Here is a 56,257-nt window from a genome sequence, read left to right as displayed (position 1 = left end):
CGTGCAGGACATCGGCGCCGGCGTGATCATCCGCGGTTTGCGCGCGGTGTCGGATTTCGAATACGAATTCCAGCTGGCCAGCATGAATCGCCACCTGATTCCGCAGGCCGAGACGCTGTTCCTGACGCCAGCCGAGCAATACAGTTTCATTTCGTCCTCGCTGGTGCGCGAGATCGGCCGCCTCGGCGGCGAGATTTCCGGTTTCGTGCATCCGGCGGTACAACAGGCCATGCGTCAACGCTGGCAGAAGAGCCGCACCGGCTCAAACAACCAACCCGAAAAAGAAGGTGACCACCATGCGTAAGTTCGCTCTCCTCGCCGCCGTCGCGCTGGCTGCTGCTTTGACCCTGTCCGCTTGCAGCAAGCATGAGGACGAGCAGCAGGCCGCCTCCGCCCAGGCCGCCCAGGTAACCCGCCCGGCCGACAAGAACGACACCGAAGGCTGGAACAAGTACCTGGTGCAGCTGCTGCAGAAGAACCTGCAGGGCATGAGCGCGTCGCAGCCGTACGCCTATCTGGTCACCCCCGGCGACACCGATGAGGCCAAGGCGCAGAACGACCGCCAGCTGTCCACTGTGCAGGACACCGTGGCGCGCGGCGTGCTGCCGGGCAACCTGCTGGCCTTTGCCGGCCCGGATTCGGCCAAGACCGCCGACCTGGTCGTGACCGCCTTCACCGGCGCCAGGGCTGGCTCGTTCAAGGACGTGATCGTGCTGTTCATCGGTGACCAGGCCGACCAGCAGCGGGTGGAAGAGGCGATCAAGCCCACCGGCGCCACCTTCCGTTTCGTGCAGATGTGATCCGGAGGGCCGCGACGGGCCTGCATTTGCGCAGCCCGTTCCGCGGCCCTCGGCTTTGTCATGTCCCTGAAAATCCTCGACACCTGCGTCAATTGCGATGTTTGCGAACCGGCCTGCCCCAACAAGGCGATCTCGCTGGGCGAACAGTTCTACGTGATCGACCCGGCCTTGTGCACCGAGTGCGTGGGCCATCACGACGAACCGCAGTGCATGGTGGTCTGCCCGGTCGAGTGCATCATCATCGACCCTGAGCACATCGAGTCGCATGATCAACTCGATCTCAAGTATCGCCAGCTGATGGCGATGGAGCCTGCCGCATGATTTTTTCGCGTTGGTCCGCGCTGCCGGGACGCGCCTTTCTGGCCAGCCTGCTGTTCACCTGCGGCGTGGCGCTGGCCGCCGATGGCGCACCCCGAACGGCGCCGGCGAAAACCCCGGTGGTGGCGCAACCGGCCCAGCGCCCGGGGCATTCCGCCGTCGCCAGCGCGAATTTCCTGGCGACCGATGCGGGGCTGGAAATATTGGCCAAGGGTGGCAACGCGTTCGATGCCGCGGTGGCGGTGGCGTCCACCTTGTCGGTGGTGGAGCCGGAAAGCTCGGGCATCGGCGGCGGCTTCATGGCCGTGCTGCACCGGGCGAAGGATGGCCACAACGTTTTCATCGACGCGCGCGAGACGGCGCCCGCGGCCGTCAACCCCAAGGATTACCTCAACCCCGACGGCACGCCCAACCGCGACGCGGCCTTGAAGGGCCCGCTTTCGGCGGGCATTCCCGGCGAGCCGGCCGGTCTGGTGCTGATCGCCGAACGTTATGGAAAGCTGTCGCTGGCCCAGTCGCTGGCGCCTGCGATCCGGCTGGCCCGCGACGGCTTCAAGCCTGACCCGCGGCTGCGCGAGGCGATCGCGGGGCAGCAGAAGGATTTGCGGCGCTGGCCCGCTTCGGCGGCCAAATTCCTGCCCGATGGCAAGCCGCCGGTGGAAGGAAAGCTGTGGCGCGACCCTGACCAGGCGAAGACGCTGGAAGCGATTGCCGCGCATGGCAACGACGGCTTCTATCGCGGCCCGACGGCGAAGAAACTGGTGGACGCGGTGCGCGCCGCCGGTGGCAACTGGACCCTGGCCGATCTTGAAAGCTACCAGGCCAAGGAACGCGAGCCGATCAGCGTCGATTACCGCGGGTATCGCATCATCACGGCGCCGCCGCCGTCGTCCGGCGGCGTGGCGATCGCCGAGATCCTCAACATCCTTTCCGGCTTCGAGCTGGACAAGCTCGACCAGGCCCATCGCGTGCACCTGATCGTGGAAGCGATGCGCCGTGCGTTCCGCGACCACAACGATTACCTGGGCGACCCGGACTTCGTGAAGATGCCGCTGGACATGCTGCTGTCGCCGTTCTACGCGGATGGCCTGCGCCAGAGCATCCTGCCGGGCAAGGCCACGCCGTCGTCGATGCTGCCGCACGAAACCGTCCGCGATCCTGGCATGCACACCACGCATTTCTCGATCATCGACAAGGACGGCAACATGGCCGCGGTGACCTCCACCGTGAACTACGTGCTGGGCTCCACCTTCGTGGCCGAAGGCACCGGCGTGCTGCTGAACGACGAGATGGACGACTTCGCGCTGGTGCCGGACAAGCCGAACGTCTACGGCCTGCTGGGCAGCGCGGCGAACGCGCCGAAGGGCGGCAAGCGGATGCTGTCGTCGATGTCGCCCAGCCTGGTGATCGGCGCCGACCGCAGCGCGGTGATCGGTTCGCCCGGCGGTTCCACCATCATCACCCAGGTATTGGAAGGCATCCTGCATTTCATCGACGGCGAAAGCGCGCAGCAGATCGTGGCGCACAAGCGTTTCCATCACCAGTTCCTGCCCGACGTGGTGGACGTGGAGCCGGGCATGTTCGACAAGGCGACCAGCGCCGACCTCACCGCGATGGGTTACACCTTGAACGACCGCAAGCCGTGGGGCTTCATGAACGTGGTGACCTGGGATCATCGGACCAACAAGCTCGATGCCGCCAGCGATCCGCGCCGGCCCTCCGGGTCCGGCAAGGTGCGGTAGGCGCAGGTGGCCTGGTTGTGACAGGGCGCGCGTTCGCGGCGGTGCCATCCCCGGCAATCTGGTTGGCGATCGTCCCGTGACGTGGCAGTGGAGTATCAAGTTGTGACGGAACCGGTTCCGCCCGCAGGCAATATCACCGCCACAGGCGTCCGGGTGCGCGTGATTCATCGACGTCCGCGCCGGGGATGGTTCCGTCAGCTCGTTCCGCATCGGGCGCCGGGCTGATGCTGCCGGCGTGGGACGACGCCATGCGTGGGCGCCTGTTGCGGCTGGTGGGTGCGCTGCTGTTGCTGGCCGGCATCGGCTGGGCTGCGACCACCGAGCGCGGCATCATCACCTATCGCGAAGCGATGAACCGCCATGGCGGGCAGCTGGTGGATCTGGGCGCATCCGCCCTGCCTCAAGCGGGCCAGGCCGGTTATCTCGCGCGGTTGAGCGGGGTGCCGCGGGTGGTGGTGGCGCCGCGTGATCCGGAGTTCAACCTGCGCCGGGATACGCCCGTGCTGATCCGCCACGTGGAAATGTTCCAGTGGCGCGAGGTCCGCTTCGGCGGCAATACCGATTACGAATTGGACTGGGTGGATCAGCCGGTCGATTCCAGCAAGTTCGAGCGACCGGCCGGACACGCCAACCCGGGCGCGTTTCCGATCGCCGCACGCCAGTTCGACGCCGACCGGGTGCAATTGGGTGGTTTCGCGCTGGACCGCAGCCTGCTCCATGCGCTGCCCGGCGTGCAGCGGGTGGAGCCGGACGTGAAGTCATTGCCGGCCAATCTCGCGGCCACCTTCGTGCCGTACAACGGCTATCTCGTGACCAGTGCCAACCCCGGCGACCCGCATCGCGGTGATTTGCGGGTGAGCTGGGAGGAGGTTCCGCTGCAGCTGGTGACCGTGGTGGCGCGCATCGATGGCGATCGCCTGGTGCCCGCGACGAAGACCACCGACGGCAAGGGCTTTGCAGTGGAAGTGGGTGATCGTTCGCTGCTGGACATGTTTCCCGGCCTGCCCGAGCCACCCACGTTCATCTACCTGTGGCGGGTGCTTGCCGTGCTTCTTGCCGCGCTGGGTGCCTACCTGATGCTGTCGGGGCACCGCGGGATCCAGCGTGATTTTCCGCTGTCGCTGGCGGTGGGCACGCTGGTGGTCAGCGCCACGGCAACGGTGCTGTGGCTGGGCAGCGACACGCTCCCCATGCTGTGCTGGCTGCTGGTGGCGCTGCTGAGCGTGCTGGCGACGATCTGGTATTTGCGGCATACCAGTTGAGCGTCGGGCTCGGGGATTTGCAGGAGCGACTTCAGTCGCGATGCTCTTTCTTCGAGGCTCCAGAGCAAGGGCATCGCGACTGAAGTCGCTCCCACAGGCGTTCGACTTGGATCAGTTCTCGGTCTGGCCGTTGGCGCTGGCGTAGACCTGGTCGGCCCACTGTGCGGCTTCGAGATAGATGGTGGCCATGCGCTGGATGCGCTGCGGCTGCGCGTGTTCGCTGGTCATCTTGCCGGCTTCCCACGCCAGGATCTGGTCCAGCAGCGGCCCGAACGGACCGGCGCGGCGGGTCAGCGCGTCGCTGATTTCCGGTACCAGGCGCAGGTGGGTGAGCAGGAACTCCATCGGCGCGCACATCAGCGTGTCCAGCAGTGAGAACAGGCCCACGGTGAAGGCCATTTCCTCGTGGCCGTGCGGCATGCCGCTGGCCAGCTTTTCGCACATGTGGGCGCGGATCAGGGCGGCGCGCAGCAACTCGGGCGGCCTATCGTCCATGCTGCACAACGACATCGTGTCGATCCAGTTGCGCATGCGGGTGACGCCGAAGAAGATCGCCGCCTGCTGCACCGACTTCAGTTGCCGCGGCAATGCGAAGTAGGCGGAGTTGACGCAGCTGAGCAGCTTGTAGCTGAGCACCGCATCGTCGCGGATGATGTTGCCCAGCTCCACCGGGCCCGGATTGTTTTCCTGCAGCGCGCGCATCAGGCGCAGCATGCTCAGTCGGCTGGCGGTGAGCACCGGCACGGCGACCGGTTGCGGAATCAGCAGATAGCGGCCCTGGATGGCCTGCAGTGGCAGTTCGAGGCAGCGCTCGTAAGTGGTGTGATCGTTGACCTGGTCGGCAACCACCCAGATGCCGCGGGCGTGCAGCAGTTCGGTGCGCTGGCGCAATACCTCGGGCGACAGCAGGCTGGCGTCCAGTCGAACGAACTGCACGATCTGCATCAGCGATTCGATCGCCAGGCTGCCATCCAGCTCCAGGTCGCCGGCATCGAGCATCAGCTGGCAGCCGCGCTGCGACATCAGTTGCAGGCGCTTCATCAGCGGGGTGTTGTCGGCTACCTGCGGCTGCAGCAGCAGGCCGATGCGCGGCTGGTGCAACAGCACGTCGGAATCTTCCGGCAGCAGTTCGGTGGGCAGGTTGAGGAAGGCGCGATTGCCGCGGACCAGCCGGGTGAGCGCGCCGTCGGTCAGCGTGGAAAGTACGCGCTGCAGCAGGGTCTGTTCGTCGTCCGGTTCGCGATGGAAGGTGATTTCGTAGGCAAACAACTGCCGCTCACGATCCAGCATGGGTACGCGCAATACCGGTAGCGGGGTGGTCATCGCTATGGGCAGGGGGATGTTGGCGGCGTCGGGCAAAGCAGACATAGGGAGAGAGCCGTTCGGGGAAACGTCGAGTTTGCTCATGCTTCTTCAATCGCGAAAAATACGAAAATACGTGCGGTACGTTCTTGCGACAGGGGCGACACAGTCTGCGATGAAGCGGACTGCATCATGGTCAGGCCTGTGCCAGCACTTGCGATCGGAGGCTGCCGCGGAGTCCGCCGGTGGGGCCATACAGGCCGGTTTCGCCGGCGTGTCCGGTCAGTACGGACAGGGCCTGGCGTACCTGGCCAAGGCGCTGGTTCACGGCGCGGCCGTTGCTCTGGTTAAGTTGCTGGCAGCGGCGCAGGGCCAGCAGCACCTGTGACCAGGTGGCGTCCAGCCTGGCCGCGGCGGCGGGCGCTTCGCGGCTCAACTGTTGCCGCTCCGCGTCGAGCTGCTCCAGTTGCAGCATGAGCTTCTGCTTGCTGGCGCCGGCTTCACCGAGCGCATCGCTGTTGCCGGCATTCAAGGCCGTGCGCTCGTTCTCCAGCACCTGCGTCAACTGGGTGATGGCCTGCTGCATGTCGCTGAGTACGGCACCCAGTGCGTCGCTCAGTTCGCCCTGCAGCGGCCGGTTCATACGGCACCCGCGCCGATCTGGCGCTCGAACGACAGCATGCGGTCCGCGATCCGGCCGGCGTCGATCTGGTAACTGCCGCTGGCCAGTGCCTCGCGGATCTGTTCGACCCGCTTGGTGTCGATGGCGGACGACGTGTCCAGACGCGCCGCTTCCTGCAGTGCCCGGGCCGAATCGGTCAACTTGAGTTGATCGTCCGACTTGGGCGTGACGGCGGCACTGCTGTCGGCGGCGGCGGTAGTGGATACCGATGCATTCCCGGTGGCGCCGGTTGCCTGGGGAAAATTCGGCAAACCATTGTTTTGAATGGAAGTGGTCATCGATCCTTCTCGCTGCAATATGAACCCTGTGTCTGACAAATCGGCCGGACCGGGGGAAACTTTAGTGGTGGTCGACACGCATCAGGGCAGGGCGGTGACCACGCCGGGCGCGCTGACCATGGCGTCGACGATCTTGCCGGAGTTTTCGTTGCGAACACGCAGCCGGGCGCCATTGTCGCCGCTGCCCAGTGCCACACCGTCGGCACGGACCTCAATGCTACCGAGCCGGGCTACTACCTGTACATGGTCGCCCGCGCGCACCATGCGTCGTCCGCCCAGTGCGCCGGGGCTCAGCACGGTGTCTTTTGGCAGTGCCCGCGACAGGGTGCGACCGGCCACCTGTTGCAGGTTTTCCACGTAGCCATAACCCAGGCGGGTGATGTCGCGCTCCTCCGTCCGCACGTCGGCCAGGCTGAGGCCGTCGCCACGTTGCAAGGCGTGGCTGCTCACCAGCACGGTCCGGAACAGCTCCAGCTTCACCGGCACCCGCACGCTCCAGTTGCGCGGCTGCGTGCATTGCACCTGCACGCTCATGTGCGACGGCGGGGTGGCGCGGTCGGGCACGGTGGCGATCAGCGGTTGCGCGCAGTCGTCCAGCTTCAACCGCATGTCCAGCGCTTCGGTGTGTACCACGACGCGGTTGCCGGGCATTGCGTAGTGTTCACGCACGGCCTGCTCGGCGGCGGCCCGTATGGCCTCGGGCGACTGGGCCGCCCACGCGGGAGTGGCGCAGATGCCTGCCCACGACAACGCACACCACATGGCGGCGTGCCGGAGGCGGGAACCTGGCGCGTCTCGCTTCATGCTTCCGCCAGCAGCGTGCCCAACTGGGTCAGCAATGCCTCGCGTCCGGCTTCCAGTTGTTGCGACAGCTGCGAGGCTTCCTCCAACTGGCCGTCGCAGACCAGGGTGATGAAGCGCTGGCTCTGTTCGCACAACAGGGTGCCGCTTTCGTCGAGCGCCGCGCTGGCCGGTTTGCCCGGGTGCTTGGCGGTCAGTCGACGGACGGTGCGGTTCAGGGAATGGGTGTCGAACCAGCGTCGGTCCAGCGCGCTGGGGTCGAGCAGGGCCAGTTCCATGGCCTGGCGCAGGCTTGCGGCGCTCTCGCGCACGGTCAGGCTGAGGCTTGCCGCGTCGTTGCCGCTTTCGCTTTCCAGCCAGTCCAGGCCCAGCCGGTGCGCCAGCAGCGCGGCGCGGTTGAGGGATTCGGCCTGCCGCCGCGCCTCGATGCCGCGGCGCTGCAGCGCGCCGAGGGCTGCTTGGGCCGTGGTGGCGCGCGCATGTTGTGCGTCATGGTTTTGCAGCACGCCGGCCACGCGGCCGTGGGCCGTGCGCAGTGCTTCGCCGCCATCGTGCAGGGCGGTGGTGGCCTGACCGACGCCGGTTTGCGCGCGCTCCAATTGCTGCAGGCCGTGCTGCACGTCGCCGTCCAGTTGCAGCGAGAAATCACCGATGGAGCCGGTGACGGTCTCGATCTCGGTGGTGGTCAGCGTGGTTTTTTCCGCCAGCTGCTTCACCTCGTCGGCGACCACGGCAAAGCCGCGGCCCGCCTCGCCGGCGCGGGCGGCCTCGATGGCGGCGTTCAGCGCCACCAGGTTGGTCTGGTGGGCGATTTCCTGCACCACGCCGGTGAGCTTGCGGATCTGCGCCACCTGTTCGGCCAGCCGGCTCTGGTTGCGGTTCATCGCCGACAGCGCGCTGCGCAGCAGGCGCAACTGGCCGTCCAGTTCACTGACGCTGCCTTCGCCGGCCTGCCCGGCCTTGGCCGCCAGGTCCAGGTCGGTGCCGATCTGACGCAGTGCCGTCGAGATCCCGGCGCTGCCATCCGTCAAGCGATCGACGCTGCCGCGGCTTTCGGTGGCGGCCTTGTCCAGCGCGCTCTGTTCGCGCGAAAGCTGCTGCACCGCGGCCAGCACCAGGCTTTGCTGCTCCATGGCCTGCAGCGCGACCGCCGCCGGCGGCTGGCTGGCGGCACGGGCCAGCAGCGGCGCGATCACCCGCGCGGTGCGCGGATACTTGCGTCGCAACGCCGCGACCTGCTTCTCGTCGCCAGCGGCGGCTGCCTGCACCAGGGCGGTGAGGTGCGAGTTCCAAATCAAGCTCATGGGCAAACGGTGACCTTTAAATAGGCAAGGGTGCTATGGATGAATCGTCAACTGTCATCGAAACTTGAGCAAGCAAGTCATATGCCACCTTGACCCTTGGGCGTGGCGCACGGACTTTGCCTCAAGTGCGCCGCCTGATGGCCGATAGATTCAACTGGAACCGCGCGGTGCGGTTGGGCGTCGAGGAATCTGCATGAGCGGCACGCTACTGGACACGGTGGAACGGCATACCCGGCTGGCCGGGCACAACCGGGTGGCGATGCTGCTGTTCACGCTGGGCGACCAGCAACTGTTCGGCATCAATGTGTTCAAGGTGCGCGAGGTGCTGCGCCGGCCGCCGCTGGAGCGCATGCACGGCGTGCATGAATTGCTGGCCGGCAGCTGCGATTACCGCGGCCAGACCATTCCGGTGATCGACCTGGCCGCGGCGCTGGGCTATGCGCCGTTGCGCGACGTGGATTCGGCTCACCTGATGGTCACCGAGTTCAGCCGCTCGATGCAGGGTTTCCTGGTGTCCGACCTGCAACGGATGGTGCATTGCGATGGCGAATCGCTGGTGGCGCCATCTGGCGCGCTGGGGTTTGGCGCGCGGGTGAATGCGGTGACCCGCATCGACGGCGCGCTGATGGCGGTGATCGACGTGGAGCACGTGCTGGCCAGCATCGACTCGGGCCCAGCCGAGCTGTCGGCGCAGATGCAGCGCCTTTCCGACGACACCATGCTGAGCCCGCGACGGATCATGGTGGTGGACGATTCGGTGATCGCCCGGCGCCGGTTGGTGGCCCTGTTCAAGCAGATGAATATCGAATGCGTGGTGGCGCAGGATGGCCGCGAGGCGCTGGAGCGGCTGCTGGAACTGGTGGATGCCGATCCCGCCGACGGCGTGAAGCTGGTGGTATCCGATATCGAGATGCCGCGGCTCGATGGCTACGCGCTGACCCGCGCCATCCGTGAAACCCCATCCCTGCGCCAGCTCAAGGTGGTGCTGCACAGTTCGCTCAGCGGGCTGTTCAACGAGGCGATGGTGAAAGAGGTGAACGCCGACCGCTTCGTGGCGAAGTTCCAGCCTGACTTGCTGGCCAAGGCGGTGCTGGATTTGTTGCCGGAGCACGACGAAGAGGCGTAAAAGCCCCCCTTCCGCCCTGTCGGGCACCTTCCCCCGCAAGCGGGAGAAGGGAGTGGCTGGAGCTTGCGACGTTTCCCTTCTCCCGCTTGCGGGAGAAGGTGCCGACTGCGAAGGCAGGATGCCGAAGCGAACGGCGAAGCCGGCCCGAAGGGCGTGCCGCAGGAGCGGCACGTAAGGCGGATGAGGGGGCTCTTCCGACAGCGTCAACAAACCGTCTTTACCCCGGCGCCTCATTTCTGACGCGCCGTCGCAACACCCGCAAACCCAGTCCCAGCAAGGCTTTCACCGCGGTGGCATGCAATTTGCCTCCTGCTCCGTGCAGCAACAGCACGCGGAGCGAAACGATGAGCCTGACCCCCGACAACCTGTTTGGCATCCATACCCGGGCCCTGGACCTGTGGCAGAACCGTACCGAAGTTCTGGCCAACAACCTGGCCAATGCGGACACGCCGGGATTCCAGGCGCGCGACATCGATTTCCGCAAGGTGCTGGCCGCGGCCAGTGACAGCGCGGGTGCGGCGGGCAACGTGGCGTTGCAGGCGCCCACACCCGGGCAGATCGGTGCCGGTTCGACGACGGCGGCCGCCACGCAGCTGTCCTGGCGCAATCCCACCCAACCCAGCATGGACGGCAACACCGTCGACGAGCAGGTCGAGCAGGCCGCCTTTGCCGCCAATGGCGTGCATTACCAGGCGAGCCTTTCCTTCATCACGGCGCAGATCCGCATGTTGCGCACCGCCATCGAGGGCCAAGGCTGATGTCTCTTTTCTCCATATTCAACGTGGCCGGCTCCGGCATGGCCGCCCAGTCGACCCGGCTCAACACCGTGGCCAGCAACCTCGCCAACGCCGACAGCGTGGCCAGTACGCCGGAAGCGGCCTATCGCTCGCGCCAGCCGCTGTTTGCGGCGGTGCAGAAGCAGTTCGGCAGCCAGGCGGTCGACAACGGCCAGGGCGTGCAGGTGCTTGGCGTCACCGAGAGCCAGGCGGCGATTCCCAGCCGCTACGAGCCGGGCAACCCGCTGGCCAACGCCGACGGCTATGTCTTCTCCAGCAACGTCAACCCGGTCGATGAGCTGGTCAACATGATTTCCGCCTCGCGTTCGTACCAGAACAACGTCGAGGTCATGAATTCCACCCGCCAGCTGATGCAGAAGACATTGGATCTGGGCAAGTGATGCAACCCCTTTCGAGGCACATGAAATGAGCGACATGGCAATCAACGGCGTGGGTTCGGCGGCGGCCACCGCGGCGACCAGCAGCAAGGACAAGGCACTCAGCCAGTCCGATTTCCTGAGCCTGCTGGTGCAGCAGATGCGCAACCAGGACCCGACCCAGCCGATGGATTCATCGCAGATGGTCAGCCAGCTGGCGCAGATCGGCCAGGTGTCCGCGACGCAGTCGTTGAAGACTTCGTTCGATGCGCTGAGCGCCTCGATGCAGGGCAACCAGCTGTTGCAGGCCAGCAGCATGGTCGGGCGCAGCGTCACCGTGCCGTCGGCCGCGGGCAAGTTGCAGGACGGCGGCCTGGATGGCGCGGTGAACGTGCCCGATGGCGGCGGCACCGTGCTGGTGCAGATCACCGATGCGGCCGGCAACGTGCTGCGCACGTTGAACCTGGGTACGCCGGCATCGGGCCTGGCGTCGTTCCACTGGGACGGCAAGGGCGATGACGGCACCGTGCTGGCGAACGCCACGTACGGCCTCAAGGCGCAGGCGGGCAACACCGCGGTGCCGACCTACGTCAGCGGCAAGGTGGCCGGCGTGGGGATGACCGGCGCTGATGGCGCCTATCTGGATGTGGACGGTTTTGGTGGGGTCCTGCTGAGTCAGGTCGCGCAGATCAACTGACGGCCCCACGGGGCTACAACACTTAAGGAATTTCCCGATGGCTTTCAATATCGCACTGAGCGGCCTCAACGCGGCATCCGCCGATCTCGAGGTCACCGCCAACAATATCGCCAACACCGCCACCACCGGCTTCAAGGGCTCGCGTGGCCAGTTCGCCGAGCTGTTCAGCGCTGCCGGCCCCAACCTCAGCGCCACCAAGATCGGCAGCGGCGTGCGGCTGACCAATGTGGCCCAGCAGTTCACCGCCGGCAGCATCGAGACCACCGACAACAGCCTGGATTTCGCGATCAGCGGCGACGGCTTTTTCACCCTGAAGGACGGCAAGGGCTACTCCTACACCCGCGCCGGTGCGTTCCAGAAGGACCCGAACGGCTTTGTCACCAACTCCGCCGGCCAGCGCCTGCAGATCTTTCCGGCCAACGCCAACGGCACCTTCGACAACAGCACGTTGTCCGACCTGCAACTGCTGACCTCGCAGAACGCGGCCAAGGCCACCGGCAACGTGCAGATGTCGCTGAACCTGCCCTCGGACGCTACCCCGCCGGCGGTGGCGTTCGACCCCAACGATGCAACCAGTTTCAATCAGTCGACCCCGTTCACGGCCTACGACTCGCTCGGCGCCACCCACAGCGGCACCGTGTATTTCGTCAAGGACGCGGCGGCCAATGTGTGGAACGCCAGCCTGTATATCGACGGCCAGCAGGCCGGCGCGTCGCAGCAGCTCACCTTCAACAGCAGCGGCGGGCTGGTCGCGCCGGTGGGCGGCAAGCTGAACTTCGGTGCGGTGAACGTCAGCCCCGGTTCGGACCCGATGCAGCTGAGCCTGGACCTGGCCAAGGCCACCCAGTTCGGCAACACCTATGCCGCCAGTGCGATCAATCCGGACGGCTACCCCACCGGCATCCTGTCCAGCATCGACGTGTCCGCCGAGGGCGTGGTGCAGGCGAAGTATTCCAACGGCCAGACCACCTCTCTGGGGCAGCTTGCGCTGGCGCAGTTCTCCAACCAGCAGGGCCTGCGTCAGCTGGACAACACCAACTGGGCGGCGTCCTACGACTCCGGTACGCCGGTGATGGGCGCGGCCGGCAACGGTACCTACGGCGTGGTGCAGGCCGGTGCGCTGGAGGCTTCCAACACCTCCGACCTCACCGCGCAGCTGGTCAACATGATCAAGGCGCAGCGCAACTACCAGGCCAATGCGCAGGTGATCCAGGCCGACAACAAGTTGACCCAGACCATCATCAACATCGGCAACTGAGCCCCGGCCCTTCGCTGACCCACGGAACCTGACCCATGGACCATTCCCTCTATGTAGCCATGACCGGCGCCACGCAGATGATGCGGGCGCAGTCGGAGGTGGCGCACAACCTCGCCAACGCCGACACGGTCGGTTTCAAGGCGCAGATGTCCGCGTTCCAGCCGCTGGCGGTGCAGGGGCAGGGCCTGCCCACGCGCGTCAACGGCGTGGCCTACGGGCAGGGCGTCGACATGCGCCAGGGCGGCCAGATCGACACCGGTCGCGAACTGGACGTGGCGGTGCAGGGCGAGGGCTGGATCGCGGTGCAGGCACCCGACGGCAGCGAGGCGTACACACGCGCAGGCAGCCTGCAACTCACCGCCGATGGCCTGCTCACCGATGACCGCGGCAACCCTGTGATGGGTGACGGCGGACCGATCACCGTGCCGCAAAGCACGCAGATGTCGATCGGCGCCGACGGCACGCTGTCGGTGGTGCCGATGGGCCAGACGCCCGAAACCATCGCTGCGGTCGGCCGCCTCAAGCTGGTCAATCCCGGCGTGGATCAACTGCAGCAGGGCACCGACGGCCTGATGCACCTGGTCGGTGGCGGCAACGCCCCCGCGGACCCAGCGGTCACCCTGAAGTCGGGCGCGCTGGAGTCGAGCAACGTCAACCCGTCCGAAACGCTGGTGCAGATGATCCAGCTGTCGCGTCAGTACGAATTGCAGATCCGCTCGATCAAGAGCGCCGACGAAAACGCGCAGTCAGCCTCGCGGCTGCTGCAGATGGCCTGATCACTTTCACATAGACACCCAGACGTCCAAACGGAGTCAATGACATGTTCTCTTCCCTGTGGGTAGCCAAGACCGGCCTCGATGCGCAGCAAACGCGCATGGACGTGATTTCCAACAACCTGGCCAACGCCAACACCACCGGCTACAAGAGCGCCCGCGCCTCGTTCCAGGACCTGGTCTACCAGAACCTGCGCCAGCCCGGCGGCCAGACCACCGAGCAGACCCAGGCGCCCTCGGGCCTGATGCTGGGTACCGGCGTGCGCGTGGTCGGCAGCGAGAAGCTGTTCACCCAGGGCAACATCGAGCAGACCGGCAACGCGCTGGACGTGGCCATCCAGGGCCGCGGCTTCCTGCAGGTGACGATGCCCGACGGCACCATCGCCTACACCCGCGACGGCTCGCTGCACCAGGATGAGAACGGCCAGATCGTCACCGCCAACGGCTACTCCATCGATCCGCCGATCAGCATCCCGGCCAACGCGCAGAGCATCACCATCGGCAGCGACGGCACCGTCAGCGTGAGCCTGGCCGGCCAGGCCGCCACCCAGCAGATCGGCACCGTGCAGCTGGCCGACTTCATCAACCCGGCCGGCCTGCAGCCCAACGGCGACAACCTCTACCTGGAAACCGCCTCCAGCGGCTCGCCGCAGATTGGCCAGCCCGGACTCAACGGGCTGGGCACGCTGGAGTCGGGTGCGCTGGAAAGCTCCAACGTCAACGTGGTCGAGCAGATGGTCAACATGATCCAGACCCAGCGCACCTACGAAATGAACTCCAAGGCCGTGTCGGCTGCCGACTCGATGCTGCAGTACCTGACCAACAAACTCTGAGTGATGCCGTGATGTTCACCCGTTGCCGAACCCTGACCGCTCTTTGCGCCCTGGCCCTGCTGGCCGGTTGCGCTGGTGGCCCCACCGCGCGCGACGACGCGCAATGGGCGCCCACGCCGCCGCCCGCGCAGCCGACGGTGGCGCAGGCGGACGGGTCGATCTATCACGACCAGCAGAACATGGAGTTGTTCGCCGACCCGCGCGCGCACCGCGTCGGCGACATCCTCACGGTGGCCCTGGTGGAAAGCACCCAGGCCAGCAAGAAGGCCACCACCACCACCAGCAAGAGCGACAAGGCGAACATCGCCTCGCCCACCGTCCTCGGCCATGCCTTGTCGATCGGCGGCAAGGTGGCGGATATCGGGTTGGATGGCGAGCGCACCTTCGACGGCGCCGGCTCCAGCACCCAAAGCAATCAACTGGTCGGACAACTCACCGTCACCGTGGCGCAGCGCCTCACCAACGGCAATCTGCTGATACGCGGCGAAAAGTGGCTGACCATCAACCAGGGCCAGGAGCTGGTGCGCATCTCCGGCATCGTGCGCCCGCAGGACATCGGCCAGGACAACGTGGTGCCTTCAACCCGCGTTGCCGACGCCCGCATCAGCTACACCGGCCGCGGCACGCTGGCCGACGCCAATACGCGAGGCTGGTTGTCGCGGTTCTTCAATTCCAAATGGATGCCTTTCTAAATGAACGTCCATACGTCCATAAACTTCACGGGCACGCCGAAGCACGAAGGCACGAACCCGCCCGGCACCTTCGCTCCCTCTCCCCCGCGGGGGAAGGGGGCAGGTCTGCGCTTCGTATTCAGCCTCGCGCTGTGCGCGCTGTTCATTGCCCCCGCCCACGCCGACAAGATCCGCGACCTCGCCCAGGTCGCCGGCGTGCGCAGCAACCAGCTGATCGGCTACGGCCTGGTGGTGGGCCTGGACGGCAGCGGCGACCAGACCACGCAGGCACCGTTCACCACGCAAAGCCTGGAAAACATGTTGCAGCAGTTCGGCATCACCGTGCCGGCGAATGCGCGGCCGCAGCTGAAGAACGCGGCCGCGGTGATGGTTACGGCGGAGTTGCCGCCGTTCGCCAAGCCCGGCCAGGCGATCGACGTCACCGTGGCCTCGATCGGCAACGCCAAGAGCATCCGCGGTGGCCAGCTGCTGATGACCCCGCTGCGCGGCGCCGACGGCAACGTCTACGCGATCGGGCAGGGCAGCGTGGTGGTGGGTGGCATCAGTGCGCAGGGCAAGAGTGGCTCCAGCGTGCAGGTGAACATTTCCGCCAGCGGGCGCATTCCCAATGGCGCCTCGGTGGAGCGCACCGTGCCATCGTCGTTTTCCGGTGGCGGCAATTTGACGCTGAACCTCAACACCGCCGATTTCACCACGGCCGCGCGCATCGCCACGGCGATCAACCAGGCCTACGGCGCCGGTACCGCGCAGGCGATCGATGGCGGTTCGGTATCCGTGCGCGGGCCGCAGGACCCGTCGCAGAAAGTGGCGTGGATGGGTGCGATCCAGAGTCTTGAAGTGCAGCCCGGCGATGCGCCGGCGCGGGTGGTGGTCAACTCGCGCACCGGCACCGTGGTGATCGGTTCGGACGTGCGGGTGAGTGCGGCGGCGGTATCGCATGGCGCCATCCAGGTGACCATCGGCGAGCAGCCGCTGGTCAGCCAGCCGGCGCCGTTCAGCCAGGGCCAGACCGCGATCGTGCCCAGCAGCAACGTGCAGGTCAGCGAAGACAACGGCCACATGTTCAAGTTCGGCCCGGGCGTGAGCCTGGACACCATCGTGCGCGCCGTGAACCAGGTGGGCGCCGCACCCAGCGACCTGATCTCGATCCTGCAGGCATTGAAGCAGGCTGGCGCGCTTCATGCAGAGCTCGTGGTGATTTGATCAAACCGTCAAGATCATGACAGCCATCAACCCCAACAATCCTGCCCTCGATACCTGGACCGAAATGTCCGGCTTCCAGCAGTTGCGCGCGCAAGCGCGCAGCGATGGCGGCAAGGCGGCGTTGCCGGCGGTGGCCAAGCAGTTCGAGTCGATCTTTACGCAGATGATGTTGAAGTCGATGCGCGACGCCAACGCCTCGATCGGCGAAGGCATCGGCGACAGCAAGGCGGGCGATTCGTACCGCGACATGTTCGACCAGCAGCTGTCGTTGACCCTGGCCAATGGCCGCAACGGCCTGGGCATCGCGAAGATGCTGATCCGCCAGCTGGGCGGAAAGCCCGATGCCGCGCCGGCCGTGCTGACGCCCGCCGACCTGGCCGCCACGCAGGCGTTGAGTGCAAGCGCGCCCGGCACAAGGACGGCGCGCGACGTCAGTGAGGTGATGAACGCCAACGTGCGCGCGCTGCTGCAACTGGGCAGCGATGCCGACAACGACGCCGCCTCCAACGCCATGCCGTCCGTCACCGACACCAACCCCGGCTGGCGCGACACGCTGGACAGGCTGGCCCAGGGCGCCGCGAACGTGGCCGGCACCGCCGCCCGCTTGCTGCCCGGTGGCGACCCGGTGAATTTCGTGCGTGCGCTGGCGCCGCACGCCGCCGCGGCCGCGCAGAAGCTGGGTGTCTCCACCCGCGCGCTGCTGGCGCAGGCCGCGCTGGAAACCGGCTGGGGCAAACACCTGCCCCGCGGTGGCGACGGCAGCAGCAGCAACAACCTGTTCGGCATCAAGGCCGGCAGCAGCTGGGACGGCGACAAGGTCACCGTGCCAACGCTTGAATACGAAAACGGCGTGGCCGTACGCAAGCGCGACCAGTTCCGTGCCTACGATTCGCCGTCCGATTCGTTCGCCGACTACGCCCGCCTGATCAGCGACAGCCCACGCTATGCCCGCGCCCTGGGCCAGGGCGAAAACATCGCCGGCTTCGCCCACGCGCTGGTGCGCGGCGGCTACGCCACCGACCCGTCGTACGCGCAAAAGATCACCGCCATCGCCAACAGCCCGCAGATGCGCGAGGCCTTGGCGGCGCTGCATCTGGATGGGGTGGCGCAATGAACCGGCCCATCGCGAACGCTGTTGTAGGAGCGGCTTCAGCCGCGACGCACTTGCGCGAATCCGATGGAAGCATCGCGACTGAAGTCGCTCCTACAGCTATCGCATCTCTCGCCGTTAACGGTGGCGTGCGTTGCCGTGTATCCGGCACACCGAGGAAGATCCATGGTTGACATGCTCAACACCGGCGTCTCCGGCCTGCTCGCCGCCCAGGTTGGCCTGAGCACCGTCGGCCACAACGTGGCGAACGTCAACACCAACGGTTACAGCCGTCAGCAGGTGTCGTTCGGTACCGCGCTGCCGCAGGGTGTGGGCGGCTATTTCATCGGCAGCGGCGTCAACACGGTGGCGGTGCAGCGCGCGTACAGCCAGTTCCTCAACACCTCGCTGTGGTCGGCCACGTCCAGCTCCAGCCGCGCCGACACCATGGCCGGCCTCACCGGCCAGATCAACAACCAGTTGTCCGGCAGCAGCAACCTGCAGACCTCGCTCGACAGCTTTTTCGGCGCGGTCAACGACACCGCCAATGCGCCGTCGGATACCGCCTCGCGCCAGGTCTTGCTGGCGCGCGCAGGCGGGTTGGTGAGCACGTTCCAGTCGCTGTCCGGCCAGTTCAACCAGCTCTCCAGCCAGGTGCAGCAGCAGATCGGCGACGCCGTCAATTCGATCAACAGCTACAGCGACTCGATCGCCAAGTTGAACGGCCTGATCCGCTCGTCCGTAGCCACCGGCGGCACGCCGCCCTCCGACCTGCTCGACAAGCGCGACGCCCTGGTGAAAGACCTGGCGGCGCAGGTGGGCATCACGGTGGTGCCGCAGAACGACAACACCATCAACGTGTTCGTGGGCAACGGCCAGGCGCTGGTGTCGGACACGCAGTCATACCCGCTGGCCACCGCGCCGAACGTTTACGACGCCACCCGCCAGGAAGTGGTGGGCGCGGCCTCCGGCAGCGTGCTGAGCGGGCGCATCAGCGGCGGCGCCCTGGGCGCCTTGATGGATTTCCGCAGCAGCGTGCTGGACCCGGCGCAGACCCAGTTGGGTCGCACCGCGCAGGCACTGGCCAGCGCCTTCAACGCCCAGCACATGCAGGGCGTGGATCTGAACGGCGACGTGGGCGGCCAGTTTTTCAGCGTGGCCGGCCCCACCGCGCAGGCAGCCAGCAGCAACAACGGCACCGGCAACGTGGACGCCAGCATCAGCGACATCAGCAAGCTCACCGGCGCCGATTACACCCTCAGCTACGCCGGTGGTGCCTGGTCGCTGCGCGATACCAATGGCAACAACGTGGCGATGGGCGGCACCGGTACCGCCGCCGATCCGTTCACGGCAGGCGGCCTGAGCATGGTGGTGCCGGCCGGTGCCGTGGCCGGCGACAGTTTCCGCATCCAGCCCAGCCGCAATGCGGCCGCCAGTCTCGCGGTGGTGATCACCAACCCGGACAAGGTTGCCGCCGCCGCGCCACTGGCCATCAAGAACGGCATCAACAACACCGGTACCGCCACGGCCAGCGCCAGCCTCGATGGCGGCGCGCTCAGCGGCGGTGTCGTGCAGTTCACCTCCGCCACCACGTACACCGTGGACAGCGGCGCCGTACAAACCTACACGCCGGGGCAGCCGATCAACGCCAACGGCTGGAACCTGCAACTCAGCGGCACGCCGCAGAACGGCGACAGCTTCACCCTGACGCCAAACAGCAACGCGCAGGGCGACAACACCAACGCGCTGATGCTCGGCAAGGTGGCCAATCTGGGTGTGCTCAACGGCGGCGTCACCAGCGTGGGCGGTGCCTACAGCCAGCTGGTGGGCCAGGTCGGCAGTGCCGGCGCCGTAGCCAACGACGAGAAGACCACGCAAACAGCCGTCTATAACCAGGCCTACGGATCGCAGCAAAGCGTCTCGGGCGTGAACCTGGACGAGGAGGCCGCCAACCTGGTGCGTTTCCAGCAGGCCTATCAGGCGTCGGCGCAGGTCATCACCACCGCCAACAGCATGTTCACCGCGCTGCTCAGCGCCGTGCAGGGGTAAGCCATGCGAGTTTCCACCAGCTGGATGCAGCAGCAGTCGGTCGGCAGCATGATGGATCGGCAAAGCGACCTGTCCAACCTCAGCACGCAGTTGAGCACGGGCAAGCGCATCAACCAGCCCTCCGACGATCCGGTTGGCGCGGCGCGCGCGGTGGACCTTACCCATCTCGGTGCCGACAACGCGCAGTACCAGCGCAACATCACCTCGGCCAACGCGCGACTGGGGCTGGAAGACCAGAGCCTGTCCAACGTCACCAACGTGTTGGGTCGCGTGCGCACGCTGCTGCTGCAGGCGGCCAACGGTTCGCAGACGGATGAAACCCGCGGCGACATCGCCGCCGAAATGGTGCAACTGCGCCAGCAGTTGCTGGGCCAGGCCAACAGCAAGGATGGCCAGGGCGACTACATCTTCGCCGGCAACCGCACCGGCACCGAGCCGTTCGCCTCGCAAGGCAGCGTTACCTACGTGGGTGACGACGGGCAGCGCATGGTCGCCGCCGGTCCCGGCCTGCAGATCGCCACCGGCGATCCGGGCAGCGCGGTGTTCGGCAATATTCCCAGCGGCAACGGCACGTTTGCCGTCAGCGCCAGCACCGCCAATACCGGCAGCTTGGTGGCGGGCAGCACCAGCGTCAGCAACCCCAACGCCAACCCTTCGGCGTGGGATGGCGGCAGCTACAGCATCGTGTTCACCGCGGCCGATACGTTTGAAGTGCAGGACGGCGTCGGCACCGTGCTGGACACCGGTACCTACGACCCGATCAAGGGCGGCAGCATCACGTTCCGCGGTGCGCAGGTTGCCTTCCAGGGTGCGCCCGACGTGGGCGACAGCTTTGCGCTTGGCGCATCGCAACCGCAAAGCGTGTTCGCCACGCTCGACAACATCATCAATGTGCTGCAGACGCCCAATGGCGGCGACAGCAAGATGCAGAACGCCATCAACACCCAGTTTTCCAGCCTCGATCAGGCGATCGACAACATTTCGCGTACCCGCGGCAAGGTGGGTGCGCGGATGAATGCGCTGGATCAGCAGTCGGGGCTCAACGATGACTTGAGCCTGCAGTACAAGAGCGCGCTTTCAGACGTGCAAAGTGTCAACTACTACGACGCAATCAGCCAGCTCGGCGCGCAAACCACCGCGTTGCAGGCTGCGCAGCAGACCTTTACCAAGGTGCAAGGGTCAAAATTATTTGATTATTTGCGTTGACAAGACTCAAGTTCCGATGTGTCGAGTCGAAACACTGAACAAGGCGGAGGCATTCCCGAGTGAATCCCCGTCCGATTGTCTGGGCCGGCCATCGTCGGCACACAACCCCGATTTGGAGATACTCCCATGGTCATGAGCGTCAACACCAACATCAGCTCGCTGAATGCCCAGAAAAACCTGGCCGCGTCGCAGAGCAAGCTGTCCACCGCGATCGAGCGGCTGTCGTCCGGCATGCGCATCAACAGCGCGAAAGACGATGCCGCCGGCCTCGCCATTTCCACCCGCTTCACCACCCAGATCAACGGCCTGAACCAGGCTGTCAGCAATGCCAACGACGGCATCTCGCTGGCGCAGACCACCGAGTCGGCGTTGAACGAGGTGACCAACAACATGCAGCGCATCCGTACGCTGGCCGTGCAGTCCGCCAACGCCACCAACTCCGACAGCGACCGCAAGGCGCTGGACGCCGAAGTGCAGCAGCGTCTGTCGGAAATCACCCGTATCTCGCAGCAGACCACCTTCAACGGCCGTCACGTGCTGGACGGCACCTTCGGCAGCGCCGCGTTCCAGATCGGCGCCAACGTCGGCGAAACGATCACCGTCAACCTGAGTCAGGGTGCGGGTTCCACCCAGGTCGGCAAGGCTGCGGTTTCCACCACCGGCGACATCAGCGCGCTGTTCCCAGCCGCTGTTGCTGGTAGCACGGGCACGGCAGCGAGCTTCACCTCCGATGCGATCACCCTCGCCGACTACAGCACGACCAATGGGACCATTGATGTCGCTGGCGATACAGTTACGCTGACGGCGGATTACACCGCGGGCGGCGCGACACTGCAGGATATGGTCGATGACATCAATTCGCAGTTGGCCACCGCCTCCAGCGATATCACGGCAGCGGTGAGCGGCGGCGCGATCACCTTCACGGCTGGAACCATCAGCGATGGGGATATCACGGTTACCGGCAGCATGCTCGGTACCGGTTCGTCTGTCACGGGTGTCGCCGCTGGTACCGATACGCCCGCCGGCCTCACCCTGGAGACTGGCGACCTGCTCATCAACGGCAAGGATGTGGCCGGCACCTACGCCGACGCCCAGGCTTTCGTCAGCAAGATCAACTCGATGAATATCGACGGCGTCTCGGCGTACTACGACAGTGCCACCAAGTCGTTCGGCATCAACTCGCTGAACGACCTGACGGTCGACGGCACCAAGTCGGGCACCGGTGCCGGCAACCTGAACTTCTCCGGCGCCGGTGCGGTCAACACCGCGAAGGGCAGCTTGGACGGCAGCAACGTCAACACGGTGACTGGCGCCAACCAGACCATCACCCGCATCGACGCCGCCCTGTCCACCATCAGTGCCATGCGCAGCGACCTGGGTGCGGTGCAGAACCGCTTCACCTCGACGATCGCCAACCTGCAGACCATTTCGCAGAACCTCAGCGCGTCGCGCAGCCAGATCCAGGATGCCGACTTCGCCGCGGAAACCGCGAACATGTCCAGCGCCAACATCCTGCAACAGGCTGGTGTCTCGGTGCTGGCGCAGGCCAACGCCAGCACGCAGAGCGTGTTGAAGCTGCTGCAGTAACTGCTTGACCCGAGACGGCTGCGGATAGTCCGCAGCCGTCTTCCCCATTACAGGAATCGACGTCCATGGCTATCACGGTAGGCTCCACCACACCCACCACGGGTTTGCTGACCTCCATGGGCGTGGGTTCCGGCCTGGACGTCGCCACGTTGGTGGACAAGCTGGTGGCCGCCAAGAAGGCGCCGCAGCAGAACCAGATCACCAACCAGGCCGCGCAGGCCAATACCCAGTTGTCCGGCCTGGGCCAGATCGGCGCCGCGCTGTCCGCGTTGCAATCAGCCATGGCCTCGATCACCGACGGCAGCGCGTTCAACGCGCGCACGGTGAGCACGGGCGACAAAGATGTATTGGGTGCCAGCGCTTTCGGCACCCCGGTAAGCGGCAGCTACAAGATCGAAGTGAGTCAGTTGGCCACTTCGCTCAAGGCCTCCTCGGCCGCGTTTGCCGACGGCAACGCCAAAGTCGGCACCGGCACGCTCACCCTCACGGTGGGCGACAAGTCGATGAACCTCGACCTCAGCGACAGCAACAACTCGCTGGCGCAGGTGCGCGACGCGATCAACAAGGCCACGGACAACCCCGGCATCGCCGCCACCATCGTCACCGGCACGGATGGCGCGCACCTGGTGCTCAGCAGTACCGGCAGCGGCGCCGCCAACGGATTCACCGTCAGCAGCACGGGCGGCGACGGCAACCTGGCCGCGCTGCATTACGACGCGGCGACCAGCAGCGGCAACGCGCTCAACGTGATCACCGCCGCGCAGGATGCCGAATACACCATCGACGGCATCGCCGGCCACAGCGCCGGCAACATCGTCAGCACCGCCATCGACGGCCTGACCCTCAACCTGGTCGACGTGGGCGAAAGCACGCTGACCGTGGCCAACGACAGCAGCAAGGCCACCAGCGCGCTGACCAACCTGGTCAATACCTACAACAGCTTCGTGGGGATCTACCAGAACCTCACCAAGTACGACGCCACCAGCAAAACCGCCGGCGCCATGATCGGCGACGCCACCATCAACGGCATCAGCAGCACGCTGTCGCGGCTGGTCGGCGGCAGCGCCAATGGCACCTCGCTGGCCGCCTTGGGCGTTTCGCTGCAAGTGGATGGCACGTTGAAGCTGGACAGCGACAAGCTGACGGCGGCAATGAAGGACGGCGGCAAGCTCGCCAGCCAGTTGTTCAGCGGCGACAACGGCCTGGCCGCCCAGCTCAACGGCCAGCTCGGCCAGTGGGTTGGCGACCACGGCACGCTGGCCGGCCGCACCGACAGCATCAGCCAGCAGTTGAAGGATCTGACCACCCAGCAGACCACGCTGGACAGCCGCATGGCCGACCTCACCGCGCGTTACCAGGCGCAGTTCACCGCGCTGGACACGTTGATGAGCAAGCTCAACAGCACCAGCAGCTATCTGCAGCAGCAGTTTGATGCGCTGAACAACAGCAACAAGAAGTAACCCCAAACCTATTCGCAGGAGATGCAGTCATGGGATTCGGCTACGGCGCAGGCGCCTACCAACAGATTCGCTCGCACGGCGGTGTGGAGTCGGCTGACCCGCATGGCCTGATCACGTTGCTGATGGACGGCGCGCTGGAGCGCCTCATCAAGGCCCGCGCACACATGATGCGCGGGGAAGTGGCCGCCAAGGGCGAAGCCATCGGCCGTTGCATCGAGATCATCGGCGGGCTGCGCGACAGCCTGGATCTCAAGGTTGACCCGGTGAACACCGGCCGGCTCGATTCGCTTTACGAATACATGAGCCGTCGCCTGTTGCAGGCCAACCTGCGCGACGACGCCAGCCTCATCGACGAAGTCAGCAAGCTGCTGCAGCAAGTGCGTGACAGCTGGGTGCAGATCGCCCCGTCCGCCACGCAGCATGCCGCCAACGCATGAGCACCCCGGCCGTGACCGACGAAACCGGCATGATCGAGCAGGCGTTGCAGCTGAGCCGCGACATGCTCAGTGCCGCCCAGGCGCAGGAATGGGAACAGCTGGCCAGCCTGGAAGCCCAGCGCGAGCCATTGCTGCGTCGCGAGCATTCCGCCGACGTGGTTGAGCAACTGGGCGAAATCCTGGCCTGCGACCGCGAGCTGCGCACCCTGGTGCGCCAGGCCCGCGACGAGGCTGCCGCACAATGGCAGCGCCAGAGCGGCCAGGCGCGCGCGATCCGCGCCTACGCGCAGGCCTAGGCGGGTATCGAAGCGTTGTTGTAGGAGCGACTTCAGTCGCGATGCTCTTGCTCGGGATCTCCAAAGCAGAAGCATCGCGACTGAAGTCGCTCCTACAGGTTCACGGTTCACAGCCCGCCCCGCCGCTCCGCCGCCGCTACACTCAGCCCACGCCACCATATGACCGGGGATCACGATGGATGCCAATAGCTGGGACGAGTTCGAGCAGCGCGTGAGCTGTGACGAGAGCCTGCATGTGGACAGCGAAGCCATGCCCTGGCCAGACGCCCAGGCGCACCAGGCGCGGCTGGCCGAGCGCAACCTCAACACTTTGTCTGCGGTCGCTGCACTGGAAGAGCGTTACGCCGAAACCGACGATGACAGTCCGCTGATGCTGGAGATCCAGCGGATGGACGCCAAGCTCACCGCACTGGTCGATATCGTCAATCACCTGCTGGTACCCGCCAGCGTGCTGCCGCCACGGCAGACCCTGCGCTTCAACGCGATCGGTGCGGTGCTGCCTGCGGCGCTGGTGCCGGCGGGTGATGCCTTGATCGTGCGGCTGCGTTTCGATGTATGCCGCAGCCTGCCGCTGGAGTTGGCGGCCAGGGTGGAGCGTCGGTTGGACAACGGCCACGTGTTTGTGGTGTTCGCCGCGCCGGGTGACGTGCTGGGTGACGCGATTGAGCGACTCGTTTTTCGCCATCACCGACGCAAAGTGGCAGAAACGCGCCAACTGACGTCCTGAGGCAGTTGCGGACAGGCGTCAGGCCGTGACCACGGTCACACTTCGCCATGCTGGCGCGAACCTTTGTTGACGCTCGCGTCACGACGACGATGTCGATCGTGTTTCCTCCCTCTATAAATTCAACGCTAATTGATTCAATCATTTAGCGCGGTTCCTGGCCGTTTCCCAGCCACTCCGGCGGCGTGCCGGAGGGATGAAAAGCTGACACACGACGTTTTGCCGTCACCAAAAAGTCGTCGTTGGCCCCCTTGTTGCAATGTGTCCATCGAGCCCGGCGACGTAAACCCGCCGCATCGATGAACGGCCTCCCGCGAGGGGTCAGGCCACAGCAAAAGGCAACAGGGGTATCACCATGCAGAAATTCGACTTCCTGGTTATCGAGTCCGACCGCTCCCGTGTGGATGCCGTGATGTCGGCACTGCATTTCCTGGGGTATCGACCACAGCAGGGTGACCAGTGCACGGATGCGGACGAGTCGATGCAGGCCTGGCGCGGCGTGTATGTCGGCCAGGTGAGCGACGAAGCGGAAGCCGAACGCCAGCTTGCCCTGCTGGGTGACACGGCGGCGCATGTGCCGATGCTGCTGGCCGACGACTCCGCCTGGCTGGGCCGCTTCACCGCCACCTCTTCACCGTTCACCACCCGCGTGGCCACGCTGGCTTTCCCGCTGCGCTACGAGCAGATGGCCGAAGCGATGCGCGCCATGTATGCGCGCCTGCTGGGTGGCCAGGGCAACGGCATCCGCTTCGTGGGGCACTCCACACCGATGAACCACGTCAACGCCTTGATCCGCCAGGTGGCGCCGTTCGACTCCAGCGTACTGGTGCTGGGCGAGTCGGGCACCGGCAAGGAAATGGTGGCGCGCTCGATCCACGACAGCTCCCCGCGCCGCGACAAACCCTTTGTGGCGATCAACTGCGGCGCGATCCCCGCCGAGCTGCTGGAAAGCGAATTGTTCGGCCATGAGAAGGGCTCGTTCACCGGCGCCATCAACACCCGCAAGGGCCGTTTCGAGATGGCCGAGGGCGGCACGCTGTTCCTCGACGAGATCGGCGACATGAGCCTGCCGATGCAGGTGAAGCTGTTGCGCGTGCTGCAGGAGCGCGTGTTCGAGCGCGTCGGCGGCAACAAGACCCAGCATTGCGACGTGCGCATCATTGCCGCCACCCATCGCAACCTGGAGCAATCCATCACCGACGGGAAATTCCGCGAGGATCTGTTCTACCGCCTCAGCGTGTTCCCGCTGGAGTTGCCGGCATTGCGCGAGCGGCTGGACGACCTCTCCGTGCTGATCACCGAATTCAACCAGCGGCTGGCCCGCCGCGGCCTGGGCGTGGTGCGCTTCGGCACCACCGCGATGCATGCGTTGCAGGCTTATCCATGGCCCGGCAACGTGCGCGAGCTGTCCAACCTGGTCGAGCGCATGGCCATCCTGTTCCCCCACGGCGAAGTGCGCGCCAGCGACCTGCCCGAGAAATACCGCGGCCAGCAGGTCTGCGATGACGTACGCAGCTCCGACCTGCTGGCGATGATGGAGGGCCGCGCCCCCGTCGTTGCCGACATCAGCGAAGCCCGCCCGTCCGTGTCCACCATGGGCCTGTTGCCGGAGGACGGCCTGGACCTGAAGGATCACCTGGCCGATATCGAAGTGGGCCTGATCCGCCAGGCACTCGACGCCACCGGCGGCGTCGTCGCCCACGCCGCCCGCCTACTGCACATGCAGCGCACCACGCTGGTGGAAAAGCTGCGCAAGTACGGGTTGCAGGGGAGCATGGCGGCCTGACGGCGGGATTCGGGATTTGGGATTGGGGATTCGCAAGAGCTCAGGATCAAGAGCGCCCTCATCCGCCTGCGGCACCTTCTCCCGCAAGCGGGAGAAGGGAAGGCGCGCCCCGTGGCCGCGGCTCTGCCGCTCTTACGAATCCCAAACCCGAATCCCCAATCCCGGCTCCACTGGCACGCCTCGTGCATCCACCTCATGCAAACCCGACACGTGTCGGGATTTCGTCACCCGCCCGCTGTAGATGAGGCAGCCATGAGTACGATCGAAGTCAACAACCTGCTTGCCCAGATGCGCCAGATGACGGCGCAGGTGCGTCCGGCGGAAACCGCGTTCAAGGCGGCTCCGGCAGTGGGGCAGGCGGGCCAGCCTGATTTTTCCGCCTTGCTGAAGCAGTCGATCGCGTCGGTGGGGCAGACGCAGATGGAAGCGGGCCGCATGGCGGCAAGTTTCGAGCGCGGCGATGCCGGCGCGGATCTGGGCCGCACCATGATCGCGATGCAGAAGGCCGACTTGTCATTGCGCAGCATGGTCACCGTGCGCAACAAGCTCGTCGATGCGTACAAGGACATCATGAACATGCCGGTCTGACGCACTTCGTCCACCGCCGACTCCCTTCATAGAAAACGAGCAGCCCCATGGCCGACAACGGCATCGCGACCACCGACAACAACGGTCGCCTTGATACCTTCAAGCAGCTTTCCCGCAACCCGGCGGCGCGCCAGCTCATGTTGCTGGTGGCCGTGGCCGGCGCGGTGGCGCTGGGGGTTGCCGTGGTGCTGTGGTCGCGCGGGCCGAACTACGGCTTGCTGTATGCGGGGCTCGGGCAGAACGATGCCGCCGCGATCACGCAGCAGCTGCAATCCACCAACACGCCGTTCAAGCTCAGCAGCGACGGCTCGTCGATCATGGCGCCGGCCGCCGACCTGGCCGCGCTGCGGCTGAAACTTGCCGGCCAGGGCCTGCCGCAGGGCACGGCCTCATCCACCGCCACGGGCGGCGATTCGCCGTTTGGCATGAGCGACCTGGCCGAGCGCACCCGTTACCAGCAACTGCTGGAGACCGACCTGGGCAACACCATCGGCGGGCTGCAGTCGGTACGCTCCGCGCGCGTGCACCTGGCCTTGCCCAAGCCGTCGGCCTTCATCCGCGACAACCGCCCGGCCACCGCCTCGGTGCTGGTGACGCTGTACCCGGGCCGTCAGCTGGACGCTGGCCAGGTGGCGGCGATCGTGCACCTGGTGTCTGCCAGCGTGCCGGATCTGGATACGCGCCAGGTGTCGGTGATCGACCAGCAGGGCCAGTTGCTCACCACCGACCCGGACAGCCCCGGCGCCATCGGCGACAGCCGCCTGCGCCTTTCCACCCGTATCGAGAACACCTACGCCGAACGCATCGAACAATTGCTGACCCCGCTGGTGGGGCCGGGCAGGGTGCGGGCGCAGGTGTATGCGGATCTGGATTTCAGCCAGACCGAGAAAGCCACCGAAACCTTCGGCCACGACCACCCGGCGCTGCGCAGCGAGCAGACCAGCAGCGAACGCCGCGGCGATGGCGCCCAGGGCGGCGTGCCCGGCGCGCTGAGCAACCAGCCGCCCGCGTTGGTGGCCCAGCCGACCGCGGCCAATCCGGATGCGGGCGCCGCCAACGCCAAGCCCGATCCGAAGGCGGCCACCGGCACCACCACCACGACCACCAGCACCGCCGACACGTCCAGCAGCGCCACCCGCAATTACGAACTGGACCGCACCATCAGCCATGTCAGCGATCCGGCCGGGCGGTTGGCGCGGCTCACCGTGGCAGTGGTGCTGGACAACAAGCTGGTCAGCGGCGGCACCACCGAGGGCGGCGATCCGAAGCCGGCCACCAGCGTGCCGTTCACCGCGCAGGAGTTGCAACACCTCACCGACCTGACCAAGAACGCGGTGGGCTTCAACGCCGCGCGCGGCGACAGCGTCAGCGTGGTCAACCAGTCGTTCCAGCGCGGTCCCTCGCCCGAGGCCTTGCCGGATACGCCGTTCTGGCAGCGGCCAGGCATGATGGATCTGATCAAGCAGGGCGTCGGTATCCTGCTGGCGCTTCTGGTAGCGTTCGGCGTGCTGCGACCGCTGTTGAAAGGGCTGTTGCGAGGGGAGGCTCCGGCGCGTGCATTGCCGTCGCCGATGCCGCAAATTTCCGTACGCGTCGATGACGAACCACAGGACGCGGACGAGCCGGCGCGGTTGCACAACACACCCGCGCTTGCCTACGAGCAACGCGTGGGAGCGGCTCGCCGGATGGTGACCGAAAATCCGAAACAGGTGGCTCAGGTGGTAAAGAACTGGGTGAGCGAAGATGGCAGTTGATCAATCCAAGATTTCCGGCGCGCAACGTGCGGCCATTCTGCTGCTGACGCTGGGCGAAGAGGACGCTGCCGAAGTGCTCAAGCACCTCAGCGCGCGCGACGTGCAGGCGGTGGGGTCGGCCATGGCCGCCCTGTCCGGTGTATCGCGCGAGCAGGTCGAGGTGGTGCTGAACAAGCTCGACGCCGACATGGGCCAGCAGACCTCGCTGGGCGTGGGCACCGAGGAGTACATCCGCAAGATTCTCGTCAACGCGTTGGGCGAGAACAAGGCCGGTGGCCTGATCGACCGCATCCTGCTGGGTCGCAGCAGCAAGGGGCTGGAGTCGCTGAAGTGGATGGAGAGCCGCGCCATCGCCGAGATGATCAACCAGGAGCATCCGCAGATCATCGCGCTGGTGCTGGCGCATCTCGAACCGGACCAGGCCGCCGAGGTACTTGGCTACCTGCCCGAGCGCGTGCGCAGCGACGCGGTGATGCGCATCGCCACGCTTGATGGCGTGCAGCCGCATGCGCTGAACGAGCTCGATGAAATCATGGAGCGTCAGTTCTCCGGCACCACCAAGAAACTGAAGTCCGCCAACGTGGGCGGCCTCAAGGCCGCCGCCGACATCCTCAACGCGATGGACGCCAGCCGCGAAACCGAGTTGATGGGTGCCATCCGCACCCACGACGAGGCCCTCAGCGGGCGTATCGAGGACTTGATGTTCGTGTTCGAGGACCTGGCCGAGCTGGACGACCGCGGCATGCAGACGCTGCTGCGCGAAGTGCCGTCGGGCACGCTGATCACCGCATTGAAGGGCGCCGAACCGGCCATCCGCGAAAAGATCTTCGCCAACATGTCCAAGCGCGCCGCCGACATGATGCGCGACGACCTGGAAGTGAAGGGTCCGGTGCGCCTGAGCGACGTCGACGCGGCGCAGAAGGAGGTGCTGGTGATCGCCCGCAAGCTGTCCGATGCCGGCCAGCTCAACTTGTCCTCCAGCGGCGATGAGTTCGTCTGATGGTCGCGGTCGTCGGCAACGGGCCTGATGTGCAGCGTTGGGAATTGCCCAACGTGGGCAACGGCGAGTTGCCGAACCGCCGCAAGGACGACCCGCCGCAACCGACCGTGCGCGATCTCGAAGCGCTGGAGCAGCAGGCGCGCGAGGAAGGCTACGCCGCCGGCCGTGCCGAAGGGCTGGCTGCCGCGCGACAGCAGTTGCAACAGAACATGGCGCGCTTCGACGCACTGTGCGAGGCCGCCGCCCGTCCGCTGCAGGCACTCGACGACCGCACCGAGCAGGAGCTGGCGCGGCTGGCGATCGTGATGGCGCGGCGCGTCGTGGCGCGCGAGCTGCAATTGTCACCCGACCTGATCGCCAAAGCCGTGCGCCAGGCCGCCGCGGCCTTGCCTGCCGCCACGCGCGACCTGCGCGTGCATCTTCACCCCGATGACCTGGCCTTGCTGCGCGAGCTGGGCGCGGTCGAAAGCCATTGGCAATTGCACGCGGACGCCAGCCTGACGCGCGGCGGCTGCCAGCTGGAAAGCGAACGTTCCCGCCTCGATGCCACCGTCGAAGCACGCCTGGCCGCGGTGGTCGATGCGGTGCTCGGTGACGATGTGGACGACGAGGCTGGCGCATGAATGCCCAGGTCGACACCGTCGCGCGGCAGTTGTCGTGGCAGCAGAAGCTGGCCCGGCGCACGGCGCGCGCGGAGACCGTGCGTACGCTGGCGGTCGAAGGCTGCCTGCGGCGGGTCGTGGGATTGACGCTGGAGGCGGAAGGTTGCGAAGCGGCGCTCGGCGCGCGCTGCCTGGTCGACACCGCCGACGGCGCGCAACTGGATACCGAAGTCGTGGGCTTTGCCGACGAACGGCTGCTGCTGATGCCGGTCGGCGACATGCACGGCGTATTGCCCAACGCCCGCGTCCGCCCCTGCGCGCACACCCGCGGCCTGCCGGTGGGTCATGCGCTGCTGGGCCGTGTGGTGGGCGCCGATGGCATACCACTGGATGGCCTGGGCCCGCTGGAATCCGATGAACATGCTGCGCTCAAGAGCGAGCCGATCAACCCGATGGCGCGCAAGCCCATCGATGCGCCGCTGGACGTGGGCGTGCGTGCGATCAATGCCTTGCTCACCGTGGGCCGCGGCCAGCGGCTGGGCCTGTTCGCCGGCTCTGGCGTGGGCAAATCCACCTTGCTGGGCATGATGACGCGCTACACCAACGCCGACGTGGTGGTGGTGGGGCTGATCGGCGAGCGAGGCCGCGAGGTGAAGGAATTCGTCGAGCACACGCTGGGCGAGGAAGGCCGCCGCCGTGCCGTGATCGTGGCCGCGCCGGCCGACGCGCCGCCGCTGAAACGCCTGCGCGGCGCGCAGTACGCCACCGCCATCGCCGAGTGGTTCCGCGACCGCGGCATGCGCGTGCTGCTGCTGATGGACTCGATCACCCGCTACGCCCAGGCCCAGCGCGAGATCGCGCTGGCCATCGGCGAGCCGCCGGCCACCAAGGGTTACCCGCCGTCGGTATTCGCGATGATGCCGGCACTGGTCGAGCGCGCCGGCAACGATGCGGACGGCCGCGGTTCGATCACCGCGTTCTACACCGTGCTTACCGAGGGCGATGATTACCGCCACGATCCGATCGCGGATGCGGCGCGCGCCATTCTGGACGGCCATATCGTGCTGTCGCGCGACCTGGCCGAAGCCGGGCATTACCCGGCCATCGACATCGAGGCGTCGATCAGCCGCGTGATGCCCGCCGTGGTGGCACGCGAGCATCTGCGCGCGGCGCAGCGTTTCCGCCAGGTCTATTCCGCCTATCGCCAGCAGCGCGACCTGATCGCCGTGGGCGCGTACCAGAAAGGCTCCGACCCGCAGGTCGATCTGGCCATCGACATGTGGCCGCAACTGCGCGCCTTCCTGCAGCAGGAGGTGGATGAACCGATGACGCTCGAGATGGCCATCACCAAACTCGATGAACTGGCCGAGCAGGTGCCCGGATGAGTTCGCGCGCAGTGCAATTGCAGCCGGCGGTGGATCAGGCGAAACAACGCACCGAGGAGGCGCTGGCGCAACTGGCCTTGCAACAGCAGCAGCTGGCCAAGGGCGAGCACCAGTTGGGCGAGCTGAAGCGCTACCGCCAGGAATACGCCAGCAACGGCGACGGCAGCTTGACCGTGAGTGCGCTGCTGAACCGCCAGAAATTCGTCGAGCGCATCGACCAGGCGATCGCGCAGCAAACCAGCGAGGTCGCCCGCCTGCAGCGCCTGCTCGACCAGGTGCGCGGCCGCTGGCACCAGGCGCATGCGCGCGAAAGCGCGCTCGACAGCGTGATCGAACACTGCATCGAAGAGGAGCGCCAGGCCGCCGACCGCCACGAGCAGGCCGAGATCGACGAACGCATGCAATACCGGCGGCCACGCTGATGGCGCGGATCTTGCCTTTCATTCGGGGTATGCAGGGTGCGCCGGGCGCGCACCTGCCGCCTGTTTTTCGCTACCCGGCGTGCGCACGGCCTGTTGTCGCCCACGCACGCCACTGCTGACGGAGTCACTTAGCCATGACCGCTACCGCCGCTGTTCTCCCCGCCGCCGTTCCGCGCGCCACACCGACGCCCGAGCCGCGCGACGCGGCATCCAGCCCCGGCAAGTTCGATCAGCAACTCGACGCCGCCCGCCAGAAGCAGGCCTCGCCCGCTGACGACGGCAAGAAGGCGCCGTCCGGTGATCAGGCCGGCAAGACGGCGGACACGCCGCCTGCCGCGAGCGCGCAGGCGGCCGTACCCGCCAAGGCCGTCGCCGGCACCGCGGTCGAGACAACCGCGATCACCAAGGACATCGACGACGACGCGCCGGCCGATGGCGACACCCCGGCCGCGGCGCTGGCCAGTGCGATGCTGGCCCTGCTGGGGCCTGCCACCACCACCTTGCGACCGCCGCTTGCTGGCCTTGCCGACGCGAAGGTCGGTCTCGCCGGCAAGGCCGTGGCTGGCGACGCCGGCGCGGCGGCCCTGCTGAAATTGAACACGGCCGCCACCGGTACCGCCGCCAACGCGACCGCAGACATCACGGCCTTGCCGCCAGGTGCCGGGATCATGCTTGCCGCGGGCGAGGCCAGGCTCGCCGCCAGCGAGACCCGGCTCGCCGCCGTCGACAAACCCGGCGATGCGGCGACCCAGCCAGCCGCCGCGCTGACGTCGCACAGCACAGGCACCCAGGCGGCGCCGACGGTGCATCAATTGCAGATTCCCACACCCGCGGGCGGCCACGGCTTTGCCCAGGAGCTTGGCCAGCAAGTGGCCTGGCTGGGTGGGCAGGACGTCAAGCAGGCACGCATCCGGTTGAATCCGGAGGATTTGGGCCAGCTCGACATCAAGGTCAGCGTCAACCACGGTCGGGTCGACGTGGTGTTCAACGCGCAACACCCCGGTGCGGTGGCGGCCGTGCAGCAAAGCCTGCCGCAGCTCGACCAGATGCTGGGCCAGCACGGACTCTCGCTGGGCCACACTGAAGTCGGCCAGCACGACCGCGGCAGCCACAACGGTGGTGAACATCAAACCGCCGAAGGCGCCGGAATCGATGACGTCGGCGACATCCATGGCCTGGCGGCATCACCCGTTTCGGTCGGCTTGCTGGATGCGTTTGCCTGAGGCGGGAATGGAGAATAGGGAATAGGGAATCGCAAAGCAGCGCCCGCCACGGGCATGCATGTTCCTGTCCCACAGTTTTGTCGTCCCTGCGAATTCCCATCCCGGCACCAAAGCGTCACGTCAACCTGCCGCCAGGCGTCAAGAAAGCGCCACATCGCCCGCGCGTCTCCGCCAGATCCTAGCTGCCATGCGCTTTTCGCCGATGGCACACGGTTTGCTTCTGATGGGCATCGCCCGGTTGCACGGGCTTTCCCCTGAAACTGAGACCGAGGTTTTCCATGGCTGTAGCCGACGAAGGGCGGGTTGAGGCACCACCTGCACCGAAGAAGAAAAGTCCCCTCGCGATGATCATCGGCCTGGTGCTGCTGCTGTTGGCGCTTGGCGGTGGCGGCTTCGCCTACAAGACGATGCACGCCAAGGCCGAGGCCAAGAACGCCAAACCGGCGTCGAAGGCGGAGCTGTACCTGCCGCTCGATCCGCCGTTCGTGGTCAATTTTCGCGACGACGAGTCACTGCGTTATCTGCAGGTCGGGGTCACGCTGATGTCGCATGACGCCGATGCGCTGGCCGCGGCCAAGGCCGCCGACCCGGTGATCCGTGATGCGCTGGTGTCGCTTTTCAGCAGCCAGGAATACTCGATCATCAGCAATACCGCCGGTCGCGACAAGCTGCAGGCGCAGGCGCTGGCGGCGGTGCGCAAGATCGTGCAGGCGCGCCTGGGAAGGCCCGGCGTGGATGCGTTGTACTTCACCAGCTTCGTGATGCAGTGACCGGGACGCCGCGATGAGCGATCTGCTTTCCCAGGACGAAATCGACGCGTTGCTGGACGGCGTCGAAGGTGGCGATGTCACCACCGGCACCGACGAGCCGCTGCCGCCGGGCACCGTGCTTTCGTACGACTTCACCCAGCAGGACCGGCTGGTGCGCGGGCGCCTGCCCACGCTGGAAATGGTCAACGACCGTTTTGCGCGATTCTTCCGCACCGCGATCTTCAACGTGTTGCGCAAGACCTGCGAAGTGTCGGTGCTGGGCGTGAAGATGGTGAAGTTCACTGAGTACGTGCATGGCCTGGCCGTGCCCAGCAATTTGAACCTGGTGCGCATCAAGCCGCTGCGCGGCAGTGCGCTGGTGGTGTTCGAGCCGCGGCTGGTGTTCACCGTGATCGACAACTTCTTCGGCGGCGATGGCCGCTACCACGCGCGCATCGAAGGCCGCGATTTCACCGCCACCGAAAACCGCGTCATCCAGATCATGCTGACCGAGCTGTTCGGCGCGATGACCGAAGCGTGGGCACCGGTGCTGGGGCTGGATTTCGAATACATCAACTCCGAGATCAACCCGCAGTTCGCCAACATCGTCAGTCCCACCGAGACGGTGGTGGTGTCGCGCTTCCACGTCGAGCTCGATGGCGGTGGCGGCGAAATCCATCTCACCTTGCCGTACGCCATGGTCGAGCCGATCCGCACCTTGCTGGACGCCGGCGTGCAGAGCGATCGGGTCGATCGCGACGATCGCTGGGCCGAGTTCCTGCATGAGGAAGTGCTCGACGCCGAGGTGGCGCTGAGCTCTCTGCTGCTCGAAACGCGGCTCAGCATCGGCGAGTTCCTGCACCTGCGTCCGGGCGACGTCATCCCGATCCAGTTGCCCGAACTGACCACCGTCTATGCCGAGGACGTGCCGGTGTTCCGCGGCAGCTACGGCCAATCCAACGGCCGCAATGCGGTGCGTTTCCATACCCAGGCCGGGCGGCGCGAAAGGCGCATGTCCGGCGATCACCAGACAGAGAAGAAGCCAGCATGAACCAGTCCACCGAAGACAGCGCGGTTGCCGACCCGAGCGAACGCGTCCAGTTCGATTCCCTGCAGAACCTCCCCGGCGGCCTGGGCGAGGTCAACCTCGACATGATCCTGGATGTGCCGGTGACCCTGGCGATGGAAGTGGGGCGCACCCGCATCAGCATCCGCAACCTGCTGCAGCTCAACCAGGGCTCGGTGGTGGAACTGGATCGTGCCGCCGGCGAACCGCTGGATGTGTTCGTCAATGGCACCCTGGTGGCGCACGGAGAAGTGGTGGTGATCAACGAGAAGTTCGGCATCCGCCTGACCGACGTGATCAGCCCCGCCGAACGCGTGCGCAAACTGCGATGAATACCCTGGCCCTCATGCTGGCGGTCGCACCAGCCGCCGCCGAATTCGATCCCGCCAGCGAACTGGTGCGGGTGATCCTGAGCCTGTTCGGCATCATTGCGTTGATCGTTGTGGCCGGCTGGCTCACCCGCCGGTTGCAGCGTCGCCCCGGCATGGGTGGGCGCCGCATCCGCTGCGTGGAAACCTTCGCGGTGGGCGCGCGCGAGCGCCTGTTGCTGATCGATGCCGACGGCAAGCGCCTGCTGGTAAGCATGGGCGCAGGCGGTACCCGCACGCTGCACGTGTATGACGGCGACGCACCCGCGCAAAGCGAGCAGGATCCGATCAAGCCCCTGCCCAGTGCAAGCGATCTGCTGGCACGCTGGAAGCGCCGCTCATGAAGCGTTGGCGCTGGATCATCGCAGCACTGCTGGTGGTGCTGCCGCTGGGCGCGTGGGCGGTGACGCCGGGCATCCCGGTGTTGAACGTGCAGACCGCCGCCGACGGCGCCAAGAACTGGACGCTGTCGCTGCAGGTGCTTGCGCTGATGACGGCGCTGACGCTGTTGCCGGCGATCCTGCTGATGATGACGTCGTTCACTCGCATCATCATCGTGCTGGGTTTCCTGCGCCAGGCATTGGGCACGCAGTCCACGCCACCCAATCAGGTGCTGCTGGGGCTGGCGCTGTTCCTCACGTTGTTCGTGATGTCGCCGGTGCTGACCAAGGCCTACGACGAGGGTGTAAAGCCGTACATGGATGGCAACCTCAGCGCCGAGCTGGCGCTGCCGGCGGCCACCGCGCCGTTCAAGCACTTCATGCTGGACCAGACCCGCGACGCGGATCTGCAGTTGTTCACCCGGCTGGCCAAGGAAAAGCCCTACGCCAGCAAGGCCGACGTGCCGTTCAAGGTGGCGATGCCGGCCTTCCTCACCAGCGAGCTGAAGACGGCGTTCCAGATGGGCTTCCTGCTGTTCGTGCCGTTCTTGATCATCGATCTGGTGGTGGCCAGCGTGCTGATGTCGATGGGCATGATGATGGTTTCGCCCATGATCATCTCGCTGCCGTTCAAGATCATGCTGTTCGTGCTGGTCGATGGCTGGACGCTGCTGCTCGGCACGCTGGCGGGGAGCTTCTACACGTGACCGCGCAGGCTTCAGCCCCTGTAGGAGCGCACCCCGTGCGCGATGCTTTTGCTTGTGTCGCACCGATGACCTGTAGGAGCGACTTCAGTCGCGACGCTCTCTGGTCAAGCAAGAGCAAAAGCTCTCGATCGCCTTCGAGCGCCAACGGCGATCGAGAGCTCTCGCTCTTGCTCGACCAACCAAAAGCGTCGCGACTGAAGTCGCTCCTACAAAAATCCGGAGCAAGAGCATCGCGCACAGGGTGCGCTCCTACAGTGGTGCGCGCACCAGGAGCGAGCCATGACGCCTGAATCCATCATGGAGTTTGGCCAGCACGCGCTGTATGTGGCGATGCTGGTGGCTGCACCGTTGTTGCTGACTGCGCTGGCCGTGGGTCTGCTGATCGGCGTAATCCAGGCGGCCACGCAGATCAACGAGATGACCCTGAGCTTCATCCCCAAGCTGATTGCGATGGCGCTGGTGGCCTTGGTCACCGGGCCGTGGATGCTGCGGGTGCTGGTGCAGTTCACCAAGCAGCTGATCGAAAGCCTGCCGAGTGCGATCAGATGACAGGGCTGGATCTGGCGCAGCTGCCGGCCTGGATGGGTAGCCTGTTCTGGGCGTTGGCGCGGGTCAGCGGGCTGTGCCTGGTCGCGCCGGTTTTCAGCGCCACGGTGATCTCGGCGCGGATCCGGGTGGGCGTGGTGGTGGTGTTGACGCTGGTGCTGGCGCCGATGGCCTCGGCCACGATCGATCCGTTGAGCGCCGAAGGCGTGGCGACGATGGCGGGGCAGGTGTTGATCGGCGCGGCCATCGGTTTCGTGTTGAAGCTGGTGTTCGAGGCGGTGTCGCTGGGCGGGACCCTGATTGCGCAGAGCATGAGCCTGGGTTTCGCCGAAGTGGTGAACCCGCAGGCCGGCGGCAGCTCGCCGGTGTTGAGCCAGTTCTACCTGATACTGGTGACGCTGCTGTTTCTGGTGATGGACGGCCACTTGCGCTTGATTGCGCTGCTTGCCGACAGCTTTCATACCTTGCCGCCGGGCGTGCCGGCGATCAACGCCAATGGCCTGCACGCGGTGGCCAGTTTTGGCGCGGAGCTGTTTGCCGGCTCGGTGCGGGTGGCGTTGCCGGCGATGACGTCGCTGCTGGTGGTGAACATCGGTTTTGCGGCGATCAGCCGTGCGGCGCCGTCGATGAACCTGTTCGCGGTGGGTTTTCCGATCACCGTGTCGCTGGGCTTCGTTGCGTTGTGGTTGTCGCTGCGCAGCCTGCCCGGTGCGTTCGAGGCCTTGCAGGGCGACGCCTGGTCGCTGATGCGCAACCTCATAGGGAGCTGACGCCGTGGCTGACGACAGCGACCAGGAAAAAACCGAACAACCTACCGAAAAACGCCTTCGCGAATCCCGCGAAAAGGGCGAGGTTCCGCGATCGCGCGACCTGTCCGGCGCGATGGTGGTGCTGGCTGGCGTGGCGGCCCTGATGAGCAGCGGCCCCAGCGCGTACCTGCATGCGCAGCGGATTTTTTCGCTGGGGTTGCACTATTCGCGCGATGCGCTGTTTTCCGACGCGTTGCCCGGCCGCGCGCTGGTGGCGGCGATGCACGAGGCGATGGCGCTGTTCTGGCCGGTGGCGGCGGCGACGATGCTGGCCACGGTGGCGGCGCCCTTGTTGCTGGGCGGACTGAATTTCAGCGCCAAGGCGCTGGAGCCGAAGTTCGAGCGGCTCGACCCGATCAAGGGGCTGGGCAAGATTTTCGCCATGCGTGGCCTGGTGGAGCTGGGCAAGGCACTGCTGAAACTGTTGTTTATCGGCGCGGTGCTGGCCTTGCTGCTGCGCCACTGGCAGGGCGAGCTGCAGGCGACTGGCAGCGGTTCGGTGACGGCCGGCATTGCCCAGTCGATCAGCCTGATGGGCAGGGCCGCGCTGTGGTTCGGCTCGATGCTGGCGCTGATCGGCGGCATCGACGCTCTCTACCAGAAGTACGACCACAGCAAGAACCTGCGCATGACCAAGCAGGAAATCAAGGACGAGATGAAGGAGAGCGAGGGCAACCCCGAGATGAAGGGGCGCATCCGCCAGGTGCAGCAGGCGCAGGCGCGCCGCCGCATGATGGAAGACCTGCCCAAAGCCGACGTGGTGGTGGTCAACCCCACCCACTTCGCGGTGGCGCTGCGCTACGACGATGGCCACATGGGCGCGCCCCGGGTGATCGCCAAGGGCGTGGACGTGCTGGCCCAGCAAATCCGCCTGGTGGCGGGCTCCCATCACATTCCGATGGTCGAAGCGCCGCCGTTGGCACGCGCCTTGTATGCAACCACGGAAATAGGGCGGGAAATTCCTGCCGCCCTGTACGTGGCGGTGGCGCAGGTACTGGCCTACGTCTACCAGCTGAAGCAAGCAACGGCGCAGGGCGAGACACCGCCCGCGGCACCGGTCCCCGACGTCGATCCTGAACTGATGGGGCCTTATCGCGACACATGACGAGTCAAATCCATGACGGGTGCAGACGTACTAGGCAATTTCAAACACTTCGCCCGACGGGGAATTGGCGCACCAGTGATGATGCTGGTGATGCTGGCGATGCTGATGTTGCCGCTGCCGCCGTTCCTGCTCGACATGTTGTTCAGCTTCAATATCGCGCTGTCGCTGGTGATCCTGCTGGCGGTGGTCTACGTGATGCGGCCGCTGGAGTTCGCGGCGTTTCCCACCGTGGTGCTGATGGCGACCTTGCTGCGCCTGGCACTGAACATCGCCTCCACCCGCGTGGTGCTGCTGCACGGCCATGATGGCCCCGGCGCCGCCGGCAAGGTGATCGAGGCGTTCGGCGAGTTCGTCATCGGCGGCAACTTCGCCGTGGGCCTGGTGGTGTTCATCATCATCACCATCATCAACTTCGTGGTGGTGACCAAGGGCGCCACCCGCGTGTCGGAGGTGACCGCGCGGTTCACGTTGGACGCGATGCCCGGCAAGCAGATGGCGATCGACGCCGACTTGAACGCCGGCCTGCTGACCCAGGAACAGGCGCGCGATCGCCGCCAGGAAGTGCGCGAGGAGGCGGACTTCTACGGCTCGATGGACGGTGCCTCGAAATTCGTGCGCGGCGATGCCACCGCCGGCATCCTGATCCTGATCATCAACATCGTCGGTGGCTTCTTCGTCGGCGTGATGCAGCACGGCCTGTCGGCCGGTGAGGCCGCCTCCACCTACACCTTGCTGACCATCGGCGACGGCCTGGTGGCGCAGGTGCCGGCGCTGATGCTGTCGGTGGCCGCGGCGATCATCGTCACCCGCGTATCCAAGTCCCAGGACATGGGCAAGCAGGTGCTCAGCCAGGTGTTCGGCCAGCCGCGCGCGCTGGGCGTGGCCGCTGCGGTGCTGACCGTGATGGGCGTGATCCCCGGCATGCCGAACGTGGCCTTCCTGCTGCTGGGCGCGGCCTGCGCCGGTGCCGCGTGGCTGCTGCTGAAACGCGAGCGCGATAGCCGCGCCCAATTGGCCGAAGCCGTGGCCGAAGCGCCGCAGGCCACCGCGGCGCCCGAGCGTCTGGAACTGGGTTGGGAGGACGTGGCCAGCGTCGACCCGCTGGGCCTGGAGGTGGGCTACCGGTTGATTCCGCTGGTCGACACGCACCAGGGCGGCGAGCTGATGGGGCGGATCAAGTCCGTGCGCCGCAAGCTGTCGCAGGAGCTGGGCTTCCTGGTGCCGGCGGTGCATATCCGCGACAACCTGGATCTGGGCCCCAACGCTTATCGCATCACCCTGATGGGCGTGCCGATGGGCGAGTCGGAGGTGCACACCGAGCGCCTGATGGCAATCAACCCCGGCCAGGTGCACGGCACCCTGCAAGGCATCGCCACGCGGGACCCGGCGTTCGGCCTGGAAGCGGTGTGGATCGACAGCGGCCAGCGCGATCTGGCCCAGAGCTACGGCTACACCGTGGTCGACCCGGCCACCGTGATCGCCACCCATCTGTCGCATATCCTGCAAAACCACGCGCACGAATTGCTCAGCCACCAGGACGTGCAGCAGCTGCTGGACCGCCTGGCTGCCACCGCACCGAAACTGGTCGAGGACCTGGTGCCGAAGCGGCTGACCCTGGGCGCCGTGGTGAAGGTGCTGCAGAACCTGCTGGCCGAGCGCGTGCCGATCCGCAATATGCGCAGCATCGTCGAATCCTTGGCGGAACATGCCACTCATAGTCAGGATCCCGGCGTTCTGACCGCCGCCGTGCGCGTGGCGCTGGGTCGCCAGATCGTGCAGGAGATCACCGGCCTGGGCACCGAGGTGCCGGTGATCACGCTGGCGCCGGAGCTCGAACAGATCCTGATGAACTCGCTGTCCGGCGGCGGCGTGGCTGGCGCCGCGGTGGAACCGGGCCTGGCCGACCGCCTGCAGCAGAGCGTCGCTGACGCCGCTCGGCGCCAGGAAGTCACCGGCGAACCGGCCGTTTTGCTGGTTGCGCCACAGTTGCGGCCATGGCTCGCACGCTTTACCCGCCATGTGGCACAAAACCTGCACGTACTCGCTTACAACGAAGTGCCTGACAACCGCCGCGTGCGGCTGGTCCAGGCACTGGGTCAATAAGAACCGGGAGCAGGCATCGTGAATCGAGAATCTTCGGCAAGGAATGGCGGCATGCGGAAACAGGAACAGCCTCACCTCTCCGCGACGGGTCGCCACGCATCGGCTCTTGTCCATTCCCGATTCCCCATTCCCCATTCCCGTGTCCGGAGCACGCCATGAAGATCAAGCGTTTCGTTGCCAAGGACATGCGCCAGGCCATGCGCGAAGTGCGCGAGGAGCAGGGTCCCGATGCGGTGATCCTGTCCACTCGCCGGCTGGCCGAAGGCATCGAGGTCATCGCCGCCATCGACTACGACGAGGCCCTGATCCGCGAAGCCACGCGGCACAGTGTCATGCCGGCGCAGGAATCCGACGCCGTGCCCGCCGCAGTCATCCCCGAGACGGCACCGGTCGAAATGGCGCCGATCGCCGCTGTTGCCGCCGCACCGCGGCCGGTTGCGCCGCCGGTTCGTCCGCTCGCTGCGGTCAGCCCGGCTCCTTCCGCGATGCCGCCCCGGCCGTATCCGAGCCGCATGGAATCGCAGATCACGATGCCGCCGCTGGTGGCCGTGGATTCCGTCGCCGCCGCGCAGCAGGTGAACGACCGTACGGCGCAGGACACCGCCCGCCTTCGCGCCGAACTGGGCAGCATGCGCGAGATGCTGGAGATGCAGCTTTCCAGCCTGGCCTGGAACGACATGGACCGCCGCCAGCCGCAGCGCGCGCGGGTACTGCGCGAACTGACCCGGCTCGGCATCGAGGCCGACGTGGCGCGTGCGCTGGTTGCCGAACTTCCCGATCAATTGAGTGCCGAGCAGGCGCGCTACCTGCCGCTGGGCATGCTCAGCCGCAGCCTGGTGATCAGCGGTCGCGGCTTGTCCGACGCCGCCGGCGTGACCGCGCTGGTCGGCCCCACCGGCGTGGGCAAGACCACCACCATCGCCAAGCTGGCCGCGCGTGCCGTACTTCGCCATGGCGCCGACCAGGTGGCACTGATCAGCACCGACCATTACCGCATCGGCGCCGCCGCCCAACTCGAACATTACGGTCGGCTGCTCGGCGTGCGCGTGTATCCCGCGCATGACGTGGCCAGCCTGCGCAAGGTGCTCGGCCTGCTGCAGGGTCGCCAGACCGTGCTGGTGGATACTGCCGGCGTGGCCGGCAACGACCCGCGCATGGCCCAGCAGATGGACGTGCTTGCCGCCGCCGGCGGGCTGCGCGCCTGCCTGGTGCTGGCGGCGAATGCGCAGTCCGATGCGCTGGAACAAGCCATCCGCGCCTACGAACCGCTGGCGCCGCAGGCCTGCATCCTCACCAAGCTGGATGAGGCGCCCAGCCTCGGCGGCGCGCTGTCGGTGGTGATCCGCCACCGCTTGCCGCTCGACTACACCACCGATGGACAACGCGTGCCCGAGGACATTGCCGAGGCCAACGCGCGCACGCTGGTGTGTCGTGCCGCGCAATCGTTGAAAAGCAATGCGCCGGATGAGAGTCTGATGGCAGAACGGTTTGGCCTCGCGGTGGCCAGCGCATGAGTGGAGTATTTGCAATGGACCAGGCCTCCGGTCTGAAGAACCTGTTTTCCGCGATGGCAGGTGAACCCAATGGTCCGGCAGGCACGGGGCAGGGTGATGGCCTGCTCGAGATGCCGGGCAAGCCACGCCGGCGCTGCCGCGCCATCGCCGTCGCCGGTGGCAAGGGTGGCGTGGGCAAGAGCACCGTATCGGTGAACCTGGGCATGTCGCTGTCGATGGCCGGCCACGACGTGATGCTGCTGGATGCCGACATGGGCCTGGCCAATGTCGACGTGCTGCTCGGCCTCACGCCGTCGCGCCACATCGGCCACCTGCTCGATGGCGAGTGCGGGTTGGAAGACCTGATCCTGGAAGCGCCGCGCGGTTTGCGCGTGATTCCCGCCGGTTCCGGCGCACGCCGCCTGGCGCAGCTGGACAACGGCGAGCACGCGGCCGTCATCCGCGCGTTCGACGAACTGCCGCAGCCGCCGCAGTACCTGCTGGTCGACACCGCCGCTGGGCTGTCCGACAGTGTGGCGATGTTTGCCGCCGCCACCGACGACGTGATGCTGGTGGTGTGCGATGAGCCCGCTTCCCTCACTGACGCTTACGCCATGATCAAGGTGCTCAGCCGCGACTTCGGCGTGCGCCGTTTCCGCATGGTCGCCAACATGGTGCGCAACGAGGGCGAGGCGCGCCAGCTGCACCAGAAGCTTTCACGGGTGAGCGACCGTTTTCTCGACGTGGTGATCGATTTCACCGGGTGGGTGCCGCACGACGAGCGTCTGCGACAGGCCATCCGCCGCCAGTGCGCGGTGGTGGACCTGTGGCCGTCGAGCCGTTCGGCAATGGCATTCAAGCAATTGGCAGGTGCGGTCGATACATGGGCAGAACCCGAACGCGCTGGCCATGGCCGCATCGCCTTCTTTGGCGGTCAGCCTGTGTCGTCAACGGGGTGGTGAGATGAACGTGGCATCGGAGTATCTGCAACATTCCCGCGAAAGCGCCGACGAACTGGTACGTCGGCATGCACCGCTGGTGCGACGCATCGCCTATCACCTGATGGGGCGGTTGCCGACCAGCGTTGACGTGGGCGACTTGATCCAGGCGGGAATGATCGGTTTGCTGGAAGCATCACGCAATTACGCCCTCGACCGGGGCGCCAGCTTCGAGACGTATGCGGGCATCCGTATCCGTGGCGCCATGCTGGACGAGCTGCGGCGCACCGACTGGACCCCGCGCTCGGTGCATCGCAAGACCCGCGAAGTGGCCGAGGTGGTGCGCCAGATCGAGGCCGAAACCGGCACCGAGGCGGAGGACGCCGAAGTGATGAAGCGCCTGGGTATCGGCGCCGAGGAATACCACCAGGTACTGGCCGATGCGGCCTGCGCCCGGTTGCTGAGCCTCACCGCACCGGACGACGGCGAGGAGAGTGCCGCGCTCGACGTGGCCGACGAATCGGGCCTGAGCCCGGCGGACAGCATCGAACACCAGGGCATGCGCGATGCGCTAGCCGACGCGATCACGGGCTTGCCCGAGCGCGAGCAGCTGGTGATGTCGCTGTACTACGAGCAGGAATTGAACTTGAAGGAAATCGGCGCCGTGCTCGGCGTGAGCGAATCGCGCGTCTGCCAGATCCATGGCCAGGCGGTGATCCGGTTGCGCGCACGGCTGGGTGACTGGCGCGATTGAACACGCGATCAAGCGGGTACGACTGAACAAACGGCACCGGCGAACCAGGTCCGGTAGCTCGACCCGAAAAGCACAAACGGAGAACGTGGTTTGGACAAGAACATGAAAATCCTGGTGGTGGACGACTTCTCCACCATGCGGCGCATCGTCCGCAACCTGCTGGTCGAGCTGGGTTTCAGCAACCCGCTGATCCAGGAGGCCGACGATGGCGAGAACGCGCTGGTCATGTTGCGCAACCAGCCGTTCGACCTGGTCGTGACCGACTGGAACATGCCCAACATGACCGGCATCGACCTGTTGCGGGCGATCCGCGCCGAACCGGCCCTCAAGGGGCTGCCGGTGTTGATGGTCACCGCCGAGAACAACCGTGACCAGATCATCGCCGCCGCGCAGGCGGGCGTGAATGGCTACATCGTCAAGCCGTTCACCGCGGTCACCTTGAAAGAAAAACTCGGCAAGATCTTCGAACGGATCGCTGCCGCCGGAGCCAATGCATGAACGCCATCCTGCCGTTGTTGAACGCGGAGAACCTGCCGCCCGAACTGCGCGACCTGCTCAACAGCCCCGACGGCCCCGCCTTCGAACAGGCGCTGGACGTGATGGTGCGCGACCGCGAGAAGCGGCTGTTCCGCGCGCTGGGCCAGCTGGCCCGTGACCTGCACGGCGCGATGAGCCGGCTCGGTGGCGAGCTGGCCAACGAAGGCATTCCGGGCAGCGTCGCCGACGCGCGCAAGCACCTCAATGACGTGCTGGAAATGAGCGCCCAGGCCGCCCATCGCAGCATCGACTTCGCCGAACGCATGCGTCCGGCCGCCGAATCGCTGGCCCACAACGCGAATGAGGTGCTGTCCTTCACCGACAGCAAGAGCGACCCGGCCGCGGTGTTGGCGCATGAGGCCCGCGATTTCGCGGTCAGCTGCAGCGAGGGCCTGACCGACATGGTGATGGCGCAGTCGTGGCAGGACCTGTCCGGCCAGCGCATCAAGAAGGTCGTCAACTTCATCGAGAGCGTGGAATCGTCCCTGCTTGAACTGGTGCGCCTCACCGGTGCGCTGGCGGGCAGCGAGGCGCCGGCCAGCGTGGTCAAGGTATCCAGCCAGGACGACGCCGACCGCCTGCTCAGCGAATTCGGGTTTTAAGGTGCGCCAGCCGTGACCGCAGAGTTCGACAACGAGCTGCGCCAGGATTTTCTGGTCGAAGCCGGTGAGCTGGTACAGGCGCTGGGCGAGCAGTTGATCGGACTGGAAGCGAACCCGCACGACAGCGAGTTGCTGAATGCGGTGTTCCGCGCCTTCCATACGGTCAAGGGCGGCGCGGGTTTCCTGGCGATCGAGCCGATGGTGCATCTGTGCCACCACGCCGAGGACCTGCTCAACGGCGCCCGCAACGGTGCCGTGATTCTCGATGCACCGTTGATGGATGCGCTGCTCGAAGCGCTGGACCTGCTCAACGACATGATGGCCGCGCTGGGCGCCGACGCGCCGCTGGCGATGCCGCCACCGGCCTTGCTGCAACGATTGAACCGCGCCGCGCCCACGCCGGTCGCCGCACCGGCACCCGTCGCGGCCCCGATCGAGGCGAGCGGTGGCAACGCCGCCATCGACGACAGCGAGTTCGAGGCGCTGCTGGACAAGATGTATGGCAGCAACGCGCCCGGCACGGTCGAGCCGGCACCGGTCGCCGTCGCACCGGTCGCCGTCGCACCGGTCGTGTCCGCGCCTTCATCCGGTGGCGCCATCGACGATGACGAATTCGAAGCCTTGCTGGATGCCTTGCACGGTCAGGGCGGCCAGCCCGGCGCGGCGCCCGCATCGGCGCCACCCGTCGTCGCCGTGCCCGCCCCGGCACCCGCGGCCGTGCCTGCACCGGCACCCGCACCCGCGCGTCATGCTGCTACGGCGGAAACCACCGTGCGTGTCGATACCGCGCGGCTGGATGCGTTGGTCAATCGCGCCGGTGAACTGGTGCTGGTGCGCAACCGCCTGCTCAGCCTCGCGGCGAACAGCGCGGACGAGGCGCTGGTGATCGCCGCCAATGAACTCGATCGTGTCGCCGATGAATTGCAGACCGCCGTACTCGGCATGCGCATGCAGCCGGTGGGGCGACTGTTCCAGCGTTTTCCGCGCATCGTGCGCGACCTGGCGCGCCAGCTCGGCAAGAACGTGGAGCTGGTGCTGGAAGGCGAGGGCACCGACCTCGATCGCAGCCTGGTCGAAGCGCTGGCCGATCCTCTGATCCACCTGCTGCGCAACGCGCTCGACCATGGCGTCGAGACACCCGACGAACGCAAGCGCACCGGCAAGCCCGACAAGGCGCGCGTGTGCCTGTCCGCCAGCCAGCGCGGCGAACACATCGTGATTTCCGTCAGCGACGATGGCCGCGGCATGGATGCGAACGTGCTGCGCCGCAAAGCGATCGAGAAGGGCCTGATCAGTACCGACGAGGCGGCGCGGCTGTCCGATGTCGAGTGCTACGAGCTGGTGTTCCGCCCCGGTTTCAGCACCGCCGCGGTGGTGTCCGACATCTCCGGCCGCGGCGTGGGCATGGATGTGGTCAAGACCCGCGTGGCGGAACTGGGTGGCAGCTTGAAGGTGCAATCGCGCCTCGGCCACGGCAGCGAACTCGAACTGAGTGTGCCGCTGACGCTGGCGATCCTGCGCGTGCTGATGGTGCGCGTGGGCGAGCGCCTGCTGGCGCTGCCGATGGGCAACGTCGAGGAAGTTTTCGAATTGAGTGCCGGGCAGGACCGCATGCTCGACGGCCGCATGGTGGCCAACCACCGTGGCCGCGCCTTGCCGCTGGCCGACCTGGCCGGCTGGACCGGCTCGGCGACGACCGCCGGCCGTCACGTGGTGGTGCTGCACATCGGCCATCTAAGGCTGGGTTGCCTGGTGCATGCGGTGCTCGGTCGCGAGGATGTCATGGTCAAACCACTGGGCCCGCTGTTCGAGGACGTCCCCGGCGTAGCCGGTGCCACGGTGACCGGCGATGGCCGGTTGGCGCTGGTGCTGGACCTGGCCGGCCTCGCCGACGAACGTGGGCAATTACTCCCCTCATTGCGCGCGGTGGGTTGATACGACATGGATATGGTCAGCCTGATAGGCACAATTCTTGGCTTCGTCGTGATCATCCTCGGCACGGTGCTGAAGGGGTCCACGGTGGCGGCATTGTGGAACCCTGCGGCGTTCGTGATCGTGTTTTTCGGCACCCTCGCGGCGCTGCTGGTGCAGAACCAGGGCAAGGTGCTGAAACATGCGTTGAAGATGATGTCGATGGTGTACAAGCCGCCGCGGCATCAGCCCGGCGACCTGATCAGCCGCATCATCGGCTGGAGCGAAATATCGCGCCGGCAGGGTCTGCTGGGGCTGGAGCCGCAGATCGAGGCCGAGTCCGACAGCTTCATCAGCAAGGGCCTGCAACTGCTCGTCGACGGTGGTGAGCCGGAGGCGATCCGCAGCGTGCTCGAGGTCGACCTGCAGACGCGCGAGGCCGTCGACCTGGCCGGCGCCAAGGTATACGAGAACGCCGGCATCTATTCGCCCACGCTGGGCATCATCGGCGCGGTGATGGGCCTGATGGCGGTGATGCAGAACCTGGCCGACCCCAGCAAGCTGGGCCACGGCATTGCCGCGGCGTTCGTGGCCACGATCTACGGCGTGGCGCTGGCCAACATGTTCATGCTGCCGATGTCCGCGCGGCTGAAGAGCCTCATCAACAAGCAGTCGCAGATGCGCGAGATCCTCATCGAAGGCCTGGTGTCCATCGCCCAGGGCGACAACCCGCGGCAGATCGAGGCGCGGCTGCAGGGCTACCTGCCGTGAGAAGGAAGCACCACGAGGAGCACATGAATCACGAGGCGTGGGCGATCCCCTATGCCGACCTGATGACGCTGCTGCTGGCGTTCTTCGTGGTGATGTATGCCGTCTCGGTGGTCAACGAGGGCAAGTACCGGGTGATGTCCGAGTCGATCGTGGAGGCGTTCAACGGCTCCAGTCACGTGATCGCGCCGATGCCCTCGACCAAGGTGCGCCCGCACAATATCCAGCCGGCCATCGCGGCGCCCGCCGGCCAGCCCGGTTCGTCGATCGTGCCGATCGCCGTGCCCATTCCGCCCCATCCGGTGCCGATGCACGGCGAGGGTCGTGGCGCGCATGCGGGTTTCAAGCAGGCCACCGCGCAGGAAAACCTGAAGGACATCGCCGAGCAGGTGCAGAAGGCGTTGCAGCCGTTGATCGACAAGCAGCAGGTGGTGCTGCGTCGCACCGAGGACTGGCTGGAAATCGAGATCCGCACCGACATCCTGTTTCCCAGCGGCGTGGCCGAACTCGCGCCCTCGGCCAGCGCGATCCTGCGCAGCCTGTCGGGGATCCTCGCACCGTTCGCCAACCCGTTGCGGGTGGAGGGCTACACCGACGACGTGCCCATCCGCACCATGCTCTATCCGTCCAACTGGGAGCTGTCGGCGGCGCGTGCCGCCACCGTCGCGCGGCTGTTTTCCGAGCACGGCGTCAATCCCGACCGGCTGGGCATCATCGGCTGGGGCGAGGTGCGCCCGGCGGCCGACAACAGCACGCCGGAGGGGCGCAACCTCAACCGGCGCGTGCTGGTGGTGGTCTTGAGTGATCACAATGCGCCGAGCCGGTTCTACACCGATTCGCCCTCACTCGAAGCCGCCCACGCTGACGAGCCAAGCGTTGTCATGGCCGCCTCCGCGATACCCGGCGAGCTGCCCACGGCACGCGTCACCGCCGCCAGCGACGCGGCGGCCGACGGCGAAGTCCCCGCGGCGCAGGCCGCTGGCCCTACACTGCGCCAGGTGGTTGTTGCGACCGCCGTCGAAACCCCGTCCGCTGGAGGCGCCGCAGACACGGTGGTGCCGGCACCGACGGCGGCCGGGGTGCGGGTGCCCACGGCCAGCGCCGCCCCGATGGGCGGGGCACCGCGGCGCAATCCACCGGCTGCACCTCTTCATTGATGGCGTCCCGCAACGCTGGAGTACACGCATGAATGCCGTTGCCACCACGTCCGAACCGAACTCCGGGCATTGGCTGTCGTTCCAGATCGGCAGCCAGCTGTACGCAGCGCCGCTGGTCGAGGTGAGCGAGGTGATCCGGGCCGGTGAACTGACCCCGGTGCCCGGTTCCGCCCCCGATCTGCTGGGTATCCGGCATCTGCGCGGGCGCATCGTGCCGGTGCTCGATGGCCGCCTGCGGCTGGGCCTTCCCGCTTCGCCCGCCGCCGATCCGGCGCAAGTGCGCGTGGTGATGCTGTCGCACGGCAGCCATCAGGTTGGCCTGCGGGTCGATGAGGTGGGCGAATTGCTGAACACCGACGGCACCGAGATCGCACCGCCGCCGCCCGATCGCGCCAGCCGCCATGATGACCCGGTCAGCGGCATCCTCAACTGGCAGGGCGGCTTCGTGGCCCTGCTCGACGTGCGTCGCCTGTGCCGGCTCAGCGGGGAGAGCGATGATGCTGCTTGAGATCGCCGTCGTCGTACTGCTGGTGTTGGCGGTGATCCAGTGCGCGTTGCTGGTGCTGGCAAGGCGCGAGGTGCGCCAGTTGCAGCAGCGGCTTGAGCCCATGCGCCAGGACATCGCCACGCTGTCGCAACAGCTGGCGCACATCGGCCACACCGACGTGCCGACATCGATGCTGGTTACGGCGCTGGGCCGGATGGAGCGACGCATGGGCCTGCTGGAACAGAAGCAGCCCGTGGCGCCGCAAAGCACCGGCTCGTACGAATTGGCACAGCAACTGGCCCGGCAAGGCGCCGACGTCGACGAACTGGTGGCGCGCTGCGGCGTCACCCACGCCGAAGCCCTGCTGATCCGGCAAATGCAGACCGCTGGTCACTGAGGCAGGTCCCGCCGGTAGGAGCGCACCCTGTGCGCGAGCTCTTTGCGGGAATGGGGAATCGGGAATCGGGAATCGCAAGAGCATCGCGTACGAGGGGCTCCTGCAAAAGCCTATTCCTCGGCGGCGTCGTAGACCGCGGCGAGTACTGAAGCAGCAGAGGCGTAGAGCAGCGTCGGTACGTCGTCGCGCATGCGCAGGGCGGCCAGCAGGGCCGCGATCTGCGGGTCGTGGTGAACGGGCAGGCCCAGCATGCGGGCGCGGGCGAGCAGCGTTTCCAGCGATTCGGGCGGCATCGCCCTGGTTTCGCTCGCGCTGTTGCCCAGGCGCAGGCTGACCTTGCGCTGTGGCGGCGGCAACGGCGTGTTCATGCCGTGGCCTGCAGCAGCAGGGCGCTGTGCCGACCGGGTGGTTGCGGCATGCCCACCTGGCAACTGAGCTGATCCAGCAATACGCCGCAGGCGGCCAGGCGCTGCTTCAACGGCGTGAACTGGCGTTCCAGCTTCTGCGCGGTTTCCGCGTGCTCGGCCCACAGTCGTACCGACAGGCGCGGTTCGCGCAACTGCAGTTCGCCCTGCACCGGGCCCAGCGCCGGCAGGTCCAGCGCGAAGCCCAGGGTCCAGCCCTGGCTGCCTTCGGCGGCGTCGTTGACGAACTCCAGTTGCACCTGCAGCACGTCGCGGCCGTCCTTGCCCTCGAGCGGAATCTCGATCATCCAGGCGGGCAGCGGGCCGGCGTCCAGTTGCGCCACTTCCACCCGCGCCAGCGCGGCCTTGACGTCGCCGTGCAGCCGGTTGATCAGTGGCTCGACATCGTTGTCGACGGCAAGCTGCGGCAACGGCAGCCGGGGTTGTGCCTGGACGCCGCGTTGCAGCAGCGGCGGCGCGGTGTCGCTGCGGTTGGGTGCGGGCGGTGCGGCCGCGCGCTGGTCGAGCAGGCCGGCCAGGCGCAGCAAGGCACCTTTCCAGTCATCCTGGGCCAGCGCCGGATGGTTGCCCTGCGGTTGCGCCAGCCGCGATTCGAAGAACAGTCCGCTCTGGTTGATCGCCTCGCGCAGGCCTTCGCCGCGGGTAACGTCCGCCGGCGTGCGGACGGATTGTTCAAGCAAGGCCAGCGCCGTGCGCAAGGCCGGCGGCAACTGGCGCACCACGGGCCGCTGCGCCAGTGCGCCCAGCGTGGCCAGCAGCGGTGCGTAGCCATTCTGCTGTGGCAGCCGCTCGCGCAGCGCGCGCTGGACGGCGGGGTCGGCGGTCGGTTGGGATGACAATATTTCGAGCTGGGGCTGTGCCCCGAGGCTCAATACCCGTACCTGGAATTGCGGCGGCAGCTGGCCGCTCGGCACATCCGCCTGTACGGTCGCGGCGCCCACCTGCATCACCAGCAGCCCCTGCGGATCCACACCAAGCGGCCGCGCCGACAGCACGGTGCCGATGCGCCAGCTTTGCGCGGTGGTACCGGCGGCGGCGCCGGCCCATGTGAGCGCGGCAAGGCTGGTGGGCTGGATGATCAAGAGAAGTCCTGGCAGTGGCGGACGGCATTCGGATGGAGTCGTCTCGAAGGGCATCGGCCACCTCCGGGGAAACTTGAGCTCGATTTATTGTGACGGAGCGCACTCATTGGCGCTCAAGCGATCGCCGCCACCGCCGATAAGCCAAACATCGATACAGAAGAGCGGGCGGTTCGACATGGCTGGCAAGCGGACAAGGCAGAAAGGGCAGGGCGGCGCCGCCAATCCGGGTGCTCCCGAGGCGCCGGCGGTCGAGGTGGCAGACGAGGTTGCCGCGCCGTTGACCCTGGCACTGCCGGCGGATTTCCGCATCGCGGCCCAGGCCGCGTTCAAGCAGCAACTGATCGACGCGCTGGACCACGACGCCATCGTGCTGGACGGCGCTGCGGTGGAACGTGTGGATACCGCTGCGCTGCAGTTGCTGGTGGTGTTCCAGCGCGAGCTCGATGCACGCCAGCGCGCGCCCAGCTGGCAATCGGCCAGCACCGTCCTGACTGAAGCGGCCGAGGTGCTCGGCCTGACACAGACTTTGAAAATGCCAGCCCCCGAGCTGGCCTGAACCGAGGTAGCAGCATGGCAAAGATTCTCGCGGTAGACGATTCGGCTTCGATGCGCGGCATGGTGGCTTTCACCCTGCGTGGCGCCGGCCATGAAGTGGCCGAGGCCGAAAACGGCCAGCTGGCGCTGGACGTGGCGCGTGGCTCCAGCTTCGACCTGGTGCTGGCCGACGTGAACATGCCGGTGATGGACGGCATCGCGATGGTGCGCGAACTGCGTGCGATGGACGCCTACAAGGGCGTGCCGATCCTGATGCTGACCACCGAATCGCACACCGAGAAGAAGATGGAAGGCAAGGCCGCCGGTGCCACCGGCTGGCTGGTCAAGCCGTTCGATCCCGAACAGCTGCTGGCTACCGTCAAGCGCGTGCTGGGCTGAAACGATGAGTTCGGTCGACCTGACACAGTTCCACAAGACCTTTTTCGAGGAGAGTCTTGAAGGGCTCGACGCGATGGAAGCGGCGTTGCTGGCGCTGGATTCGGGCTCGACCGACGGCGAGCTGGTGCACACCATCTTTCGTGCCGCCCATTCCATCAAGGGTGGCGCCGCCACGTTCGGCTTCACCGACGTGGCGGCGTTCACCCACGTGGCCGAGTCGCTGCTGGAAGAGGTACGCAGCGAGCGCCGCGGCGTCGATGCCGAGTTGATCGACCTGCTGCTGCGCTCGGTCGATTGCCTGCGCGGCATGCTGGCGCGCTCGCGCGGTGGCCAGCCCGTGGCCAACGCCGAGAGCGAAGCCTTGCGCGGCGAGCTGGTGCGCCTGGTCAGTGGCGAGACTGCGGTGGCGGTGGTTGCCGCGGCGGCGCCCAAGGCGGTGGTCACCGGCTGGGATATCGACTTCTCCGCGCTGCCGCACCTGCTGCAGACGGGCAACGAGCCGCTGCGCGTATTCCGCGAGCTGCAACAGCTCGGTCGGCTCGAAGTGCTGCGTGCTTTCCTGGTCGATGGCGCACCGGCGCAACTGGCCGATTTCGATCCCACGACGTGCTACCTCGGCTGGCAGCTGCGCCTGCATGGCGACGTGGCCCGTGCCGACGTGGATGCCGTGTTCGACTGGCTCGACGGCGACTGCGTGCTGGCCATCAAGCCGCTGGATGCGGCGCCCGTGGCGGCAACCAGCGAAGCGTCGGCACCTGCCGCGCCCGCTGCCGCGCCAGTCCCGGCGGCGGCCACGAAGGGCGCGGTTCGCGATACGGCGGTGGCATCCAGCGAAGGCAGCTCGATCCGTGTGGGCATCGACAAGGTCGACGCCCTGATCAACATGATGGGCGAGCTGGTGATCACCCAGTCCATGCTCAGCGACATCGGCGAAAAGTTCGACATGTCGCAGCTGGAGCGCCTGCGCGAAGGCCTGGTGCAACTGGAGCGCAACACGCGCGAGTTGCAGGAAAGCGTGATGCGCATCCGCATGCTGTCGATCGCGTCGGTATTCAACCGCTTCCCGCGGCTGGTGCGCGATCTGGAGCGCAAGCTCGGCAAGCAGGTGCGGCTGGAACTGCACGGCGAAAACACCGAGCTGGACAAGACGGTGCTGGAGAAGATCGGCGATCCGCTGGTGCACCTGGTGCGCAACGCGATCGACCACGGCCTGGAATCGCCCGAGAAGCGCAAGGCCGCAGGCAAGTCCGAAACAGGCACACTGAAACTCAATGCGTACCACGAAGGCGGCAACATCGTGGTGCAGATCAGCGACGACGGCGCCGGACTCAACCATGCTGCCATCGTCGCCAAGGCGCAGCAGCGCGGCCTGATCGCCGCGGGGCAGGAGTTGAGCGATGCCGAGGTGGCGGAGCTGATTTTCCAGCCCGGCTTCTCCACCGCCGCGCAAGCCACCGACCTTTCCGGCCGCGGCGTCGGCATGGACGTGGTCCGCCGCAACGTGCGTGATCTGGGTGGCACCGTCGGCGTGCGCAGCGTCACTGGCAAGGGCAGCACTTTCACCATCGCCTTGCCGCTGACGTTGGCGATCATCGACGGCCTGGTCACCGCAGTGGGCGACGAACGCTACATCGTGCCGTTGATCTCCATCGTCGAATCGCTGCGCCTGAAGGCCGATACGGTGCGCAACATCGCCGGCGGTGGTGAGGTGTTCCTGTTCCGCGACGAGTACCTGCCGATGATGCGGCTGTACAAGGCATTCGGTTGCGCCGATGCCGTCAGCAGCATCGAGAACGGCATCGTGGTGGTGGTGGAAGAGGAAGGCCGTCGCGTGGGCCTGCTGGTGGACGACCTGCTCGGCCAGCAACAAGCGGTGGTGAAATCGCTGGAGGCGCATTACCAGCGCGTGCAGGGCATTTCCGGCGCCACCATCCTCAGCGATGGCTCGGTGGCGTTGATCGTGGATGTAAGTGGAGTAGTACGGCTCGGCCAGAGCCAGGGGCAGCGCCGGAAAGCAGCCTGACATTCAACCGGTGACGGCGGACGCGCGGGGAATACCCGTCACACCGCCGGAAACGTTTCCAGATACCCGGCGCATCGGCGCCGATACCGTCAGCAGGTCGCGATGCGGCCGGCTGGCACCTTCCTTCGCGTTATTTGCTGTTTCTGAGGTTCGTGTCATGTCGTTCCCGAAACGCTGGTCGTTCAACCGCCTGAGCCTCAATGCACGGGTGGTGCTCGTGGTCGTGGTGGTGATCGCGGGATTGATCGGCCTCACCGTGATGAATGCCTTCGAGAGTCGCGCGCTGCAGATGAACGGCCTGCAGAACACGCTGCGCAGCGAGGTGCAGACGGCGATTGCGGTGGCCACCAGCTTCCATGACCGGGCTGGCAAGGGCGAATTCAGCGAGGCGGAGGCGCAGCGCCTCGCGCTGGCCCAGATCCATCAGATGCGGTGGGACGACGGCGCGGGGTACGTGTTCGCGTTCGATGCCAACTATGTCCTGACCCTGCACCCGGTATGGCTGGACAAGCTGGGCAAGAGCGTTCGCGACGAAACCGACCCGCACGGCCATACGCTGTTCCAGTCGATGCATGACGCCGATCTGCGTGATGGCCACGGTGTCACCCGGTACGACTGGCTCAAGCCCAGTACCGGCAAAGTCGTTGGCAAGATCACCTACTCGCAGCTGTTCAAGCCCTGGGGCATGCACTTTGGTGCCGGCGCCTATTTCGACGATATCGACGCGCAGTTCCAGCACTCGTTGATGGTGAACCTGGCCAAGGCGGGCCTGGTGGCCTTGCTGGTGATCCTGCTGGTGTGGCTGTCGATGCGCAGCATCCGGCAGAGCATCGGTGGCGAGCCGGATTTCGCGGTGAAGATGGCCTCGCGCATCGCCGATGGCGACCTGGTCATCGACGATGAAAAGACCTTCGCCAGCGGCAGCCTGCTCGACGCGCTGGCGCGGATGCGGCTGCGGCTGACCACCATCGTGGGTGAAGTGCAGCACGGTTCGCAGGCAGTCAGCACGGCGGCGCACCAGATTGCCAAGGGCAACGACGACCTCAGCCAGCGCACGCAGGAGCAGGCGTCCAGCCTGGAAGAA

60 protein-coding genes (1 of these 60 cut by a window edge) are annotated in these 56,257 nt (G+C 66.4%); 53 read left to right on the top strand and 7 right to left on the bottom strand.

The features are described 5' to 3' along the window. The 5 genes from coaD to ASD68_RS14985 all read left to right on the top strand — a co-directional run. Positions 1–304, top strand: partial view of a pantetheine-phosphate adenylyltransferase gene (gene coaD / locus ASD68_RS15005; RefSeq protein ID WP_056085296.1) — the 3' portion only. 236 nt of this gene lie to the left of the window's left edge; only the last 304 of its 540 coding nucleotides appear in the window; its start codon lies off the left edge, out of view; it ends in the stop codon at positions 302–304. Continuing rightward, a complete protein-coding gene (locus ASD68_RS15000; protein ID WP_056608199.1) occupies positions 297–800 on the top strand; it encodes a hypothetical protein in 504 nt (167 codons plus the stop codon). Before coaD ends, ASD68_RS15000 begins: the two co-directional genes overlap by 8 nt. 60 nt (positions 801–860) lie before the next feature. After that, entirely contained in the window at positions 861–1,121 is a 261-nt protein-coding gene (locus tag ASD68_RS14995; RefSeq protein ID WP_007080110.1) for a YfhL family 4Fe-4S dicluster ferredoxin, read from the top strand. Next, positions 1,118–2,860, top strand: a complete 1,743-nt coding sequence (ggt, locus tag ASD68_RS14990; RefSeq protein ID WP_056608194.1) for a gamma-glutamyltransferase — start codon at positions 1,118–1,120, stop codon at positions 2,858–2,860. The genes ASD68_RS14995 and ggt overlap by 4 nt, the downstream gene beginning before the upstream one ends. A gap of 224 nt (positions 2,861–3,084) precedes the next feature. Then, positions 3,085–4,122, top strand: a complete 1,038-nt coding sequence (locus ASD68_RS14985) for a TMEM43 family protein (RefSeq protein ID WP_056608191.1) — start codon at positions 3,085–3,087, stop codon at positions 4,120–4,122. Positions 4,123–4,233: 111 nt separating this feature from the next. On the opposite strand, the gene ASD68_RS14980 is transcribed toward ASD68_RS14985, so the two are convergent. The 5 genes from ASD68_RS14980 to ASD68_RS14960 form a co-directional block, all read right to left on the bottom strand. After that, positions 4,234–5,490 carry an HDOD domain-containing protein gene (locus ASD68_RS14980; protein ID WP_056608188.1) on the bottom strand — a complete coding sequence of 419 codons (1,257 nt, stop codon included), beginning with the start codon at positions 5,488–5,490 and terminating at the stop codon, positions 4,234–4,236. 130 nt (positions 5,491–5,620) lie between these two features. Further along, entirely contained in the window at positions 5,621–6,067 is a 447-nt protein-coding gene (locus ASD68_RS14975) for a flagellar protein FlgN (RefSeq protein WP_007080106.1), read from the bottom strand. Next, positions 6,064–6,384: a flagellar biosynthesis anti-sigma factor FlgM gene (gene flgM / locus ASD68_RS14970; protein ID WP_007080105.1), complete on the bottom strand. Its 321-nt coding sequence runs from the start codon at positions 6,382–6,384 to the stop codon at positions 6,064–6,066. The genes ASD68_RS14975 and flgM overlap by 4 nt, the downstream gene beginning before the upstream one ends. An 81-nt stretch (positions 6,385–6,465) precedes the next feature. After that, entirely contained in the window at positions 6,466–7,146 is a 681-nt protein-coding gene (flgA, locus tag ASD68_RS14965) for a flagellar basal body P-ring formation chaperone FlgA (RefSeq protein ID WP_056608185.1), read from the bottom strand. A gap of 38 nt (positions 7,147–7,184) precedes the next feature. Beyond that, positions 7,185–8,489 (bottom strand): methyl-accepting chemotaxis protein, encoded by a 1,305-nt coding sequence (locus ASD68_RS14960; protein WP_056608182.1) that lies wholly within the window; start codon positions 8,487–8,489, stop codon positions 7,185–7,187. Between the two features lie 193 nt (positions 8,490–8,682). Between ASD68_RS14960 and ASD68_RS14955 the strand changes: the two genes are divergently transcribed. The 44 genes from ASD68_RS14955 (at position 8,683) to ASD68_RS14740 (ending at position 50,710) form a co-directional block, all read left to right on the top strand. Then, entirely contained in the window at positions 8,683–9,615 is a 933-nt protein-coding gene (locus ASD68_RS14955; protein ID WP_056608179.1) for a chemotaxis protein, read from the top strand. Between the two features lie 344 nt (positions 9,616–9,959). Next, a complete protein-coding gene (flgB, locus tag ASD68_RS14950; protein ID WP_056085579.1) occupies positions 9,960–10,373 on the top strand; it encodes a flagellar basal body rod protein FlgB in 414 nt (137 codons plus the stop codon). Beyond that, positions 10,373–10,792, top strand: a complete 420-nt coding sequence (flgC, locus tag ASD68_RS14945) for a flagellar basal body rod protein FlgC (RefSeq protein WP_056085277.1) — start codon at positions 10,373–10,375, stop codon at positions 10,790–10,792. The genes flgB and flgC overlap by 1 nt, the downstream gene beginning before the upstream one ends. Before the next feature lie 25 nt (positions 10,793–10,817). Beyond that, the gene (locus ASD68_RS14940) at positions 10,818–11,465 is read left to right on the top strand and encodes a flagellar hook capping FlgD N-terminal domain-containing protein (protein WP_056085275.1); all 648 of its coding nucleotides are present in this window, start codon (positions 10,818–10,820) and stop codon (positions 11,463–11,465) included. Between the two features lie 37 nt (positions 11,466–11,502). After that, entirely contained in the window at positions 11,503–12,723 is a 1,221-nt protein-coding gene (flgE, locus tag ASD68_RS14935; protein WP_056608176.1) for a flagellar hook protein FlgE, read from the top strand. 35 nt (positions 12,724–12,758) lie between these two features. After that, a complete protein-coding gene (gene flgF / locus ASD68_RS14930) occupies positions 12,759–13,499 on the top strand; it encodes a flagellar basal-body rod protein FlgF (protein ID WP_056085270.1) in 741 nt (246 codons plus the stop codon). Between the two features lie 44 nt (positions 13,500–13,543). Next, entirely contained in the window at positions 13,544–14,329 is a 786-nt protein-coding gene (gene flgG, locus ASD68_RS14925) for a flagellar basal-body rod protein FlgG (RefSeq protein ID WP_007080096.1), read from the top strand. A gap of 11 nt (positions 14,330–14,340) precedes the next feature. Further along, positions 14,341–15,021 (top strand): flagellar basal body L-ring protein FlgH, encoded by a 681-nt coding sequence (gene flgH, locus ASD68_RS14920; RefSeq protein WP_056085268.1) that lies wholly within the window; start codon positions 14,341–14,343, stop codon positions 15,019–15,021. 129 nt (positions 15,022–15,150) lie between these two features. Further along, entirely contained in the window at positions 15,151–16,224 is a 1,074-nt protein-coding gene (locus tag ASD68_RS14915; RefSeq protein ID WP_156458448.1) for a flagellar basal body P-ring protein FlgI, read from the top strand. Between the two features lie 16 nt (positions 16,225–16,240). Continuing rightward, a complete protein-coding gene (gene flgJ / locus ASD68_RS14910) occupies positions 16,241–17,338 on the top strand; it encodes a flagellar assembly peptidoglycan hydrolase FlgJ (protein WP_056608172.1) in 1,098 nt (365 codons plus the stop codon). 162 nt (positions 17,339–17,500) lie between these two features. Beyond that, entirely contained in the window at positions 17,501–19,363 is a 1,863-nt protein-coding gene (gene flgK / locus ASD68_RS14905) for a flagellar hook-associated protein FlgK (RefSeq protein ID WP_056608169.1), read from the top strand. 3 nt (positions 19,364–19,366) lie between these two features. Continuing rightward, complete coding sequence (flgL, locus tag ASD68_RS14900; protein WP_056608166.1) at positions 19,367–20,569, top strand: flagellar hook-associated protein FlgL; 1,203 nt, start codon at positions 19,367–19,369, stop codon at positions 20,567–20,569. Between the two features lie 126 nt (positions 20,570–20,695). Then, entirely contained in the window at positions 20,696–22,156 is a 1,461-nt protein-coding gene (locus tag ASD68_RS17430) for a flagellin (RefSeq protein WP_056608163.1), read from the top strand. Positions 22,157–22,221: 65 nt separating this feature from the next. Beyond that, positions 22,222–23,616, top strand: a complete 1,395-nt coding sequence (gene fliD / locus ASD68_RS14890) for a flagellar filament capping protein FliD (protein ID WP_056608160.1) — start codon at positions 22,222–22,224, stop codon at positions 23,614–23,616. A gap of 29 nt (positions 23,617–23,645) precedes the next feature. Beyond that, entirely contained in the window at positions 23,646–24,053 is a 408-nt protein-coding gene (fliS, locus tag ASD68_RS14885; RefSeq protein WP_056608158.1) for a flagellar export chaperone FliS, read from the top strand. Then, entirely contained in the window at positions 24,050–24,349 is a 300-nt protein-coding gene (gene fliT, locus ASD68_RS14880; protein WP_082546095.1) for a flagellar protein FliT, read from the top strand. Before fliS ends, fliT begins: the two co-directional genes overlap by 4 nt. Positions 24,350–24,524: 175 nt before the next feature. After that, positions 24,525–25,076 carry a PilZ domain-containing protein gene (locus ASD68_RS14875; protein ID WP_056608155.1) on the top strand — a complete coding sequence of 184 codons (552 nt, stop codon included), beginning with the start codon at positions 24,525–24,527 and terminating at the stop codon, positions 25,074–25,076. 352 nt (positions 25,077–25,428) lie between these two features. Then, entirely contained in the window at positions 25,429–26,859 is a 1,431-nt protein-coding gene (locus ASD68_RS14870; RefSeq protein WP_056085251.1) for a sigma-54-dependent Fis family transcriptional regulator, read from the top strand. Positions 26,860–27,111: 252 nt separating this feature from the next. Further along, entirely contained in the window at positions 27,112–27,447 is a 336-nt protein-coding gene (gene fliE / locus ASD68_RS14865) for a flagellar hook-basal body complex protein FliE (RefSeq protein WP_056608152.1), read from the top strand. 47 nt (positions 27,448–27,494) lie between these two features. Next, positions 27,495–29,201, top strand: coding sequence for a flagellar basal-body MS-ring/collar protein FliF (fliF, locus tag ASD68_RS14860; protein WP_056085247.1), 1,707 nt, complete (start codon positions 27,495–27,497; stop codon positions 29,199–29,201). Between the two features lie 10 nt (positions 29,202–29,211). Continuing rightward, positions 29,212–30,201 (top strand): flagellar motor switch protein FliG, encoded by a 990-nt coding sequence (fliG, locus tag ASD68_RS14855; protein WP_200945427.1) that lies wholly within the window; start codon positions 29,212–29,214, stop codon positions 30,199–30,201. Next, positions 30,201–30,824 (top strand): FliH/SctL family protein, encoded by a 624-nt coding sequence (locus ASD68_RS14850; RefSeq protein ID WP_056608147.1) that lies wholly within the window; start codon positions 30,201–30,203, stop codon positions 30,822–30,824. Before fliG ends, ASD68_RS14850 begins: the two co-directional genes overlap by 1 nt. After that, the gene (gene fliI, locus ASD68_RS14845; protein WP_056085242.1) at positions 30,821–32,188 is read left to right on the top strand and encodes a flagellar protein export ATPase FliI; all 1,368 of its coding nucleotides are present in this window, start codon (positions 30,821–30,823) and stop codon (positions 32,186–32,188) included. The genes ASD68_RS14850 and fliI overlap by 4 nt, the downstream gene beginning before the upstream one ends. Continuing rightward, the gene (gene fliJ / locus ASD68_RS14840; protein ID WP_056608142.1) at positions 32,185–32,610 is read left to right on the top strand and encodes a flagellar export protein FliJ; all 426 of its coding nucleotides are present in this window, start codon (positions 32,185–32,187) and stop codon (positions 32,608–32,610) included. The genes fliI and fliJ overlap by 4 nt, the downstream gene beginning before the upstream one ends. Before the next feature lie 134 nt (positions 32,611–32,744). Further along, the gene (locus ASD68_RS14835) at positions 32,745–33,833 is read left to right on the top strand and encodes a flagellar hook-length control protein FliK (RefSeq protein ID WP_056608138.1); all 1,089 of its coding nucleotides are present in this window, start codon (positions 32,745–32,747) and stop codon (positions 33,831–33,833) included. Between the two features lie 278 nt (positions 33,834–34,111). Continuing rightward, complete coding sequence (locus tag ASD68_RS14830) at positions 34,112–34,603, top strand: flagellar basal body-associated FliL family protein (RefSeq protein ID WP_056608135.1); 492 nt, start codon at positions 34,112–34,114, stop codon at positions 34,601–34,603. A 13-nt stretch (positions 34,604–34,616) separates the two neighbouring features. After that, positions 34,617–35,633 (top strand): flagellar motor switch protein FliM, encoded by a 1,017-nt coding sequence (gene fliM, locus ASD68_RS14825; protein ID WP_056085235.1) that lies wholly within the window; start codon positions 34,617–34,619, stop codon positions 35,631–35,633. Beyond that, complete coding sequence (gene fliN, locus ASD68_RS14820; protein ID WP_056085233.1) at positions 35,630–35,980, top strand: flagellar motor switch protein FliN; 351 nt, start codon at positions 35,630–35,632, stop codon at positions 35,978–35,980. Before fliM ends, fliN begins: the two co-directional genes overlap by 4 nt. After that, on the top strand, positions 35,977–36,360 hold the full coding sequence (locus ASD68_RS14815) for a flagellar biosynthetic protein FliO (RefSeq protein ID WP_082546093.1): 384 nt from the start codon (positions 35,977–35,979) through the stop codon (positions 36,358–36,360). The genes fliN and ASD68_RS14815 overlap by 4 nt, the downstream gene beginning before the upstream one ends. Beyond that, the gene (gene fliP / locus ASD68_RS14810; RefSeq protein ID WP_007080071.1) at positions 36,357–37,103 is read left to right on the top strand and encodes a flagellar type III secretion system pore protein FliP; all 747 of its coding nucleotides are present in this window, start codon (positions 36,357–36,359) and stop codon (positions 37,101–37,103) included. The genes ASD68_RS14815 and fliP overlap by 4 nt, the downstream gene beginning before the upstream one ends. A gap of 279 nt (positions 37,104–37,382) precedes the next feature. Then, the gene (gene fliQ / locus ASD68_RS14805) at positions 37,383–37,652 is read left to right on the top strand and encodes a flagellar biosynthesis protein FliQ (protein WP_007080070.1); all 270 of its coding nucleotides are present in this window, start codon (positions 37,383–37,385) and stop codon (positions 37,650–37,652) included. After that, positions 37,649–38,419 carry a flagellar biosynthetic protein FliR gene (gene fliR / locus ASD68_RS14800; protein WP_056085231.1) on the top strand — a complete coding sequence of 257 codons (771 nt, stop codon included), beginning with the start codon at positions 37,649–37,651 and terminating at the stop codon, positions 38,417–38,419. Before fliQ ends, fliR begins: the two co-directional genes overlap by 4 nt. Before the next feature lie 4 nt (positions 38,420–38,423). Continuing rightward, positions 38,424–39,563, top strand: a complete 1,140-nt coding sequence (gene flhB, locus ASD68_RS14795) for a flagellar biosynthesis protein FlhB (protein WP_056085229.1) — start codon at positions 38,424–38,426, stop codon at positions 39,561–39,563. A gap of 12 nt (positions 39,564–39,575) precedes the next feature. Continuing rightward, positions 39,576–41,666, top strand: a complete 2,091-nt coding sequence (gene flhA / locus ASD68_RS14790) for a flagellar biosynthesis protein FlhA (RefSeq protein WP_056608132.1) — start codon at positions 39,576–39,578, stop codon at positions 41,664–41,666. A 155-nt stretch (positions 41,667–41,821) separates the two neighbouring features. Then, positions 41,822–43,180 (top strand): flagellar biosynthesis protein FlhF, encoded by a 1,359-nt coding sequence (gene flhF, locus ASD68_RS14785; protein WP_056608130.1) that lies wholly within the window; start codon positions 41,822–41,824, stop codon positions 43,178–43,180. Positions 43,181–43,194: 14 nt separating this feature from the next. After that, complete coding sequence (locus ASD68_RS14780) at positions 43,195–44,121, top strand: MinD/ParA family protein (protein ID WP_056608128.1); 927 nt, start codon at positions 43,195–43,197, stop codon at positions 44,119–44,121. Between the two features lies 1 nt (position 44,122). After that, positions 44,123–44,851 carry an RNA polymerase sigma factor FliA gene (locus ASD68_RS14775; protein ID WP_007080064.1) on the top strand — a complete coding sequence of 243 codons (729 nt, stop codon included), beginning with the start codon at positions 44,123–44,125 and terminating at the stop codon, positions 44,849–44,851. A 90-nt stretch (positions 44,852–44,941) separates the two neighbouring features. After that, positions 44,942–45,349 (top strand): chemotaxis response regulator CheY, encoded by a 408-nt coding sequence (locus ASD68_RS14770; protein ID WP_007080063.1) that lies wholly within the window; start codon positions 44,942–44,944, stop codon positions 45,347–45,349. Continuing rightward, complete coding sequence (locus tag ASD68_RS14765; RefSeq protein ID WP_056085221.1) at positions 45,346–45,990, top strand: protein phosphatase CheZ; 645 nt, start codon at positions 45,346–45,348, stop codon at positions 45,988–45,990. Before ASD68_RS14770 ends, ASD68_RS14765 begins: the two co-directional genes overlap by 4 nt. A gap of 12 nt (positions 45,991–46,002) precedes the next feature. Further along, positions 46,003–47,925 (top strand): chemotaxis protein CheA, encoded by a 1,923-nt coding sequence (locus tag ASD68_RS14760; protein WP_056608126.1) that lies wholly within the window; start codon positions 46,003–46,005, stop codon positions 47,923–47,925. 6 nt (positions 47,926–47,931) lie between these two features. Then, on the top strand, positions 47,932–48,672 hold the full coding sequence (locus tag ASD68_RS14755) for a flagellar motor protein (RefSeq protein ID WP_056085217.1): 741 nt from the start codon (positions 47,932–47,934) through the stop codon (positions 48,670–48,672). Then, positions 48,669–49,826, top strand: coding sequence for a flagellar motor protein MotD (gene motD, locus ASD68_RS14750; protein ID WP_200945422.1), 1,158 nt, complete (start codon positions 48,669–48,671; stop codon positions 49,824–49,826). Before ASD68_RS14755 ends, motD begins: the two co-directional genes overlap by 4 nt. 28 nt (positions 49,827–49,854) lie before the next feature. Next, on the top strand, positions 49,855–50,334 hold the full coding sequence (locus ASD68_RS14745; protein ID WP_056085213.1) for a chemotaxis protein CheW: 480 nt from the start codon (positions 49,855–49,857) through the stop codon (positions 50,332–50,334). Continuing rightward, positions 50,324–50,710, top strand: coding sequence for a DUF2802 domain-containing protein (locus ASD68_RS14740; RefSeq protein ID WP_056608709.1), 387 nt, complete (start codon positions 50,324–50,326; stop codon positions 50,708–50,710). The genes ASD68_RS14745 and ASD68_RS14740 overlap by 11 nt, the downstream gene beginning before the upstream one ends. A 110-nt stretch (positions 50,711–50,820) precedes the next feature. On the opposite strand, the gene ASD68_RS14735 is transcribed toward ASD68_RS14740, so the two are convergent. Together ASD68_RS14735 and ASD68_RS14730 are read right to left on the bottom strand one after the other, a co-directional pair. Further along, positions 50,821–51,078 carry a hypothetical protein gene (locus ASD68_RS14735; protein WP_056085211.1) on the bottom strand — a complete coding sequence of 86 codons (258 nt, stop codon included), beginning with the start codon at positions 51,076–51,078 and terminating at the stop codon, positions 50,821–50,823. Beyond that, positions 51,075–52,217, bottom strand: coding sequence for a flagellar hook-length control protein FliK (locus tag ASD68_RS14730; RefSeq protein ID WP_056608122.1), 1,143 nt, complete (start codon positions 52,215–52,217; stop codon positions 51,075–51,077). The genes ASD68_RS14735 and ASD68_RS14730 overlap by 4 nt, the downstream gene beginning before the upstream one ends. A gap of 175 nt (positions 52,218–52,392) precedes the next feature. Here ASD68_RS14730 and ASD68_RS14725 point away from each other — a divergent pair, with 175 nt between their 5' ends. From ASD68_RS14725 to ASD68_RS14710, 4 genes are all read left to right on the top strand, one after another. Further along, the gene (locus tag ASD68_RS14725; RefSeq protein ID WP_056085207.1) at positions 52,393–52,773 is read left to right on the top strand and encodes an STAS domain-containing protein; all 381 of its coding nucleotides are present in this window, start codon (positions 52,393–52,395) and stop codon (positions 52,771–52,773) included. Between the two features lie 14 nt (positions 52,774–52,787). Continuing rightward, positions 52,788–53,150 carry a response regulator gene (locus ASD68_RS14720; RefSeq protein ID WP_007080053.1) on the top strand — a complete coding sequence of 121 codons (363 nt, stop codon included), beginning with the start codon at positions 52,788–52,790 and terminating at the stop codon, positions 53,148–53,150. 4 nt (positions 53,151–53,154) lie between these two features. Further along, positions 53,155–55,173: a chemotaxis protein CheA gene (locus tag ASD68_RS14715; protein ID WP_056608120.1), complete on the top strand. Its 2,019-nt coding sequence runs from the start codon at positions 53,155–53,157 to the stop codon at positions 55,171–55,173. Positions 55,174–55,330: 157 nt separating this feature from the next. Beyond that, positions 55,331–56,257: cache domain-containing protein (locus tag ASD68_RS14710; protein ID WP_200945421.1), on the top strand; the 927-nt coding region annotated here is incomplete at its 3' end.

The organism is Rhodanobacter sp. Root627 (genome assembly GCF_001427835.1).
Lineage (GTDB): Bacteria > Pseudomonadota > Gammaproteobacteria > Xanthomonadales > Rhodanobacteraceae > Rhodanobacter > Rhodanobacter ginsenosidimutans.
This window is presented reverse-complemented; position numbering and strand designations above follow the sequence as displayed.

Bases quoted from the DNA above. Each gene is read 5' to 3' on its own strand.
- ASD68_RS15000 (WP_056608199.1), top strand. From the start codon at position 297: ATGCGTAAGTTCGCTCTCCTCGCCGCCGTCGCGCTGGCTGCTGCTTTG.
- ASD68_RS14995 (WP_007080110.1), top strand. From the start codon at position 861: ATGTCCCTGAAAATCCTCGACACCTGCGTCAATTGCGATGTTTGCGAA.
- ggt (WP_056608194.1), top strand. From the start codon at position 1,118: ATGATTTTTTCGCGTTGGTCCGCGCTGCCGGGACGCGCCTTTCTGGCC.
- ASD68_RS14985 (WP_056608191.1), top strand. From the start codon at position 3,085: ATGCTGCCGGCGTGGGACGACGCCATGCGTGGGCGCCTGTTGCGGCTG.
- ASD68_RS14980 (WP_056608188.1), bottom strand. From the start codon at position 5,490: ATGTCTGCTTTGCCCGACGCCGCCAACATCCCCCTGCCCATAGCGATG.
- ASD68_RS14975 (WP_007080106.1), bottom strand. From the start codon at position 6,067: ATGAACCGGCCGCTGCAGGGCGAACTGAGCGACGCACTGGGTGCCGTA.
- flgM (WP_007080105.1), bottom strand. From the start codon at position 6,384: ATGACCACTTCCATTCAAAACAATGGTTTGCCGAATTTTCCCCAGGCA.
- flgA (WP_056608185.1), bottom strand. From the start codon at position 7,146: ATGTGGTGTGCGTTGTCGTGGGCAGGCATCTGCGCCACTCCCGCGTGG.
- ASD68_RS14960 (WP_056608182.1), bottom strand. From the start codon at position 8,489: ATGAGCTTGATTTGGAACTCGCACCTCACCGCCCTGGTGCAGGCAGCC.
- ASD68_RS14955 (WP_056608179.1), top strand. From the start codon at position 8,683: ATGAGCGGCACGCTACTGGACACGGTGGAACGGCATACCCGGCTGGCC.
- flgB (WP_056085579.1), top strand. From the start codon at position 9,960: ATGAGCCTGACCCCCGACAACCTGTTTGGCATCCATACCCGGGCCCTG.
- flgC (WP_056085277.1), top strand. From the start codon at position 10,373: ATGTCTCTTTTCTCCATATTCAACGTGGCCGGCTCCGGCATGGCCGCC.
- ASD68_RS14940 (WP_056085275.1), top strand. From the start codon at position 10,818: ATGAGCGACATGGCAATCAACGGCGTGGGTTCGGCGGCGGCCACCGCG.
- flgE (WP_056608176.1), top strand. From the start codon at position 11,503: ATGGCTTTCAATATCGCACTGAGCGGCCTCAACGCGGCATCCGCCGAT.
- flgF (WP_056085270.1), top strand. From the start codon at position 12,759: ATGGACCATTCCCTCTATGTAGCCATGACCGGCGCCACGCAGATGATG.
- flgG (WP_007080096.1), top strand. From the start codon at position 13,544: ATGTTCTCTTCCCTGTGGGTAGCCAAGACCGGCCTCGATGCGCAGCAA.
- flgH (WP_056085268.1), top strand. From the start codon at position 14,341: ATGTTCACCCGTTGCCGAACCCTGACCGCTCTTTGCGCCCTGGCCCTG.
- flgJ (WP_056608172.1), top strand. From the start codon at position 16,241: ATGACAGCCATCAACCCCAACAATCCTGCCCTCGATACCTGGACCGAA.
- flgK (WP_056608169.1), top strand. From the start codon at position 17,501: ATGGTTGACATGCTCAACACCGGCGTCTCCGGCCTGCTCGCCGCCCAG.
- flgL (WP_056608166.1), top strand. From the start codon at position 19,367: ATGCGAGTTTCCACCAGCTGGATGCAGCAGCAGTCGGTCGGCAGCATG.
- ASD68_RS17430 (WP_056608163.1), top strand. From the start codon at position 20,696: ATGGTCATGAGCGTCAACACCAACATCAGCTCGCTGAATGCCCAGAAA.
- fliD (WP_056608160.1), top strand. From the start codon at position 22,222: ATGGCTATCACGGTAGGCTCCACCACACCCACCACGGGTTTGCTGACC.
- fliS (WP_056608158.1), top strand. From the start codon at position 23,646: ATGGGATTCGGCTACGGCGCAGGCGCCTACCAACAGATTCGCTCGCAC.
- fliT (WP_082546095.1), top strand. From the start codon at position 24,050: ATGAGCACCCCGGCCGTGACCGACGAAACCGGCATGATCGAGCAGGCG.
- ASD68_RS14875 (WP_056608155.1), top strand. From the start codon at position 24,525: ATGGATGCCAATAGCTGGGACGAGTTCGAGCAGCGCGTGAGCTGTGAC.
- ASD68_RS14870 (WP_056085251.1), top strand. From the start codon at position 25,429: ATGCAGAAATTCGACTTCCTGGTTATCGAGTCCGACCGCTCCCGTGTG.
- fliE (WP_056608152.1), top strand. From the start codon at position 27,112: ATGAGTACGATCGAAGTCAACAACCTGCTTGCCCAGATGCGCCAGATG.
- fliF (WP_056085247.1), top strand. From the start codon at position 27,495: ATGGCCGACAACGGCATCGCGACCACCGACAACAACGGTCGCCTTGAT.
- ASD68_RS14850 (WP_056608147.1), top strand. From the start codon at position 30,201: ATGGTCGCGGTCGTCGGCAACGGGCCTGATGTGCAGCGTTGGGAATTG.
- fliI (WP_056085242.1), top strand. From the start codon at position 30,821: ATGAATGCCCAGGTCGACACCGTCGCGCGGCAGTTGTCGTGGCAGCAG.
- fliJ (WP_056608142.1), top strand. From the start codon at position 32,185: ATGAGTTCGCGCGCAGTGCAATTGCAGCCGGCGGTGGATCAGGCGAAA.
- ASD68_RS14835 (WP_056608138.1), top strand. From the start codon at position 32,745: ATGACCGCTACCGCCGCTGTTCTCCCCGCCGCCGTTCCGCGCGCCACA.
- ASD68_RS14830 (WP_056608135.1), top strand. From the start codon at position 34,112: ATGGCTGTAGCCGACGAAGGGCGGGTTGAGGCACCACCTGCACCGAAG.
- fliM (WP_056085235.1), top strand. From the start codon at position 34,617: ATGAGCGATCTGCTTTCCCAGGACGAAATCGACGCGTTGCTGGACGGC.
- fliN (WP_056085233.1), top strand. From the start codon at position 35,630: ATGAACCAGTCCACCGAAGACAGCGCGGTTGCCGACCCGAGCGAACGC.
- ASD68_RS14815 (WP_082546093.1), top strand. From the start codon at position 35,977: ATGAATACCCTGGCCCTCATGCTGGCGGTCGCACCAGCCGCCGCCGAA.
- fliP (WP_007080071.1), top strand. From the start codon at position 36,357: ATGAAGCGTTGGCGCTGGATCATCGCAGCACTGCTGGTGGTGCTGCCG.
- fliQ (WP_007080070.1), top strand. From the start codon at position 37,383: ATGACGCCTGAATCCATCATGGAGTTTGGCCAGCACGCGCTGTATGTG.
- fliR (WP_056085231.1), top strand. From the start codon at position 37,649: ATGACAGGGCTGGATCTGGCGCAGCTGCCGGCCTGGATGGGTAGCCTG.
- flhA (WP_056608132.1), top strand. From the start codon at position 39,576: ATGACGGGTGCAGACGTACTAGGCAATTTCAAACACTTCGCCCGACGG.
- flhF (WP_056608130.1), top strand. From the start codon at position 41,822: ATGAAGATCAAGCGTTTCGTTGCCAAGGACATGCGCCAGGCCATGCGC.
- ASD68_RS14780 (WP_056608128.1), top strand. From the start codon at position 43,195: ATGGACCAGGCCTCCGGTCTGAAGAACCTGTTTTCCGCGATGGCAGGT.
- ASD68_RS14775 (WP_007080064.1), top strand. From the start codon at position 44,123: ATGAACGTGGCATCGGAGTATCTGCAACATTCCCGCGAAAGCGCCGAC.
- ASD68_RS14765 (WP_056085221.1), top strand. From the start codon at position 45,346: ATGAACGCCATCCTGCCGTTGTTGAACGCGGAGAACCTGCCGCCCGAA.
- ASD68_RS14755 (WP_056085217.1), top strand. From the start codon at position 47,932: ATGGATATGGTCAGCCTGATAGGCACAATTCTTGGCTTCGTCGTGATC.
- ASD68_RS14745 (WP_056085213.1), top strand. From the start codon at position 49,855: ATGAATGCCGTTGCCACCACGTCCGAACCGAACTCCGGGCATTGGCTG.
- ASD68_RS14740 (WP_056608709.1), top strand. From the start codon at position 50,324: ATGCTGCTTGAGATCGCCGTCGTCGTACTGCTGGTGTTGGCGGTGATC.
- ASD68_RS14735 (WP_056085211.1), bottom strand. From the start codon at position 51,078: ATGAACACGCCGTTGCCGCCGCCACAGCGCAAGGTCAGCCTGCGCCTG.
- ASD68_RS14725 (WP_056085207.1), top strand. From the start codon at position 52,393: ATGGCTGGCAAGCGGACAAGGCAGAAAGGGCAGGGCGGCGCCGCCAAT.
- ASD68_RS14720 (WP_007080053.1), top strand. From the start codon at position 52,788: ATGGCAAAGATTCTCGCGGTAGACGATTCGGCTTCGATGCGCGGCATG.
- ASD68_RS14715 (WP_056608120.1), top strand. From the start codon at position 53,155: ATGAGTTCGGTCGACCTGACACAGTTCCACAAGACCTTTTTCGAGGAG.